This is a genomic window from Giesbergeria giesbergeri (assembly GCF_054779375.1).
This window is the reverse complement of sequence record NZ_BAAGYJ010000002.1, coordinates 54251-111465: the sequence shown is the minus strand read 5'-3', so window position 1 is coordinate 111465 and position 57215 is coordinate 54251. Positions and strand designations below refer to the sequence as shown.

53 protein-coding genes, 1 tRNA gene and 1 other RNA gene (2 of these 55 running past the window's edge) are annotated in these 57215 nt (G+C 56.0%); 26 read left to right on the top strand and 29 right to left on the bottom strand.

Translation table 11 applies throughout. The annotated features are described in order from the left end of the window. The 3 genes from ACYVB2_RS04645 to ACYVB2_RS04635 form a co-directional block, all read left to right on the top strand. Positions 1 to 1050, top strand: partial view of an NAD(P)/FAD-dependent oxidoreductase gene (locus ACYVB2_RS04645; protein WP_382431033.1) — the 3' portion only. 45 nt of this gene lie to the left of the window's left edge; only the last 1050 of its 1095 coding nucleotides appear in the window; its start codon lies beyond the left edge, outside the window; it ends in the stop codon at positions 1048 to 1050. A gap of 48 nt (positions 1051 to 1098) precedes the next feature. Next, on the top strand, positions 1099 to 3969 hold the full coding sequence (locus ACYVB2_RS04640; RefSeq protein ID WP_382431035.1) for a bifunctional diguanylate cyclase/phosphodiesterase: 2871 nt from the start codon (positions 1099 to 1101) through the stop codon (positions 3967 to 3969). A gap of 143 nt (positions 3970 to 4112) precedes the next feature. Next, complete coding sequence (locus ACYVB2_RS04635) at positions 4113 to 4532, top strand: SH3 domain-containing protein (protein ID WP_382431256.1); 420 nt, start codon at positions 4113 to 4115, stop codon at positions 4530 to 4532. Between the two features lie 6 nt (positions 4533 to 4538). Here the strand turns inward: ACYVB2_RS04635 and thiD are convergent, their stop codons facing one another. Then, complete coding sequence (thiD, locus tag ACYVB2_RS04630; RefSeq protein ID WP_382431037.1) at positions 4539 to 5393, bottom strand: bifunctional hydroxymethylpyrimidine kinase/phosphomethylpyrimidine kinase; 855 nt, start codon at positions 5391 to 5393, stop codon at positions 4539 to 4541. Between the two features lie 270 nt (positions 5394 to 5663). Here thiD and ACYVB2_RS04625 point away from each other — a divergent pair, with 270 nt between their 5' ends. From ACYVB2_RS04625 to thiE, 4 genes are read left to right on the top strand one after another with little or no spacing between them, the layout of a single operon-like run. Further along, positions 5664 to 6764 carry an FAD-dependent oxidoreductase gene (locus tag ACYVB2_RS04625; protein WP_382431039.1) on the top strand — a complete coding sequence of 367 codons (1101 nt, stop codon included), beginning with the start codon at positions 5664 to 5666 and terminating at the stop codon, positions 6762 to 6764. Positions 6765 to 6778: 14 nt separating this feature from the next. Next, on the top strand, positions 6779 to 6976 hold the full coding sequence (gene thiS, locus ACYVB2_RS04620; protein ID WP_382431041.1) for a sulfur carrier protein ThiS: 198 nt from the start codon (positions 6779 to 6781) through the stop codon (positions 6974 to 6976). Between the two features lie 4 nt (positions 6977 to 6980). Next, positions 6981 to 7793 (top strand): thiazole synthase, encoded by an 813-nt coding sequence (locus ACYVB2_RS04615; protein ID WP_382431043.1) that lies wholly within the window; start codon positions 6981 to 6983, stop codon positions 7791 to 7793. Next, the gene (gene thiE / locus ACYVB2_RS04610) at positions 7790 to 8692 is read left to right on the top strand and encodes a thiamine phosphate synthase (RefSeq protein WP_382431045.1); all 903 of its coding nucleotides are present in this window, start codon (positions 7790 to 7792) and stop codon (positions 8690 to 8692) included. Before ACYVB2_RS04615 ends, thiE begins: the two co-directional genes overlap by 4 nt. Before the next feature lie 20 nt (positions 8693 to 8712). Here thiE and ACYVB2_RS04605 read toward each other — a convergent pair whose 3' ends face one another. From ACYVB2_RS04605 to ACYVB2_RS04570, 8 genes are all read right to left on the bottom strand, one after another. After that, positions 8713 to 8988, bottom strand: coding sequence for a FixH family protein (locus ACYVB2_RS04605; protein WP_382431047.1), 276 nt, complete (start codon positions 8986 to 8988; stop codon positions 8713 to 8715). Positions 8989 to 9010: 22 nt separating this feature from the next. Then, positions 9011 to 10456 carry a cytochrome c oxidase accessory protein CcoG gene (gene ccoG / locus ACYVB2_RS04600; RefSeq protein ID WP_382431049.1) on the bottom strand — a complete coding sequence of 482 codons (1446 nt, stop codon included), beginning with the start codon at positions 10454 to 10456 and terminating at the stop codon, positions 9011 to 9013. Positions 10457 to 10528: 72 nt separating this feature from the next. Further along, complete coding sequence (gene ccoP / locus ACYVB2_RS04595) at positions 10529 to 11449, bottom strand: cytochrome-c oxidase, cbb3-type subunit III (protein ID WP_382431051.1); 921 nt, start codon at positions 11447 to 11449, stop codon at positions 10529 to 10531. Between the two features lie 23 nt (positions 11450 to 11472). Beyond that, a complete protein-coding gene (locus ACYVB2_RS04590) occupies positions 11473 to 11610 on the bottom strand; it encodes a cbb3-type cytochrome oxidase subunit 3 (protein WP_382431053.1) in 138 nt (45 codons plus the stop codon). 14 nt (positions 11611 to 11624) lie between these two features. Further along, positions 11625 to 12257 carry a cytochrome-c oxidase, cbb3-type subunit II gene (gene ccoO / locus ACYVB2_RS04585; RefSeq protein ID WP_382431055.1) on the bottom strand — a complete coding sequence of 211 codons (633 nt, stop codon included), beginning with the start codon at positions 12255 to 12257 and terminating at the stop codon, positions 11625 to 11627. 18 nt (positions 12258 to 12275) lie between these two features. Next, on the bottom strand, positions 12276 to 13718 hold the full coding sequence (gene ccoN / locus ACYVB2_RS04580; RefSeq protein ID WP_382431057.1) for a cytochrome-c oxidase, cbb3-type subunit I: 1443 nt from the start codon (positions 13716 to 13718) through the stop codon (positions 12276 to 12278). A gap of 62 nt (positions 13719 to 13780) precedes the next feature. After that, positions 13781 to 13918, bottom strand: a complete 138-nt coding sequence (gene ccoS, locus ACYVB2_RS04575) for a cbb3-type cytochrome oxidase assembly protein CcoS (protein ID WP_300076935.1) — start codon at positions 13916 to 13918, stop codon at positions 13781 to 13783. 22 nt (positions 13919 to 13940) lie between these two features. Beyond that, the gene (locus ACYVB2_RS04570; protein WP_382431059.1) at positions 13941 to 16343 is read right to left on the bottom strand and encodes a heavy metal translocating P-type ATPase; all 2403 of its coding nucleotides are present in this window, start codon (positions 16341 to 16343) and stop codon (positions 13941 to 13943) included. A 59-nt stretch (positions 16344 to 16402) separates the two neighbouring features. On the opposite strand from ACYVB2_RS04570, the gene ACYVB2_RS04565 reads away from it, so the two are divergent. Next, positions 16403 to 16846 carry a universal stress protein gene (locus ACYVB2_RS04565; RefSeq protein WP_382431061.1) on the top strand — a complete coding sequence of 148 codons (444 nt, stop codon included), beginning with the start codon at positions 16403 to 16405 and terminating at the stop codon, positions 16844 to 16846. A gap of 5 nt (positions 16847 to 16851) precedes the next feature. On the opposite strand, the gene ACYVB2_RS04560 is transcribed toward ACYVB2_RS04565, so the two are convergent. The 5 genes from ACYVB2_RS04560 to ACYVB2_RS04540 all read right to left on the bottom strand — a co-directional run bounded on the left by ACYVB2_RS04560 (position 16852) and on the right by ACYVB2_RS04540 (position 22369). After that, complete coding sequence (locus ACYVB2_RS04560) at positions 16852 to 18321, bottom strand: malonyl-CoA decarboxylase (RefSeq protein WP_382431063.1); 1470 nt, start codon at positions 18319 to 18321, stop codon at positions 16852 to 16854. A 97-nt stretch (positions 18322 to 18418) separates the two neighbouring features. Then, positions 18419 to 19237, bottom strand: coding sequence for a prolipoprotein diacylglyceryl transferase (gene lgt, locus ACYVB2_RS04555; RefSeq protein ID WP_382431065.1), 819 nt, complete (start codon positions 19235 to 19237; stop codon positions 18419 to 18421). 36 nt (positions 19238 to 19273) lie between these two features. Further along, a complete protein-coding gene (locus tag ACYVB2_RS04550) occupies positions 19274 to 20029 on the bottom strand; it encodes an alpha/beta hydrolase (RefSeq protein ID WP_382431067.1) in 756 nt (251 codons plus the stop codon). Between the two features lie 152 nt (positions 20030 to 20181). Then, positions 20182 to 22041: a dihydroxy-acid dehydratase gene (gene ilvD / locus ACYVB2_RS04545; protein ID WP_460535482.1), complete on the bottom strand. Its 1860-nt coding sequence runs from the start codon at positions 22039 to 22041 to the stop codon at positions 20182 to 20184. An 85-nt stretch (positions 22042 to 22126) separates the two neighbouring features. Then, positions 22127 to 22369 carry a TIGR04438 family Trp-rich protein gene (locus tag ACYVB2_RS04540; protein WP_382431258.1) on the bottom strand — a complete coding sequence of 81 codons (243 nt, stop codon included), beginning with the start codon at positions 22367 to 22369 and terminating at the stop codon, positions 22127 to 22129. A 109-nt stretch (positions 22370 to 22478) separates the two neighbouring features. Between ACYVB2_RS04540 and ACYVB2_RS04535 the strand changes: the two genes are divergently transcribed. Then, the gene (locus tag ACYVB2_RS04535; protein ID WP_382431071.1) at positions 22479 to 22784 is read left to right on the top strand and encodes a c-type cytochrome; all 306 of its coding nucleotides are present in this window, start codon (positions 22479 to 22481) and stop codon (positions 22782 to 22784) included. Between the two features lie 105 nt (positions 22785 to 22889). Here the strand turns inward: ACYVB2_RS04535 and ACYVB2_RS04530 are convergent, their stop codons facing one another. The 4 genes from ACYVB2_RS04530 to ACYVB2_RS04515 all read right to left on the bottom strand — a co-directional run bounded on the left by ACYVB2_RS04530 (position 22890) and on the right by ACYVB2_RS04515 (position 28471). After that, positions 22890 to 25976, bottom strand: a complete 3087-nt coding sequence (locus ACYVB2_RS04530; RefSeq protein WP_382431073.1) for an efflux RND transporter permease subunit — start codon at positions 25974 to 25976, stop codon at positions 22890 to 22892. Positions 25977 to 25984: 8 nt separating this feature from the next. Beyond that, entirely contained in the window at positions 25985 to 27112 is a 1128-nt protein-coding gene (locus tag ACYVB2_RS04525) for an efflux RND transporter periplasmic adaptor subunit (protein WP_382431075.1), read from the bottom strand. Positions 27113 to 27241: 129 nt separating this feature from the next. Further along, positions 27242 to 27694 (bottom strand): ribonuclease HI, encoded by a 453-nt coding sequence (rnhA, locus tag ACYVB2_RS04520; RefSeq protein WP_382431077.1) that lies wholly within the window; start codon positions 27692 to 27694, stop codon positions 27242 to 27244. 6 nt (positions 27695 to 27700) lie between these two features. Next, on the bottom strand, positions 27701 to 28471 hold the full coding sequence (locus ACYVB2_RS04515) for a class I SAM-dependent methyltransferase (protein WP_382431079.1): 771 nt from the start codon (positions 28469 to 28471) through the stop codon (positions 27701 to 27703). On the opposite strand from ACYVB2_RS04515, the gene gloB reads away from it, so the two are divergent. The 10 genes from gloB to ACYVB2_RS04465 all read left to right on the top strand — a co-directional run bounded on the left by gloB (position 28470) and on the right by ACYVB2_RS04465 (position 40432). Further along, a complete protein-coding gene (gloB, locus tag ACYVB2_RS04510; RefSeq protein WP_382431081.1) occupies positions 28470 to 29249 on the top strand; it encodes a hydroxyacylglutathione hydrolase in 780 nt (259 codons plus the stop codon). The genes ACYVB2_RS04515 and gloB overlap by 2 nt on opposite strands. After that, complete coding sequence (locus ACYVB2_RS04505; protein WP_382431083.1) at positions 29249 to 30850, top strand: transglycosylase SLT domain-containing protein; 1602 nt, start codon at positions 29249 to 29251, stop codon at positions 30848 to 30850. Before gloB ends, ACYVB2_RS04505 begins: the two co-directional genes overlap by 1 nt. Before the next feature lie 88 nt (positions 30851 to 30938). Next, positions 30939 to 32735 (top strand): methyl-accepting chemotaxis protein, encoded by a 1797-nt coding sequence (locus tag ACYVB2_RS04500; protein WP_382431084.1) that lies wholly within the window; start codon positions 30939 to 30941, stop codon positions 32733 to 32735. A gap of 4 nt (positions 32736 to 32739) precedes the next feature. After that, the gene (gene cheB, locus ACYVB2_RS04495; protein ID WP_382431086.1) at positions 32740 to 33804 is read left to right on the top strand and encodes a chemotaxis-specific protein-glutamate methyltransferase CheB; all 1065 of its coding nucleotides are present in this window, start codon (positions 32740 to 32742) and stop codon (positions 33802 to 33804) included. Further along, a complete protein-coding gene (locus ACYVB2_RS04490; RefSeq protein ID WP_382431088.1) occupies positions 33801 to 35264 on the top strand; it encodes a CheR family methyltransferase in 1464 nt (487 codons plus the stop codon). The genes cheB and ACYVB2_RS04490 overlap by 4 nt, the downstream gene beginning before the upstream one ends. A 2-nt stretch (positions 35265 to 35266) precedes the next feature. Beyond that, complete coding sequence (locus tag ACYVB2_RS04485) at positions 35267 to 37429, top strand: hybrid sensor histidine kinase/response regulator (protein ID WP_382431090.1); 2163 nt, start codon at positions 35267 to 35269, stop codon at positions 37427 to 37429. A gap of 34 nt (positions 37430 to 37463) precedes the next feature. Continuing rightward, positions 37464 to 37835 (top strand): response regulator, encoded by a 372-nt coding sequence (locus tag ACYVB2_RS04480; RefSeq protein WP_382431092.1) that lies wholly within the window; start codon positions 37464 to 37466, stop codon positions 37833 to 37835. Then, on the top strand, positions 37832 to 39520 hold the full coding sequence (locus ACYVB2_RS04475; protein WP_460535470.1) for a GGDEF domain-containing response regulator: 1689 nt from the start codon (positions 37832 to 37834) through the stop codon (positions 39518 to 39520). Before ACYVB2_RS04480 ends, ACYVB2_RS04475 begins: the two co-directional genes overlap by 4 nt. Further along, positions 39517 to 40029, top strand: coding sequence for a chemotaxis protein CheW (locus ACYVB2_RS04470; protein ID WP_382431096.1), 513 nt, complete (start codon positions 39517 to 39519; stop codon positions 40027 to 40029). Before ACYVB2_RS04475 ends, ACYVB2_RS04470 begins: the two co-directional genes overlap by 4 nt. 7 nt (positions 40030 to 40036) lie before the next feature. Continuing rightward, on the top strand, positions 40037 to 40432 hold the full coding sequence (locus tag ACYVB2_RS04465) for a hypothetical protein (RefSeq protein ID WP_382431098.1): 396 nt from the start codon (positions 40037 to 40039) through the stop codon (positions 40430 to 40432). Positions 40433 to 40448: 16 nt separating this feature from the next. On the opposite strand, the gene recR is transcribed toward ACYVB2_RS04465, so the two are convergent. From recR to dnaX, 3 genes are read right to left on the bottom strand one after another with little or no spacing between them, the layout of a single operon-like run. Beyond that, positions 40449 to 41039, bottom strand: coding sequence for a recombination mediator RecR (recR, locus tag ACYVB2_RS04460; protein ID WP_382431100.1), 591 nt, complete (start codon positions 41037 to 41039; stop codon positions 40449 to 40451). A 25-nt stretch (positions 41040 to 41064) separates the two neighbouring features. Beyond that, positions 41065 to 41397 (bottom strand): YbaB/EbfC family nucleoid-associated protein, encoded by a 333-nt coding sequence (locus tag ACYVB2_RS04455; protein ID WP_382431102.1) that lies wholly within the window; start codon positions 41395 to 41397, stop codon positions 41065 to 41067. Between the two features lie 53 nt (positions 41398 to 41450). Then, the gene (dnaX, locus tag ACYVB2_RS04450) at positions 41451 to 43184 is read right to left on the bottom strand and encodes a DNA polymerase III subunit gamma/tau (RefSeq protein WP_460535465.1); all 1734 of its coding nucleotides are present in this window, start codon (positions 43182 to 43184) and stop codon (positions 41451 to 41453) included. 109 nt (positions 43185 to 43293) lie between these two features. Between dnaX and ACYVB2_RS04445 the strand changes: the two genes are divergently transcribed. Both ACYVB2_RS04445 and ffs read left to right on the top strand, forming a co-directional pair. Continuing rightward, positions 43294 to 43842, top strand: a complete 549-nt coding sequence (locus ACYVB2_RS04445; RefSeq protein ID WP_382431105.1) for a cytochrome b — start codon at positions 43294 to 43296, stop codon at positions 43840 to 43842. A 55-nt stretch (positions 43843 to 43897) separates the two neighbouring features. Then, positions 43898 to 43994, top strand: an RNA gene (gene ffs / locus ACYVB2_RS04440) — signal recognition particle sRNA small type. A 287-nt stretch (positions 43995 to 44281) separates the two neighbouring features. Here ffs and plsY read toward each other — a convergent pair. The 3 genes from plsY to ACYVB2_RS04425 form a co-directional block, all read right to left on the bottom strand. After that, positions 44282 to 44986, bottom strand: a complete 705-nt coding sequence (plsY, locus tag ACYVB2_RS04435; RefSeq protein ID WP_382431107.1) for a glycerol-3-phosphate 1-O-acyltransferase PlsY — start codon at positions 44984 to 44986, stop codon at positions 44282 to 44284. A gap of 72 nt (positions 44987 to 45058) precedes the next feature. Then, on the bottom strand, positions 45059 to 45562 hold the full coding sequence (locus ACYVB2_RS04430; protein ID WP_382431109.1) for an aminoacyl-tRNA deacylase: 504 nt from the start codon (positions 45560 to 45562) through the stop codon (positions 45059 to 45061). 41 nt (positions 45563 to 45603) lie between these two features. Further along, a complete protein-coding gene (locus ACYVB2_RS04425; protein ID WP_382431111.1) occupies positions 45604 to 46665 on the bottom strand; it encodes an aldo/keto reductase in 1062 nt (353 codons plus the stop codon). A gap of 144 nt (positions 46666 to 46809) precedes the next feature. Between ACYVB2_RS04425 and ACYVB2_RS04420 the strand changes: the two genes are divergently transcribed. The 5 genes from ACYVB2_RS04420 (at position 46810) to ACYVB2_RS04400 (ending at position 52723) form a co-directional block, all read left to right on the top strand. Next, the gene (locus ACYVB2_RS04420; protein WP_382431113.1) at positions 46810 to 47733 is read left to right on the top strand and encodes an alpha/beta fold hydrolase; all 924 of its coding nucleotides are present in this window, start codon (positions 46810 to 46812) and stop codon (positions 47731 to 47733) included. A gap of 63 nt (positions 47734 to 47796) precedes the next feature. Continuing rightward, positions 47797 to 48901 (top strand): peptide chain release factor 2 gene (prfB, locus tag ACYVB2_RS04415; RefSeq protein WP_382431115.1). Its coding sequence is split into 2 segments (ribosomal slippage): positions 47797 to 47877 and positions 47879 to 48901, totalling 1104 coding nucleotides; the frame shifts between segments, so codons are not numbered across the junction. Between the two features lie 8 nt (positions 48902 to 48909). After that, positions 48910 to 51618 carry an aminopeptidase N gene (pepN, locus tag ACYVB2_RS04410; protein ID WP_382431117.1) on the top strand — a complete coding sequence of 903 codons (2709 nt, stop codon included), beginning with the start codon at positions 48910 to 48912 and terminating at the stop codon, positions 51616 to 51618. Between the two features lie 11 nt (positions 51619 to 51629). Further along, on the top strand, positions 51630 to 52637 hold the full coding sequence (locus ACYVB2_RS04405) for a class 1 fructose-bisphosphatase (protein ID WP_382431119.1): 1008 nt from the start codon (positions 51630 to 51632) through the stop codon (positions 52635 to 52637). 10 nt (positions 52638 to 52647) lie between these two features. Further along, positions 52648 to 52723 (top strand) — tRNA-Thr (locus ACYVB2_RS04400). 147 nt (positions 52724 to 52870) lie between these two features. Here ACYVB2_RS04400 and ACYVB2_RS04395 read toward each other — a convergent pair. The 5 genes from ACYVB2_RS04395 to rpsA form a co-directional block, all read right to left on the bottom strand. Continuing rightward, on the bottom strand, positions 52871 to 53908 hold the full coding sequence (locus ACYVB2_RS04395; RefSeq protein WP_382431121.1) for an NAD(P)H-dependent flavin oxidoreductase: 1038 nt from the start codon (positions 53906 to 53908) through the stop codon (positions 52871 to 52873). A gap of 163 nt (positions 53909 to 54071) precedes the next feature. Beyond that, a complete protein-coding gene (lapB, locus tag ACYVB2_RS04390; protein WP_382431123.1) occupies positions 54072 to 55229 on the bottom strand; it encodes a lipopolysaccharide assembly protein LapB in 1158 nt (385 codons plus the stop codon). Further along, positions 55219 to 55521, bottom strand: a complete 303-nt coding sequence (locus ACYVB2_RS04385; RefSeq protein ID WP_382431125.1) for a LapA family protein — start codon at positions 55519 to 55521, stop codon at positions 55219 to 55221. The genes lapB and ACYVB2_RS04385 overlap by 11 nt, the downstream gene beginning before the upstream one ends. Before the next feature lie 32 nt (positions 55522 to 55553). Next, positions 55554 to 55868 carry an integration host factor subunit beta gene (locus tag ACYVB2_RS04380; RefSeq protein WP_382431126.1) on the bottom strand — a complete coding sequence of 105 codons (315 nt, stop codon included), beginning with the start codon at positions 55866 to 55868 and terminating at the stop codon, positions 55554 to 55556. Between the two features lie 99 nt (positions 55869 to 55967). Further along, positions 55968 to 57215, bottom strand: partial view of a 30S ribosomal protein S1 gene (gene rpsA, locus ACYVB2_RS04375; protein WP_382431128.1) — the 3' portion only. The gene runs 438 nt beyond the window's last position; the window shows 1248 of its 1686 coding nt (coding positions 439–1686); its start codon lies off the right edge, out of view; it ends in the stop codon at positions 55968 to 55970.

Sequence of the window (57215 nt, the reverse complement as noted above, 5' to 3'; positions counted from 1 at the left end):
GGTGCTGGGCCTGTGGGTCTCTTCCAGGTTTTCCAGTTGGGTCTGCAAGGCTTGCAAACCCATGTGATCGATGCATTGCCCGCCTTGGGAGGGCAATGCGCACAACTCTATGGTGACAAGGCCATCTACGATATTCCGGCACTGTCTGCATGCAGCGGCCATGAGTTAGTGCAAAAACTGGCCCAGCAATGCGCCCCCTTTGCCCCCCAGTGGCACTTGGGCGAACTGGTCAACAGCATTTCCCGACAAGCAGATGGTCGCCTAGAAGTCACCACCGCACAAGGCACACGGTTGCTCACACGCACTGTGTTCATTGCAGCAGGGGTTGGTGCTTTCATGCCACGCCCTCTCAAGTTGGCCGGGCTGGACGACTTCTTGGGCCAACAGGTGTTCTACGAACTCCACGATGCAGACATGCTGGCCGGTCAGCATGTGGTCATTCACGGTGGTGGCGATTCAGCCATCGCCCAAGTGCTGGAATGTGCCAGCCTACCACCCGCACAACGGCCCACCAGCATCACGCTGCTCCATCGGCGCAATACCTTTGAAGCTCCAGCAGACATGTTGGCCCAATTCGAAGAACTGCGTGCCCAAGGATTGATTCAGGTGGCCGTAGGCCAAGCAACTGGCATCCAAACCCATGCAGGCAAGCTCGCCGCCCTAACCTTGCTGGCCCCCGATGGCAGCACACAGGCACTGGTGCTCGATATTCTGTTAGTGAAGCTAGGATTATTGCCACGTTTGGGGCCGGTGACCGAATGGGGGCTCACGCTAGAGCGCAAACAGCTGGAAGTGGACACCGCCACCTTTGCAACCAACAGCCCTGGCATTTACGCCGTTGGTGATATCGTTACCTACCCTGGTAAACGCAAACTGCTGGTCTGTGGTTTCCATGAGGCAACATTGGCCGCATTTGCAGCCATAGAATATCTGACAGGCCAAACCACACCGCTGGAATACACCAGCAGCAGCACGCGATTGCAACAACGCCTAGGCATTTACGCCACCCACAGCCAGAATCACAGCAACTTTCCAGCAGCATTGCCATAGAAGCCGCCTAGAATTCGCGCACCTTTTGTTTCTAAATGTTTAGTGCGCATGCACCTGTCCGTCAACGAAACCACCATGCCCCGATTGCACCTGATCGGGACGCTCAGCTTGCTCCTTGTGGTCACGCTGATGATGGCGGGTTTCTTTTCCTGGCAAAGCGTTCAAGACCATCGTGCCTCGCTGGATCGCATTGCCAAAGTCATTCACGAGCAGCAGCAAGCACGTTTGACCAGCGAAATGCGCTCCGCAGTGGACTATCTGGAGTTTGTGCGCCAGCGTACCGAAAGCGTCTTGCGCCAAAGCGCCGTAGAACAGGTCGACACTGCCATGCAGATGGTCGAGGCCATTCATGCCCAAGAATCCAAACACCGACCTGCGGCAGAAGTACAACAATTAATCCGCGAAACCCTGCGCCCAGCTCGCTTCTTTGAAGGCCGGGGTTATTTCTTTATTGATGACCTCGAAGGCCGCTTCATCCTATTGCCTACCGCCCCCCAATACGAGGGCAAAGGAGGCATAGACAACCGGGACGACACCGGACATTACATCATGCGCGGCCTGATCGAAGCGGCCCGCAAACCCAGGGGAGAAGGGTTTTCACGCTACCGTTGGTACCGCCCTGATGCGCCCCAAACCATGGCTGAGAAAATCGCCTACGTGCGCCTGTTCGAGCCCTATCAGTGGCTGATTGGTACCGGGGATTATCTCTATGAATGGGAAGATCGCCAGAAAAAAGAAGCTATGCAGCGTCTACGGGCCTTTCGCTTCGGTGCCAGTGGCTCCATTGGCTTATTAGACCGCGATGGCCGCTCCCTGATCAGCCCCAACAATCCTGCACTGGAGGGGCTACACCCCCATCAGATGGCTACGAACGAGAGAAAGGCACTCGAAAAACTCTGGGCCACAGCCCAAGCAGGCGGCGGCATTGTGGAATACGACTGGCCACGCAAACGGGCCAATGGTCAAGAGCTAGGACGCAAAACAGCCCTTGTCAGTACCTATGCCCCTTGGGGCTGGGTGCTGGTCACCTCCATGTTCAATGACGAACTGGAATCGGCCTTACATGCCGAAATCTACGCCCACGAAGCAGGCAACGGCGAACACTACCTGCGTCTGGCCATAGTGCTGCTGGGGGTAACAGCACTGGGCATCATGGGCTCTTTCGTCTTCTCACACTGGTCTAAAAAACTGTTTTCTCGTTACCACCACGAGTTAGAACAAGCCCATGCCGACCTGCGCATTGCGGCCATTGCCTTCGAGTCCCAAGAAGGTATTTTTGTGACCAATGCGCAGGGCGTCATTTTGCGGGTCAACCATTCGTTTACAGATATCACTGGCTACAGCGCAGAAGAGGCGATTGGTCAAACGCCCTCCTTGCTCAAATCAGGCCGCCACGAAGCGGCGTTCTACCAACAGATGCAGCAAACCGTAACCACCACGGGTTGCTGGTATGGTGAAATCTGGAATCGGCGCAAAGATGGCACCGTGTTCCCAGAATGGCTCACCATCACTGCCGTCAAGACCGACCAAGGCGAAGTGACCCACTATGTCAGCACACTCACTGACATTACCCAGCGCAAGGCCGCCGAAGAAGAAATTCGCTACTTGGCCTATTACGATGCTCTGACCAAATTGCCCAATCGCCGACTACTGTTGGATCGGTTGCAACAGGCTTTGCTCACCAGCCGCCGTACCAGCCGCCAAGGCGCCTTGATGTTCATCGACCTGGATCACTTCAAGCTCATCAACGACACCCAGGGGCATGATAAAGGCGACATCCTTCTCCAAGAAGTAGCCCAACGCTTACTCAAGACAGTGCGTGCAGGCGACACCGTAGCCCGTCTTGGTGGCGATGAGTTCGTGGTGCTGCTGGAAGAGCTCAGTCCACAAATTGATGAAGCAGCCTCTCAGGCGGACGCCATTGCCCAGAAAATATTAGCCACCGTCAACCAAACCTACACCCTGGACGGCAACGAAATCAAAAGCTCATGCAGCATTGGGGTGGTGCTGTTTACCGACACCAAAGCCAGCGCTGAAGACCTGATGAAACATGCAGATCTGGCCATGTACCAAGCCAAAGAATCTGGGCGCCATGCTGCACGGTTCTTTGATCCAGAGATGCATGCAGCCGTCATCAAACGGGTTGCATTAGAAAAAGACCTGCGCACAGGTCTGCAACAAAGCCAACTCTTCCTGCTCTACCAAGCCCAAGTCAACAACCACGGACACATCGTGGGAGCAGAGGCTTTAGTGCGGTGGCAGCATCCACAGCATGGCATGGTGTCCCCTGCTGAATTCATTCCCCTTGCCGAAGACAGCGGCTTGATCCTGCCACTGGGTCAGTGGGTATTACAAGCTGCCTGCAAACAGCTGGCTTGTTGGGCGCAAGAACCGATGTATGCACACCTGACATTGGCCGTCAACGTGAGTGGACGACAGTTGCGCCAACCCGATTTTGTGCAGCAGGTGCTGAAAACTCTGGAAAATACCGGAGCGCCAGCAAAACAGCTCAAACTAGAGCTGACCGAAAGCCTATTGCTCGATAACCCACAAGATGCCATCACCAAAATGGTGGCCTTGAAGGCCCACGGCGTGGGCTTCTCACTGGATGATTTTGGTACCGGCTATTCCTCTCTGGCCTATCTGCGTCGCCTGCCATTGAGCCAACTAAAGATCGACAGCAGTTTCGTCCGCGATCTGGTCTCCGAACCACGCGCCGTGGCTATTGTGCGTACTATCGTTACCCTGGCAGACAGCTTGGGCTTGCAAGTGATTGCTGAAGGAGTAGAAACCCAAGAGCAACGAGACAGTTTGGCACGCAATGGCTGCCATGCCTACCAAGGTTACCTTTTTAGCCGCCCCGGCACAGTAGAAGAACTCTATCTTTGTGCCCCTGATACCAGCGCACACATAATGTAGCAAAGCCACGCGGTAAGGAAGTCTGGCGCAACCCCTTGCCGTCCCTCCAGCCATGTTGCCTGTTTGTCGCTTTTTTCTCGAAAGGAATTCGCCCTGTGTTTTCTTTGTCCCGCCGTCTTTCGCTGTCGCTGCTCGCTTGTGGCATGACTGCCTTTTCCATTGCCATGCCAGTGCAAGCACAGGCGCAGGAATTTGTCAGCGTCAAAGGTCACAATGCCAATGTGCGTGAACAACCCTCCACCAAGGCGGCTACTCTCTGGGAATTGAGCGATGGTTATCCCCTGCAAGTCATCCAACGCAAAGACGGCTGGGTGCAGGTCAAGGATTTCGAGGCCACGTTGGGGTGGATTTATGTGCCTCGTACCAGCAAAATACCCCATATGGTCATCACAGCCCGCGTGGCCAATTTGCGCGCTGGCCCCAGCCAACAGCACAAAGTAGTAGCCAAACTGGAAACACAGGAAATCGTCAAAACCCTGAAAAAATCCAGCGATTGGGTACAAGTAGAACGCAGCAACGGCCAAAAGGGCTGGATTGCGGGCAACTTGGCCTGGGGTTGGTAAAAAAGCTCAGGAACTCTGTACGCGTTGCGCCACTGGAGCATAGGCATGGTTCAGCGGCCCGTGCCCTTGTCCAGTGCATACTTGAGCACCTGCAGCAATGGCCCCCAGAATATAGCGGCGGGCCTGCCCCACTGCTTCAGGCAATGGGTGGCCCAAGGCCAAATATGCAGCCAACGCCGATGACAAAGTGCAGCCAGTGCCGTGGCTATTGCCAGTGGCAATGCGTGGCGACTGCCAACGTAGCACAGGGCCATCGGTCTGCGCCAGCAAGTCCACGACCGTATCCCCCACCAAATGCCCGCCCTTGAGCAAAACGGCCGATGCGCCCAAGCTCAGTAAGGAAGATGCGGCCATATCCAAGGTGTGCACGCCCTCAATGGCATACCCCAACAACAAGCTTGCCTCATCCAAATTGGGTGTGACCACCTGTGCCAACGGAAACAGCTCTTCCACCAATACCTGCACAGTCTCACCGGCCATCAAACGATCTCCGCTACTGGCCACCATCACTGGGTCTAAAACGACGTGGGGCAACTGATATGAGCGGATCGCCTCAGCCACCACCCGAACCACTTCGGGTGAATGCAACATACCAATCTTTACTGCATCTACACCGATGTCTTCCACCACAGCAGCAATCTGAGCCTGTAGTATCTCTGGAGGCACCCCATGAATCGCGCGCACTCCTTGGGTATTTTGCGCGGTGATGGCGGTGATAGCCGTCATACCATAACACCCCAAGGCGCTAAAAGTCTTGAGATCAGCCTGAATGCCCGCACCACCACCACTGTCCGAGCCAGCAATGGACAATACCCGCACATAACGATGGCATGTGTCAGAAGTCACAGCAGAAATTGACATGGAAAAGTTCCAGAAAAACCAGCCATCCGCACCTACTTGCGATGGCCCAAGCTCAATTGTGGCGTATGCGCCAAGTCAAGTCTGACACCATCGGCGTGTGATGTAATCTTGCCAGGACGAAACAGGGGTGTCTGCCCAATCGGCGCGGACTGAGAAACACCCTGGGGCTCAACCGCCCCGTAACCCGATCCAGGTCATGCTGGCGTGGGGAGTTTTCGGTACCGGCACATGCCCGTTTTGTCCCTGGATTCTCCACCAACGGACAAACCGATGATCTCTCCATCCTCTTCTTTTGCCATTCTGGGCGCTGGCCTGATGGGCCGCCTATTGGCAGTTACGCTGGCCCAGCGCGGTCATAGTGTCACCCTGTACGATGCACAAGATGCCAGTGGTCAAGGCAGTGCCGCTCGCGTGGCAGCTGCCATGCTGGCGCCACTGGCAGAATCCGCCATCACAGAGCCGGGTGTAGTGCGCATGGGTGAACATGCACTGGTACGCTGGCCGCAATTGTTGGCTGGATTGCAGCAACCCGTATTCTTTCAACAAAACGGAACGTTGATTGTCTGGCACCGCCAAGATGCTCCCGAAGCTGCCCGCCTGCGCCGCCTCTTCGAAACCACCAGCCGAACAGTACCGAGTTTGCCCGCTATGGAAGCACTCGACAGTTCCCGCATGACAGACATCGAACCAGCCTTAGCCCAGCGTTTCCACCAAGGTCTGTATCTTCCTGGAGAAGGGCAACTTGACAACCGCCAGCTGCTGGCAGCACTGGAGCAAGAAATGGCCTTGCTGCATATCACCTGCCATTGGAATACGCCCAAAACTATCGCCGACTTCCACCCCGGCCGCCCTGGAGAGCCAGACTGGTTGCTAGATTGTCGCGGCTTGGGCGCACAAGCACAATGGCCCGCCCTGCGCGGTGTGCGTGGCGAAGTGGTGCGGATTCATGCGCCCGATGTCACCTTACAGCGCCCCACACGATTGGTGCATCCCCGCTACCCCATTTATATTGCCCCCAAACAGGATCATCTTTTTGTCATCGGCGCCACCGAGATCGAATCCGACGACATGTCCCCTGCCAGTGTACGCTCAGCCTTAGAACTAATGAGTGCGGCTTATGCCGTACACCCCGGCTTTGCCGAAGCACGGATTCTCGAAATTGCCACACAATGCCGACCGACACTGCCTGACAACCTGCCCGCTGTACGACAAACCGCACCACACACACTAGAAATCAATGGCCTATATCGACATGGCTTCATGATCTCTCCAGCGTTGCTGGATGTGGTGCTAGAGCTACTCACCACAGGCCAATCGGCTTTGGCTTCTCGTTTTGATCTGCGTGTTGAGTTGCTGCCAAACAGCCTCTAATTACACGGTGCCCCATGAATCTGACCATCAACCAGCAAGCTCACCAATTACCTGACGATGCCACTGTCGTCGATGCCATCGCTGCTATTGGTGCCCGGCCACCTTTTGCCGTAGCAGTCAATACAGTGTTCATTCCCAAAACCCACTATGCCCAACAGCAGCTGCACACTGGCGACCGGGTGGAAATTATCTCCCCCATCACAGGAGGCTAACACCATGCACAACCATCCCTCCTCTAACGATCCTTTGGTGCTGTATGGCGAGGTGTTTCACAGTCGCCTCTTACTGGGCACATCGCGCTATCCCTCTCCCAGCGTACTAGAAGCCTCCGTACAACGCGCACGCCCGGCAATGGTGACAGCCTCCCTGCGGCGTCAAGGCAGTAACCCCGCAGAAAACGGCCAGCGTTTTTGGGAATTGCTACGTCAGTTACAAGTGCCCGTATTGCCCAACACGGCCGGATGCCATAGCGTGCAAGAGGCCATCACCACAGCACAGATGGCGCGTGAAGTATTTGAAACGCCGTGGATTAAGCTAGAACTGATTGGTGATGACTACACGCTTCAACCCGACACCCTCAACTTGGTCAGTACGGCAGAACACCTGATCCGTGATGGATTTCGGGTGCTGCCCTACTGCACCGAGGATTTGGTGCTCTGTCAGCGTTTGGTGGATGTAGGCTGCCAAGCTGTCATGCCTTGGGCCGCCCCCATTGGTACGGGACGTGGCCCTGTCAATCCTTACGCCCTACAGGTACTGCGAGAACGTCTGCATGTACCACTCTTGGTCGATGCCGGTCTGGGCTTACCATCTCACGCATGCCAAGTGATGGAGTGGGGCTACGATGGCGTGTTGCTCAACACGGCTGTAGCCTTAGCACAAGACCCGGTATCTATGGCCGGTGCTTTTGCTGATGCCGTAGAGGCAGGACGGGCTGCCCACCGCGCTGGAGCCATGCAAGCCCAAAATACCGCCCAACCCAGTACCCCAGTGCTGGGTACTCCGTTTTGGCACCACGATACGCCATGAACCAGAACCAAATCGACACCTTGGCGCAAGACATCGTGCGCCTACACAGCCACACTTTTGCACCTTGCACACCGCAAGCTGTACCCGTCAGCACAGACCCCGCCCCCATCTACCAAGCTGCCCTACGGGCTTGTAGTGCATTAGGATTCATCGCTACAGATGCCCAATGTCTGGCACGGGCTTGGCAGGCACAAACCGAACGCACTGGCAGCCTTGATCTCACACACTGGCCTGATACCGTAGAAGATTTTGGCCTACAAACCTCACCCACTGTGCCTGATTTTGCCCCTTGCCCACCCGCCTTGGGACTCTATGCAGTGCTGCCAGATGCCGCATGGGTAGGCCGGATGGCCCGGGCAGGTGTACCTACCGTACAGTTACGCTACAAGTCCACCGATACAGCCGCCATTTCTGCTGAAGTGCATGCAGCCGTAGAAGCAGTCAGGGGCACCAATGCACGTTTGTTTATCAATGACCATTGGCAAGCAGCATTGGCTGCGGGTGCCTATGGCCTTCATCTAGGCCAAGAAGACTTGGATGCCATGCAACCAGAGAATCTGGCGCAAATCCGTCGTTCTGGACTGCGTCTGGGGGTCAGCACCCATGGTTACGCAGAGATGGTGCGCGCCCATGCCATAGGGCCAAGCTATATTGCTTTGGGTGCGGTATTTCCCACCACACTCAAACGCATGACAACAGCACCACAAGGACTAGCCCGACTCGCCGCCTATGCACGCCTGATGCGACATTACCCATTGGTGGCGATTGGCGGCATTGGGTTAGAACAGTTCCCAGCAATCCGTGCCACAGGGGTAGGGTCTATTGCTGTGGTCAGGGCATTGGTCAACGCACCTGACCCAGAAGCCGCCGCAGCAGCACTGTTACAGGCGATGACCTAAGCCACCGCCCTCCCTACACCTTAACGGGGGGCAGGTTGGTCTGCAGGCGGCGTCACCGCATGGTTGCGACCGTTGACAGCAGGCAACAGGCTTTTTTCAACCAATGTTTTGTTGATTTCAATACCCTGACGATAGTAGTCTTCACTGACCACAGGATCAGGTGTCTTGATAGCCAACCACAGCGTATAAAACCCTGCCAAGATCACAATGGCAGGCCCAGCAAGAATCAACCAAACATAGCCAAACTTCCACCAAGGAGGTGCCACCAAGTCTGGTTTATTGGAAAGGGTTGTCATAAATTTATCCTCAAAACTGGTATTAACGAGGCACCAAGAACACAGATTTCTCTGTCAGTTGAGCATCAGCACCTATTGCCTGAATATCAAAATAAAACGGATGTGAGCCTGAAGGCATAGAACCATATGGAATTTGCAGTCGCACTGGAACCCAGCGCGACTGGGCAGCCTCAATCTCTACCTCAGCGTCAGAAGCGACCTCTAAGCCATCCAAACCACGGGCAGAAATACGATACCGTTGGGTTGCTTCTGTTGCATTCATAATCTGCAACCGATAGATATTTTCTAGCTTGCCACCAGCCACAATCCGAGACAAAGCTGCACGATCACGCACCACATCGACCTTCAGTGGTGTACGCATTACCAAGCTGATCAGCATAGCCATACACAACGAAAGCAAAATAGCGGTATACACCAAAACCCGTGGCCGGAATATGCGCCGTATGATTTCTGACTGCCCCCAGCCTTGGGCCACACCGTTTTGCGTGGAGAACCGTACCAAACCACGGGCATAACCCATTTTGTCCATTACAGTATTGCAAGCATCTACACACAGACCACAACCGATGCACTCGTACTGCAAACCATTACGAATATCAATTCCTACAGGGCAAACCTGCACACACAGCGTGCAATCAATACAGTCCCCCAACCCTTTGGCTTTGTAATCAACGGTTTTATTGCGTGGCCCCCGCTGTTCACCACGAGCTGCGTCATAAGTAACGATCAGTGTGTCCTTATCAAACATAGCACTCTGGAAGCGTGCATAAGGACACATATATTTGCAGACTTGCTCACGCAAGAAACCGGCATTGCCATAAGTAGCAAAACCATAAAATCCTACCCAGAATATCTGCCAAGACCCCTGCAAGGCCATCAGCTCTGCACCCAGCTCACGGATAGGAACAAAATAACCTACAAAAGTAAATCCTGTCCAAGCAGCAATAGCTACCCACAAGAATTGTTTGAGCGATTTTTTCCAGATTTTTTCGAATGTCCAACCACTGTTGTCCAAACGAACCCGCGCACTGCGATCACCCTCTACTTTATGTTCTATCCACATAAAGATTTCGGTATACACCGTTTGTGGACAAGAAAAACCACACCACAAACGCCCTGCCACTGCGGTAAACAAAAATAGAGACAAGGCTGAGATAATCAATAATCCAGTAAGATAAATAAAATCTTGTGGATAGAGAACTAAGCCAAAAATATAGAACCGTCGTGCCCCCAAGTCGAACAGCACCATCTGGCGCTGCCCCCACTCGACCCACGGCAACCCATAAAAAACAAGCTGGGTCAGGAAAACCATGACCCAGCGCCAATTTGCAAACAAACCACTGATAGAACGTGGATATATCTTTTTATGTGCCGCGTACAAAGAAACAGTTTCTTGATCGGAATTTGATTCTGCTGCTACAGGCTTGATCGGAATGATCTTTGGCTGCTTTCCGTCAGAAGGTTGCATGGTGCAATATCTCAAAAATCACTGGCACTCACAGCGGGTGGTGCCCTTTGGGCACCACCAAGGCTAACGAAATTAGCGGGCAGCACCCGGCTTATTCGATAGACCCCAGACATAAGCGGTCAGTACGCTCAGCTGCGCTTCCGTCAATTTACCAGTGCCAGCTTGCGCAGGCATTTGGTTGACCTTGCCATTATTGATCATTGCAGTAATGGCTGCCTCACCCCAACCATGAAGCCAGATGTCATCAGTCAAGTTGGGAGCACCCACAGCCTGCATACCTTTGCCATCAGAACCATGGCAAGCAGCACAAGCCACAAACTTGGACTTACCCAGCGATGCACGCAAAGAATCGTGCGGGCTGCCAGACAAGCTCAGAACATAGTGGGCCAAGTTGCGTACATCTTCTGGGGTACCCACTGCAGCAGCCATTGGAGGCATGTTGCCAATGCGGCCCTTATGCAGAGTTTCGCTGATCTTCTCAGGGGTGCCGCCATGCAGCCAATCACCGTCTGTCAGGTTGGGAAAGCTCTTGCTACCGCGTGCATCCGAACCGTGGCACTGGGCGCAATTGTTCAGGAACAAACGCTCACCAATAGCCATAGCCTGAGGATCGGCAGCCATCTGCTCTGGAGGCATGGAGGCAAAACGGGCATAGAGAGGCTCCAGCTCCGTATTGGCAGTAGCCACCTCCTTGTCGTAAGCACCATACTGGCTCCAGCCCGCCTTGCCTTGGTAACTGCCCAGACCAGGGTAAATGGCCAAATAACCAAGGGAGAAAATGACGGTCAAAACAAACATCCACACCCACCACCGTGGCATGGGGTTGTTCATTTCGCGCAGATCGCCATCCCAAACGTGGCCAGTGGTGTTGTCACTGCTGGAGGCAACCTTTTTGCGTGCGGTCATCCACAGCAGCAACAAGCAGCCAAAAATGCCGATGAGGGTAATTCCGGCGATAAAAACCGACCAGAAATTGCTAGTGAAGTCACTCATAGTGTGTTCTCGTTCTGGTGGTGTCAGTCTTGTAGAAAGGGCAGGTGCGCTGCTTCGTCAAACCGTGTCTGGTTCTTGCGGGCGTAAGCCCAAACCCAGATGCCGATGAACATAGCAAACGAAATCAGCGTAACCACAACGCGCATGGTGGTGATATCCATAGCCGATTCCTTTCTTACTTGAGCGTCAGGCCCAGAACTTGCAGGTAGGCAATCACCGCTTCCATCTCAGTTTTACCCTTGATTTCTTCTGGTGCAGCAGCAATCTGCTCATCGGTATAGGGAACGCCCACCTTACGCAGGGCCGTCATGTGCGACGCAATCGTTGTGGAATCGACCACATTTTTTTCCAACCAAGGATAAGCAGGCATGTTGGACTCAGGCACCACGTCACGTGGATTGTTCAAGTGAATACGATGCCATTCGTCGCTGTATTTGCCACCCACCCGGTGCAAATCTGGGCCAGTGCGCTTGCTACCCCATTGGAAAGGATGGTCATACACAAACTCACCGGCCACAGAATAGTGACCATAACGCAGCGTTTCTGCCCGGAAAGGACGAATCATCTGCGAGTGGCAGTTGTAGCAGCCTTCGCGCAGGTACACATCTCGTCCAGCCAATTGGAGGGAGGTGTAAGGTTGCAAGCCCTTCACAGGCTCGGTTGTCGACTTCTGGAAGAACAAAGGCACGATCTCTACCAAACCACCAAAGGCAATCACAATCACGATCAAAACGATCATGAGGAAGTTGTTGGTTTCGATAGTTTCGTGCGAGAAGCCAGTCGAGGGGCTATGGTTGTTATCAGACATGAAATAGCTCCTCGGGACTTAGGCGTGGGCCGGTTGGGCAGAAGGAATGGCCACAGTCACGGCGCGACCAGAAGTCACAGTCATGATCACATTCCAGAGCATCATGACCATACCTGTCAGGTACAGCACACCACCGGTGAAACGAATCACATAGAAGGGATAGGTAGCCTTAACACCTTCAACAAAGGTGTAAGTCAGGGTGCCGTCGGCATTGACTGCACGCCACATCAGACCTTGCATCACCCCGGCAATCCACATTGCAGCGATGTAGAGCACGATACCAATCGTAGCCAACCAGAAGTGAACTTCAATGGCCTTGACCGAGTGCATTTTGTCTTTACCAAACAGACGGGGCACCAAGTAGTACAAGGAACCCATTGTGATCATGCCAACCCAGCCCAAGGCACCTGCATGCACGTGACCTACAGTCCAGTCGGTATAGTGGCTCAGGGCATTGACGGTTTTGATGGCCATCATGGGGCCTTCAAACGTGGACATACCATAGAACGACAGCGAAACGATCAGGAAGCGCAAGATAGGATCATCACGCAGTTTGTGCCATGCACCCGACAGGGTCATGATGCCGTTGATCATGCCACCCCAGCTAGGAGCCAACAGAATCAGGGAGAACAACATCCCCACGGACTGTGTCCAGTCGGGCAATGCGGTGTAGTGCAAATGGTGAGGGCCAGCCCACATGTAGGTGAAGATCAGCGCCCAGAAGTGAACAATAGACAAGCGGTAGCTATAGACGGGACGACCTGCCTGCTTGGGAATGAAGTAGTACATCATGCCCAAGAAGCCAGCGGTCAGGAAAAAGCCCACAGCATTGTGGCCATACCACCATTGCACCATGGCATCTTGCACACCTGCGTAGGCAGAGTAGCTTTTCATCATGCCTGCGGGAATGGCAGCACTGTTGACAATGTGCAACACCGCCACGGCCAGAATAAAGGCACCGTAGAACCAGTTGGCGACATAGATGTGGCGCACTTTACGGATGCCCACGGTACCGAAGAAAACAATGGCGTAAGCCACCCAGACCAAGGCGATCAGGATGTCAATGGGCCATTCAAGTTCGGCATACTCTTTGCCTTGGGTATAACCCAGAGGCAAGCTGATGGCAGCAGCCAGAATGACCAATTGCCAGCCCCAGAAAGTAAACGAGGCCAGTGGGCCTGCAAACAGACGGACTTGGCAAGTACGCTGCACCACATAGTAGCTGGTAGCAAACAATGCACTGCCCCCAAAGGCGAAGATCACCGCGTTGGTGTGCAAAGGTCGCAAGCGTCCATACGTAAGCCACGGAATGCCAAAGTTGAGTTCGGGCCAAGCAAGCTGAGCGGCGATGATCACGCCAACCAGCATGCCAACCACCCCCCAGACTACAGCCATGATAGAAAACTGCCGCACTATTGTGTCGTTGTAGTGCGCAGCATCTGCGTTTTTCGGTATATCCATCGGGCACCTCTTGATTTCAGAGAAAGTATTAACCGGAGAAGGAGTAGTGTTTTTGACAGTCGTCAATTATCGCGAAGAATACGTTCACCCTCCTGTTCGATGTTCTCGAATTGTCCACGGTAAACAGCCCACCACAGCCCCAGCAGGATCATCAACACCAACACCACAGACAAAGGAATCAACAAATACAGGATGTCCATGGGACGCTCTCTTCTCCATTGGTTATGCAACAACTGCGTGACTACTGGGTTGCTGAGGGGGCACCGAAGACTCCAACGCTGGCAAAGGCAAGGACAGGCGGGCGGCATTGAGCACCACCAACAGCGAACTCAAAGCCATGCCCAACCCGGCTAACCAGGCGGGCATATACCCTGCCACTGCCAATGGCACGCTCAAAGCGTTATAGCCTGCCGCCCACCACAGATTCTGGCGCACCACACGCAAGGTGCGGCGCGCCAACAACACCGCCTGAGGAATCAACCAAAGGCTATCACCCAGAACCACGAAATCGGCCCTGGATTGTGCCAGTGCTACCGACTTGCCAAAGGCAAATGAGACATGGGCACCCGCCAATACCGGCCCATCGTTCAAACCATCACCCACCATCGCTACCTGTTTGGCCTGCGCCTGCAGTGCTTGCATGGCTTGTAGTTTGTCTTGCGGTGTACAGGCACCACGCCAGTGCTCAATACCAGACTGGGCAGCCACACGGGCCACTGCCATCTGCTGATCCCCCGACAGCAGGTGAACCTGTACACCAGCTTCGAGCAAAGCACGTACGGCACTTGGAGCCTGTGTGCGCAAATCTTCGACCAGATCAAAACGGGCCAACTCTTCCAACTCGCCACTGTCTTGCTGACGTACCAGATAAACCTGCTGGGCGGTTTCTTGGGCAGAAACACTGGCATTGGTGTGTCGTGCTGAACCAAGTAACACTTTACTGACAGGCCATAACGCCTGCTCATCTTGCACCCAGGCTATCAGGCCCTGTCCAGCCACCTCCTGGACTTGCGATACTTGCCAACGCGATGCCCCAGCCGCATTGGTTTCCTCTGCCTTGGCGATCACAGCCCGTGACACTGGATGGAGTGAATGACGGGCCAGTGCCGCAGCCAATGCCAGCACCTCTTTGGCGGACAGCCCTGCCGATGGCTGCACCGCAGAGACCGACATGCCATCCCGTGTCAAGGTGCCAGTCTTGTCAAAGACCAAAGTATCCACACTGGCCAGTGCTTCTAAACCCTGCAAATTGCGCACCAGCACCCCTTGGCGAGCCAAGGTGCCCGCAGCAGAAAGCATAGCTACGGGTGTAGCTAAAGACAAAGCACAAGGGCAGGTGACAATCAACACCGAAACAGCCACCATGAGCGCATGGGCTGGGTCGGTAGGCCACCACCACATCGCCGCCAAGCCAGCAGCAACCAGCACTGCCACCAGAAAAGGGCGAGCTACTTTATCGGCCAGTTGAGCGAGCCGTGGTTTTTGCAGCGATGCGCTCTCCATCAGCGCAACAATTTGACCAAACCGGGTAGCAGCCCCTGTACCTTGCACCAACACTTCCACAACAGATTGAAGGTTGTAGCTGCCTGCGGTCACCATACTGCCTTCGGTGCGTAACACGGGTGTGGATTCACCAGTCAACAGTGCCTCATCGGCCAAGGTCTGACCCAAGACAATCTGTCCATCTGCAGGAAAGGCCTCTCCGGGCAATACGCGAATGGTGTCACCCACCACAAGACGCCGCACAGCCACCCGCTCAAAATGCCCGTCTGCATTACGCCGCTCTACACTGTCGGGCAAGCGGTTCATGACGGCTTCCAGAGCGCCTGCTGTGCGGTCACGCAGACGCAATTCCAACCAGCGACCAGTCAGCAAAAAGAAGACAAACATGGTGAGAGAGTCAAAAAACACCTCTCGACCAAAAGGCCCAGATGGATCAAATGTGCCTGCGGTGCTGACCACGAAAGTAATCACCATGCCCAGCGCCACTGGCAAATCCATACTTACCCGGCGCTGACGAATATCTCGCAATGCACTGGTAAAAAAAGGCCCACAAGCAAACAGAACCACTGGCAGCGAAATAACCCAAGAAGCCCAGCGTAATAGGGTTTCCATCTCTTGGGTCAAATCACCAGGTGCTGCCACATAGGCAGGCCACGCATACATCATGACCTGCATCATGCAAAATCCAGCGACCAACCAACGCCATAGGGCACGACGATTTTCACGTCGGCGCTGTTCACGGGCCAAGGCGTCCATTGCTGGCAAGGCTCCATAGCCTGCCTTGCGCACAGCGGCAACCCACTGAGAAGGCAGCACCTGAGTAGGCTGCCACACGACCCTAGCCCGCTGAGTGGCGGCACTCACTTCTGCCTGCACAACGCCAGGCACGGCCAGCAGAGCATCTTCAATGGTCAGTGCACAAGCAGCACAGTGCATCCCCTCCAGCACCACGTGCGACTCCCACGGCACGTTGTCGGGGGCGGCATGAGCGGTTTGATGGGCGCAGGGACGGCCAAAGGCTGCCCACTCCTGGGGGTCGTCCAGCAATTCGGTGGCGGCACCAGCGGCGGCACTATGCACCACCTGCCCCGACGTAAGGACACTCTCGGAATTCGTTGACATGTGGCAAGCTTACCCCTTTTGCATGCCATACTGGCCTGTCCGCATTATTTGATTGAACCATGTACCAACATATTCTGATTGCGACCGACGGCTCAGAGCTGTCTGACAAAGCAGTGCAAAGCGGCCTGTCCTTGGCTGCTCTGGCGGGGGCCAGTGTCATTGCCCTGAAGGTAGTGCCACGTTACCCGCGCAGCTACTTCGAGGGGGGCTTGCCTGTGGATGCACAGGATATCGAGCGTATTGAAAAACAGTGGGACGAGGCAGCACATGCCTTGGTCAATAAAATCAAGGCCGATGGTGAGGCACAGGGCGTCACTGTCCAGTCGGTGATTGCCAAATCAGACTTGGTGGCAGAAGCCATCATTGCTGCTGCAAAAAAACACGAATGCGACCTGATTGTGATGGCCTCACACGGTCGCAAGGGTATACAGCGCATGCTGTTGGGCAGCGAAACACAGCATGTACTGACCCATTCGCATATTCCTGTGCTGGTGTTGCGCTAAGCCCATCAGCCTCGGCACAGACCCTCAATTTCCCGCGAGACTGCCACCCGCCCCTGCGCTAGCTGGGCGCGGTGTTTGTCAATGCGCTTGAGATCGTAGAGGTAGTTGACCATCAAACCATACGATTGCTTGATGCCTTTGGCAGAAGGGTCTCCGGCCCAATTCAGGCGCTCAACACGGGCACCATTGCCCAAATGGAAACGCGCAACCGGATCCAGTGGTTTGCCCGCTTGCAGCTCGCACGCCAAATAGTGGGCTGCGCAGTGCAATAACCATTGCCCTAGTGCTGATTTGGCGTCAAGTTCTAAGGGTTTGTCCAGCGCAGCGAGCAGATGCGTGACCTCTAGCGTTTGCGGTGCAACCACACCCACAGCCTTGGACAATTCTGCACGGCGCTTTTCTGTCAAGGACTCCCATCTGGCACTGGCCTGCTTGTTCAACCAAGATCGAAACCCTGGAATGGGCGACAGTGTGGCAAAAGTGCGCAGCCGAGGAAATTCGGCAGACAAAGTCTCTACCACATGCTTGATCAAAGAGTCCCCAAAACTGACCCCCCGCAGCCCTGTTTGGGTGTTGCTGATGGAGTAGAAAATAGCTGTGCTGGCCCGACTGATATCTGCTGGAGCTGCGGCCTCATCCAGCAAGGGGGTGATGGAGTTGGAAAGGCTCTCTACCAAGGCTACTTCGACAAAAATCAATGGCTCATTGGGCAAATTGGGGTGAAAGAAGCCATAGCAGCGACGATCGCTATCTAGCCTGTTTTTCAAATCTCCCCAGCTACGGATGTCGTGGACAGCCTCATACTGGATTAGTTTTTCCAGTAGCGATGCGGGCGAATCCCAAGACAAACGGCGCAACTCCAAGAAGGCCACATCAAACCAAGTGGAAAAAAGTTGCTCCAGATCAGCATCTAATGCCAACAACCGCTTGTCAGCCTTGAGTCTTGGCAACAACTCTGCCCGTAGATCGACAAGAAAACGCATCCCCCCCGGAAACACCGCAAAACGTTGCAACAAGCGAATTCGGGGCGATACCAGCGCACGGCGCAGCGCAATTTCAGCCTGTGCTTCGTCTTCAGTGCCCACTGCAACTTCGTAGCCCTGGCGCGCAGCTTGCACACGCACAGGGTCGGAAGCAAACTGTTCACACAACAACCACCAAACGTCTTGGCGTTCTTCGGGTTGGGCTTGGGCATACCATACAGCCACCGCCTGTGCATGGCGGGCACCCTCCACTTCACTGACCTGCACTGCTGCCGCAGCCTGCAAGTCTGCGAGCAGCTTGCGCAACGCTCTGGGAGAGAGAGCCTCATGACCGCGCCGCAACGTAGCTTGCAACCGCTCGTGGGTGGTGCGCTGGACACCAGACTTACGGGGAGCAGGGGCCACAGTGCCACTATCGCCTGAAGCATCGGCCGTTGCTGCAGAACGCAAGCGTGAGACACTGCGCGCAATCCAGTTAGTGGCGTTGGTCATGGATGCATCTCCTCTGAAAAAAGCGGCTCATTGACAGCCAACGGGCTGCTGATCCCGACAGAATACAAGACGGTGCGCAGCTCTAAGCCGTTTTTGCTTATCGATTGCGATCTGCACGCCCCTGCGCCCACCACCACAGGCCAGCACCGCCCAGTACCATCGGCAAGCACAACCATTGCCCCATGCTCAGACCCAAAGGCAATAATCCCAGAAAGCTGTCAGGCTCCCGGAAGAATTCGGCGACAAAACGTAACAAACCATAACCCAGCAAAAAGGCTGCTGCCACCTGTCCCTGCTGGCGCTTGTGCCGTGCATACAACCACAACAACACAAACAGCAGCAAGCCCTCCAACAAGAATTGATAAATCTGGGAAGGATGGCGAGGCTGTAGCGAACCACTGTGGGCAAAAACCATACCCCAAGGCAGATCGGGATGAGAAAAACGGCCCCACAACTCTCCATTGATGAAATTACCAACCCGCCCAGCAGCCAGCCCTGTAGGCACACAAGGCGCCACAAAATCTGCCACTTGGAGCCAAGGACGCTGGCGTGAACGGGCAAACCAGATCATGGATGCAATCACGCCCAACATGCCCCCGTGGAAACTCATGCCACCTTGCCAAATGGCAAAAATTTCTAGGGGATGGGCAGCGTAATAGCCAGGCTTGTAGAACAAGCAATAGCCCAACCGCCCGCCCAAAATAACGCCCACCACCCCCAAAAACAGGATGTCCTCTACATCTTTGCGTGACCAAGCCCCAGCCCCAGAGAGATGGACAAACGGTGCATGGCGCAAACGCAAACTGCCCAGGAACAGAAACAGGCCAAAGGCGGCCAGATAGGTCAGGCCATACCAATGAATGGCTACTGGGCCCAATTGCAGGGCTACCGGGTTGATATGTGGGTAAATCAGCATGGGGGCCATTGTGCCCAAACGCTGCACCCGGCTTCATCAGGAGGACATACCCCAATGCAGGAGTTGCTGCCACTCTGTCGCCGTGAGGCGAGGCATCCAGCTATTGTGATTGGCTTCAGTTTTCATCATCAGATCTGCCGGGCCACGGCTTTTGGCTTGTGCCAACAACTTCAACCCTGTGGCTGAACCAATCACTTCATCTTGACCAGCGACCAAAATACTGACTGGCCCGGTGTAGCGATGCAGGTGTTGATCTGACGCAAAATGGTCTTTGAGCAGCCATGCCACTGGCAACATCCAGTATTTTTGGGAAGCCACTTCTGTGATACTGGTAAACGGTGTGAGCAACACCACCTTGCTGGGCGGCATACTGGCCCGAGCCGCGACCTGTGTGGCAACACCAGTGCCTAAGGATTTTCCCACCAACATCACTGGCTGATCTTGGGGGGTGGAGCGGCGCCAATGCTCATAAAGCGCCACACCTTCGTTCACTATCTGTTGCTCATTGGGTTGCCCACTGCGCCAACCAAACCCCGGATATTCTGCCAACACCATGCGATACCCCATCGCATTGAATTGCTGGTGGTATGCAAGATACTTCCACGCATTGCCAGAATTACCGTGGAAAAAAATGACGGTACCCTTGCTGGGTTGCAGGTTTGGCTCTACCACAATGGCATGGCGCTGCACATCAACCCCAGAACCCGCAGGAAGGCCAGACACAACTTGTTGCAGTGGTGCTACGGCATGTTGTTCGGGGTGGTACATCAGCCGGCCTTGCTGTGCATACATGTATGCACACACCAAAAGATAGCCTGTAACCAGCAGGGCAATGCCGTATTTTGTGGTTTGTTTTTTCTGCATTTTCTCTGGAGCTGGAGACCAGACCCCCAAGGGCATGAGGGGCAGAGTCCCCCATGCCCATGCAGCCTGGTTAGTCCGTTTTAATCATCCAGCAACGAAACGTCGCGTACTGCACCCTTGTCGGCGGAAGTCACGAGCTTGGCATAAGCTTTGAGCGCAGCAGACACTTTGCGCGGGCGCGGTTGTGCGGGCTTCCAGCCCTTGGCTTCTTGCTCAGCGCGGCGTTGGGCCAACTCTTCGTCACTCAGCAGCACATCAATGCGGCGATTGGGAATGTCGATGCGGATGCGATCGCCAGTGCGCACCAAGCCAATCGCGCCACCCGCTGCTGCCTCGGGCGAGCAATGACCAATCGACAAACCCGACGTACCGCCAGAGAAGCGCCCATCGGTGAGCAAAGCACAGGCTTTGCCCAAGCCTTTGGATTTGATATAGCTGGTGGGGTAGAGCATCTCTTGCATACCAGGGCCGCCTTTCGGGCCTTCGTAACGCACCACCACCACATCACCGGCCTTGACCTTATCGCCCAATATATTCGCCACTGCTTCGTCTTGGCTTTCGGTGACATGGACGGGGCCTTCAAATACCAACAGCTCGTCGTCTACGCCCGCGGTCTTGACGACACAGCCATCCAAGGCAATGTTGCCATGCAGCACCGCCAACCCACCTTCTTTGCTGAAGGCATGGTCGTAAGAGCGGATGCAGCCTTCGGCTCGGTCGGTATCTAAACTAGGCCAGCGCACCGACTGGCTGAAGGCCACTTGCGTGGGCACGCCACCGGGGCCAGCCATGTAAAAGGTTTTCACGGCCTCGTCAGTGGTTTGCAAAATGTCCCACTGCTTGAGGGCATCGCCCAAAGTGGGGCTGTGGACGGTGGGCACATCGGTGTGCAGCTTACCGGCGCGGGCCAGTTCACCCAAAATAGCCATGATGCCACCGGCACGGTGCACGTCTTCAATGTGGTATTTGTTAGTGTTGGGAGCTACTTTGCACAGTTGTGGCACTTGCAAAGACAGGCGATCAATGTCCTTCATGGTGAAGGCAATCTCGGCTTCTTGGGCAATCGCCAAGAGGTGCAAGATGGTGTTGGTAGAGCCTCCCATCGCAATGTCCAGCGTGATGGCATTTTCAAAAGCCTTAAAGCCGATGGCGCGTGGCAACAGGTTTGCTTCGTTGCCTTCGTAATGACGCTTGGCTAACTCGACAATCAGATGCCCTGCACGTTTGAACAGCTGCTCTCGGTCGGCATGGGTAGCCACCACCGTTCCGTTGCCGGGCAAGGACAAACCCAGCGCCTCGGTCAGGCAGTTCATGGAGTTGGCAGTAAACATGCCCGAGCAAGAACCGCAGGTGGGGCAAGCCGAACGCTCTACTTCAGCCACATCGGCATCCGACACCTTGTCATCGGCGGCCATGACCATGGCATCAATCAAATCGAGCTTTTTGATTTCGATGGTTTTGCTGCCGGGCTTGCTCAATTGCACCTTGCCCGCTTCCATGGGGCCACCCGAAACAAAAACCACTGGGATGTTCAGGCGCATGGCGGCCATCAACATACCGGGGGTAATTTTGTCGCAATTAGAGATACACACCATCGCATCAGCGCAATGGGCGTTGACCATGTACTCAACCGAATCGGCAATGATGTCGCGGCTGGGCAAGGAGTACAACATGCCGTCATGGCCCATCGCAATGCCATCGTCCACTGCAATGGTGTTGAACTCTTTGGCTACACCACCAGCAGCCTCAATCTCACGCGCTACCAACTGGCCCAAGTCTTTGAGATGCACATGGCCTGGCACAAACTGGGTGAATGAGTTGACCACCGCAATGATGGGTTTCTGGAAGTCGGCATCTTTCATGCCAGTGGCCCGCCACAGCGAGCGGGCACCAGCCATGTTGCGGCCAGCAGTGGAAGTTTTGGAGCGGTAAACAGGCATGGGAATTTTTCTATGGAGTTGACGCATCCATCCTGAGATGCTGTCTGATTATGTCCCAGCCCCATCAACCTGTTCTGGAACACTGTCAACGCGGCTTGTTGGGACGCATCCCCAAATTTTCTTTCTGTTTGTCCAAACGATCTTTTTTGCGTTGATCCATTTTTTCCATAGCCTTGCGCTTGGTGTAGCCGGTGGAATCGGCCCAGCCCCACCACAACAGGGTGAGGCCAAAAGGCGACAACACCCACCACCAAGACCACTGCGCGACAGGCCCGATCTCAAGATACTTCAACAAAGCCAACACGATTCCCAACATCAATAGGTACATGGCGAAATCCTTTACTGAGCCAAAAAGGGCCACTTTACCGGTACAACCCCCAAACCAAATCACTACAATCAGCGCAAAACAATGTAACTCAACCCGAAGAAAGCCCACCATGAAACGCTCTCTGACTCTTCTTGCCCTGACATTGTGTGCAGCTGTGCCCGCCATGGCCGATCAGGCATTGGCTACTGCCAAGAACTGCATGGCTTGCCATGCCGTCGACAAAAAGCTGGTTGGCCCCTCCTACAAGGACGTTGCCGCCAAATACAAGGGCGACAAAACAGCCGTAGACAAACTGGCTGCCAAGGTCATCAAGGGTGGTTCTGGCACTTGGGGCCCTGTGGCCATGCCGCCCAATCCACAAGTCAATGATGCCGAAGCCAAGAAGCTGGTGGCTTGGGTGCTGACCCAAAAATAAATGCTCAGGCGTCTTGCAACGCCCACTTCTACCGTCCGATCACGGTGCCATCATGGGTGGTGTTGTGGTCGGATTTTTATTGCATTGCCAAAGGGACACACCGCCCTAGTGCCGCGCTCCAGGCACTGTAGAGCGGGCTAACAAAGCATACATGGTGGGAACGACAAAGACCGTCAACACTGTTCCCAAGCCCATACCGCCCACAATCACCCAACCAATCTGCGTGCGGGTTTCGGCCCCCGCCCCGCTGGCAAGTGCCAAGGGCACTGCGCCTAAGACCATAGCCCCAGTGGTCATCAAAATCGGGCGCAAGCGTTGCGCCGAGGCCTGCACCAACGCATCTACCATCTCAAGCCCCTGTTGGCGCAATTGGTTGGTAAATTCAACGATCAAGATGCCATGTTTGGTGATCAAGCCCACCAAGGTGATCAACCCAATTTGCGAATACACGTTGAGTGAGCCACCACTCCAACGCAAAGCCAGCAGGGCACCGACCACCGACAACGGCACCGACACCATGATGACAAGAGGGTCGATAAAGCTCTCAAATTGCGCTGCCAACACCAGAAAAATGAACACCAGCGCCAGCACAAACACCAAGCCCAGTGCCCCTTGTGAGTTTTTGAACTCGCGTGAGGTGCCATTCAAATCAGTGGTGTAGCCGGGTTTAAGCACCCGCGCTGCGGTGGCGTCCATGAAGGCCAGCGCCTCGCCCAATGCATAGTCGGGTGCCAAATTGGCCGTGATAGTGGCTGAACGGCGTTGACCAAAGTGGTTGAGTTCGCGTGGGCTCACACTCTCGCGCACCGTCACCAAGGCCGACAGCGGAACCATGGCTTCTTTTTGGCCGCGCACATAAATGCCATCGATGTCTTCGGGGGTAGTGCGGCCACTGGGTTGGGTTTGCACAATCACATCGTATTGCTCCGCATCGCGCTTGTACCGTGTCACGGTACGCCCACCCAACATGGTTTCAATGGCCTTGGCCACCACATCCACATTCACGCCCAGATCAGCAGCCCGCTCCCGATTGACGTCAATGCGCAGTTCTGGCTTGTTCAGGCGCAAATCTACGTCGGGCGATAGGATGCCGGGGTTTTTGGCCATTTCAGCTAGCACCTGTTCAGCCACAGCACTGAGATTTTCGTAGCTGTCTGAAGTCTGGATAACATAGTGCAATGGCCTAGAGCGAAAGCCCTGCCCCAAAGAAGGCGGTGTGATGGGAAAAGCACTCACCCCTGGCAAGCTTGCAAGGCGCGGCTGTAACTGTCGGGCAATATCGAGCGTGCTGCGGCTGCGCTGCTCCCAATCTACTGTGCGATAAACCACACTCCCCTGCGAGACCGTGGGATTGCCAATGTTGGCAAAGATACGGTCAAACTCTGGATAGTTACGGCCTATTTGCTCCAGCTCCAAGGCGTAGCGGTTGGTGTAGTCTAGTGTGGCACCATCGGGTGCAGTGATGTTGGCAACAATCGTGCCCCGATCCTCTAGGGGCGACAGCTCTTGCTTCATCTGTGGATACACCCACCACAAAGTCAGGGCGCTGGCAGCCATCAGCGCCAACACCAACCACCGGGCTTGGACACAGGCAGCGCCAATGGCGCCTGCCCCCCGATAACGGGCCGTCAACAGCCAACGCAGCAGCCGTGCATACGCTTGCGACAGCGCAGTCAGGCAGCGTTCCATCGTCCGATCAAACCAGTGCGGCTGTGGGTTGTGCTTGAGCAAGAGTGAGCACATCATGGGCGAGAGTGTTAAGGCCACAAAACCTGACACGAGCACCGCACCTGCCAACGCCAGCGCAAACTCGACAAACAAACGCCCAGTGCGCCCCGGCGTAAATGCCAGCGGGGCATACACCGCAACCAGAGTCAGGGTCATGGCCACAATCGCAAAGCCAATTTCGTGCGCCCCCCGAATCGCTGCCGCAAAGGGTTCCATGCCCTCTTCAATATGGCGGTAGATGTTTTCTAGCATGACGATGGCATCGTCCACCACCAAACCAATCGCAAGTACCAGTGCCAACAGCGTCAAGGTATTGATCGAAAACCCGGCCCATTGCATCAGCGCAAACGTGCCTACCAAGCTCACCGGAATCGTAATGATGGGAATGATGGACGCGCGCAACGTGCGCAGAAAAACAAAAATCACGAGCGCCACCAACACCACAGCTTCCGCAATGGTCTGGTAAACGCTTTTCACTGAGCGATCGATAAAGATGGAATTGTCATTGGCCACTTCCACTTTGACATCGGCCGGCAAGTCGTCTTGCAAGGTTGGCAACATCGCTCGCACCCCTGCCGACAGTTCCAAAGGGTTGGCTGTGGCTTGGCGGATGATGCCCACTGAGATGGCCTCTCGGCCATTGAGCCGTACTTTGCTGCGATCACTGGCCGGGCCTTCTTCAACCTTGGCCACATCGCGCAAACGCACTGGAAATCCATTCACAGTACGCACCACGATCTCGGCAAACTGTGCAGGCTGTACCAAATTGGTCTGTGATGTCACGCTGAACTCACGTTGCTGCGACTCAATGCGCCCAGCAGGCAGCTCTAGGTTGTTGCGGCGGATAGCGTCTTCTACATCCTGTGGCGTGAGGCTATAACCGGCCAGACGCTGCGGGTCTAACCAAACACGCATGGCATAGCGCCGCTCGCCATAAATAGGCACATCGGCCACGCCCGTCACAGTTTGCAACCGCGGTTTGACGATGCGGTTGAGCAAGTCATTGATCTCTAGTGGCGTACGTGTGTCACTGCTAAACGCCAACCACATCACCGGAAAGGCATCTGCCTCGACCTTGGCAATGACAGGTTCATCCACGTCCGCAGGCAGGCGACTGCGCACCCGTGCCGTGCGATCACGCACTTCGGCGGCAGCATTGTCGGCATCTTTTTCGAGCCGGAAACGCACCGAGATTTGGCTGCGTTCGGCCCGGCTGATGGATGTGATGACATCTACAGCGTCAATGCCCGCAATCGAGTCTTCCAGTGGTTTGGTCACCTGCGACTCGACCACTTCGGCGGATGCCCCTGCATAGGAGACGCTGACCGTGACCACGGGCTCGTCAATTTTGGGATATTCACGCACCGATAAGCGCGTAAAGCTCACGGCACCGATCAGCAATACCAACAGCGACAGCACCGTGGCCAGCACTGGGCGGCGGATAGAAATTTCGGCAAGTTGCATGGCTGGTTTTAGCCCGGTTGGCCCACAGCTGCAGGCACAAACAGCTGCACCTTGGCACCATCTTTCTGCAAACGTTGTTGACCTGCCGTGACCACGCTGTCGCCAGACTCTAAGCCTTGGATGACTTCCACCCAACCATCACGGCGCAACCCTAACTGCACCGTCGTACGGCGCACTTGCCCCGACCGAGCATCGGTAGCAGGTTCAAACTTCCAAACGATTGCGGCATTGCCCTGCGGCACAATCGCTTCCTCGGGCACCATGCGGGCATCAGAGCGCAATCCCAGCTCTACGCTGATGCGTGCAAACATACCAGGGCGCAAAGGGCCATTGCGATTGTCCAAGCTGGCTCGCACCAGCAGCGAGCGACCGTTGGCATCAATTTGTGGGTCGAGTGCTTGCACCATCGCCGTGTATTGAGCACCCGGTAAGGCATCCAATGTGATGCGGACGGTCTGCCCACGTTGAATCTGACGCTGATAGCGTTCAGGCAAACGGAAATCCACCAACAAACCGTCAATGTCCTCGATATTGACAATATCCGTACCGTCTTTCAGGTAGTCGCCCACATGGACATTGCCAATACCAGCCACACCATCGAAAGGTGCGACCATGCGCAGCCGAGCAGCCGTGGCTTGGGCCAAAGCCAATTTGGCTTGGGCCACTTCCAGATTGGCCGCACTCTCCTCCAATGACCGTTGGCTGATGAAGCCTTGGGCCACCAGTTCCTGATTGCGCTGATGGTTGGCTTGGGCGATAGAGCGTTCTGCTTGTGCCTGCTGCACTTGGGCCTTGGGCAATTGATCGTCTAACTGGGCCAACAGCTGCCCTTGGCGCACCAGTGCCCCATCACGAAAATGCAATGCCATGATGCGTCCGCTCACTTCTGGACGCAACACGACACTGCGCCGAGAACGCAAACTCCCCACAGCCTGCACCTCATCGCGCAGTGTGACCGTGCGCACCACAGCCACCTCAACACTTACCGGTTTGGCCGCACCTGTCTGCGCTCGGCCAGCCTCCACCACAGGCACCACGGCAGGAGACGATACAGGTTTTTGCCACCACCAGGCAGCAAAACCGGAGCCAGCAATGCCAATTGCGGCAACAACAAGATAGAGTGCTCTGGTGGCCATGAAAAGGGCAAGAACTGGTCGGGCAAGGGAGGGCAGCACTGTAGCAGCGCATTCTCGCCAAGCAACCACTTCACATAAACAAGCACCCCCAAAACGGGGCTTTTTACGCCAGCTTTACCTGTAAACAGCCTATGGCTTACATCCCAGCGCCTGCTCAACGCCCCGGTTAGCCAACCCATCGGCACGTTCATTGCCCGGATCACCCGAATGGCCTTTCACCCAGTGCCAAGCGATGCGGTGTCCCCCTCCTTGCACCAAAGCATCCAGACGTTGCCAAAGCTCGAGATTTTTGACGGGTTGCTTGTTGGCGGTTCTCCAGCCCTTGGCTTTCCAGCCATGAATCCACTCAGTAATACCTTTGCGCACGTATTGGCTGTCTAGGTACAACGCTACTGAACAAGGCCGCTTGAGTGCCGACAGTGCCTCAATGACGGCCAACAACTCCATACGGTTATTGGTAGTGTCCAACTCGCCACCAAACAACTCTTTCTCCACACTGCCAGAACGCAGGAGCACGCCCCACCCCCCAGGGCCGGGGTTGCCCTTGCAGGCTCCATCGGTATAAATCTGAACCTCGTTCATTGTTTCCTATCCATGTTGTTCATCGCTGGTACGGCTCAGCGCCGACACAGCCTGCGCTGCCCGTGGCGGGCGCTGGCGCCATGCTGGCTCCAACAGCCGCATACCATGCACACGCTTGATAGCCACGACAAAATAGCCAGCACCCAGTATGGGCCAGGCATGGGGGCCCAATCGATCTAACCAAGCAAAGCGGCGCAGCCAACCCGCTGTGCGCAATGCAGGGCGATAGCAACCAAACTGGGCTTGGCCCACCTCAAAACTCAACAGACGCAACCAATCGCGCAAACGCCAAGGCGTGATGAACTCACAGTCCTCCGGCAAATACCACGGCCCACCCCAACGCTGAAGAAATCGCCGCTGGTGCAGCCCCCACAAACTGATTGGGTTAATGCCACTGATCACCACCCGCCCCTCGGGCAACAAGACCCGCGCCACTTCTCGCAAGGTAGCATGGGGGTCAGCACTCAACTCCAATGTATGTGGCAACAACACCAAATCGAGGCTGTTATCGGCAAATGGCAGCGCCCCCGTGTGTAGCAGCAGATCTGGGGCAGGGCCAGCCCCAGGGCCAGCCACGAACGTTGCGCCCGCCGCTCGCCAGCAGTGGGGAATGCGACTAGAGCGCAGCCCTTGCAACAAGGGCATGCCCATTTGTAAAGCATGGTAACCAAAAATATCAGCCACTGCCGCATCAAAACAGCCCTGCTCCCATTGCAACAGGTAGTGTCCCGGCGGAGAATCGAACCAATGGTGCAAATCTATAATTTCGGTACTCATGAATCTGCTACCACTGCCCGCCTTCTCCGATAACTATATCTGGATGCTGCACGATGCAGGCCAGGCGCTTGTAATTGACCCCGGCGATGCTGCGCCAGTGCTGCAAGCACTGGAGAAGTTCGGGTTACAACTACAGGCGATTCTAGTCACGCACCACCATTCCGATCATGTGGGGGGTGTTTCGGCTCTTCACGCGGCCACTGGGGCCATTGTCCGTGGCCCTGCCCGAGAGAGCATGCCAACAGGCACTGTGCCAGTGCATGGTGGGGAGCAGGTACACGCGCTGGGCCTGTCCTTTGATGTGCTGGATGTGCCCGGTCACACGGCGGGCCACGTTGCTTACTATGCTGCGGTGCCTACACAGGCACCATTGCTTTTTTGTGGTGACACTCTATTTTCTGGCGGTTGTGGGCGCCTTTTTGAGGGTACCCCCGCACAAATGTTGACCTCGCTGGACACCCTGGCGGCGCTGCCCCCAGACACCCGCGTCTGCTGTGCGCACGAATACACACTGTCCAATCTTCGGTTTGCCCGTGCTGTAGAGCCCGACAACACAGCCTTGGCACAATACGAACAGCATTGTGAGGCTCTGCGAGCACAGCAACTGCCTACCCTGCCATCGCACATTGGTCTGGAGCGGCAGATCAATCCTTTTCTGCGAGCGCGCATACCCGCTGTAGCCGCAGCGGCGCAAACCCAAGCACCCTCTTCTTGTCTTAACCCCGATGATGCAGTGGCCGTGTTAGCCACCTTGCGGGAATGGAAGAACAATTTCTGATGCAACTCCTGTCTCTGACCTGTCTGGCAGGTGCCCTGCTGCTCTCGGGCTGTGCCACCACCACCCTCAGCACTGGCCCTACTGCTGCCGTAAACACTACCGATAATGCCTGGGAATCCCCACGCTATAGTGCATTAGGCGCCGACAAGACCTTGCAACCCATCACTCCGGCCAAAGCGGGTAATGGTAAGGTGGCGCCGCTGTTCACCCCTGCTGATTTGTGGGATCGCATCCGACGGGGTTTTGCCATGCCCGATCTGGAACATGAGTTGGTGCAAGACCGCGAGCAGTGGTATGCCCATCGTCCAGAATACATGCAGCGCATGACCGAACGCTCCAGCAAATACCTGTTCCATATCGTTGAGGAACTGGAGCGCCGAGGCATGCCCACTGAGTTGGCCCTGTTGCCTTATATCGAAAGTGCCTTCAACCCACAGGCTGTCTCCAGTGCCAAGGCTGCAGGCATGTGGCAATTCATGCCCGCCACTGGCACTTATTTTGACTTGAAGCAAAACGTTTTTCGCGACGACCGACGCGATGTATTGGCCTCCACCCGCGCAGCGTTGGACTATCTGCAAAAGCTGCATGGTATGTTTGGCGACTGGCACTTGGCACTGGCGGCCTACAACTGGGGAGAGGGCAGCGTAGGGCGTGCCATTGCCAAAAACCAAAAGGCAGGGCTGGGCACACGCTACACCGACCTGAACATGCCCGCTGAGACGCGGATGTATGTGCCCAAACTGCAAGCAGTGAAAAACATCGTTGCCAACCCCGATGCCTTCAAAACCGAACTGCCACTGATTGAAAACCACCCATACTTCCAAACTGTAGACATCACCCGCGACATTGATGTGGCACTGGTGGCTCGCTTGGCTGGTGTGCGTGAGGCAGACTTTCGGGCACTCAACCCCTCTTTTAACAAGCCGGTCATTCTGGCGGCAGGCACGCCGCAAATTTTGCTGCCTTGGGACAACGCCAAAGTGTTTGAGCGCAACCTAGAAGCGCACAACCAAGGCCAATACGCCAGTTGGACGGTCTGGACAGTGCCTAGCACCATGAGCGTCACCGAAGCTGCACAACGCGCCGGTATGCCTGAAAGCGAGTTGCGCGCACTCAACAATATCCCGCCGCGGATGCTCATCAAAGCGGGTTCTGCGCTGATGGTGCCACGCTCTACCACCACGCGCGAAGATGTTACCGAACATGTAGCAGACAACGGTCAGATTGCGTTAACTCCAGAAATCGTCACACGGCGCACGGTTGTACGGGCCAAAAAACGTGACACGGTGCTCACACTGGCACAACGCTACCGTGTGAGTCCAGCCAACGTGGCTGACTGGAACGACGTCAAGCTCAAGGCAGCCTTCAAACCAGGACAAGAAGTGGTGCTGTTTGTACCTGTGTCACTCAAGGCACAGGTTGCAGCCCGAGACTCTGGTAAGAAAACGACCTCCACTACAGCAGTTGCCTCCAAGGCAGGCAACAAAAAAGCCGTGGGCGGCAAGGAGCGCACGGTCACAGCGGCCTCCAGCGCCAAAAAGAAAGAGCCTGCGCGCAAAGTGGCACAGGCTGACCCCCCTGCCAAAGTACGCCGCCACTGAGCCTTGGGGCCAAGCCCCGCCCCACAGGTAACCGGCAGCCCTGCAAATATGTGGGGTGGGTCGGTTTTGTGCCTTTCAAGGAATATCCATGCGACAGTTCAAGTTCAGTCTGCACTCCGTTTTTCTTTGGCTGACAGCCTTGTCGCTGCTTTTGGTGTTGCTCACCTTTGCTGCCTTGGCCCGTCTGTCTGCAGCCGCAGACCGTGTGATTGAAGTGGATGGCAATCTGCACCACTCATACCTGCTGGCCGATATGCTGCGCCAAAGTTCAGATGACTTGACCCGATTGGCCAGAACCTATGCGGTCACAGGAGATCCGCAATTTGAGAAGCAATACTGGGATGTGCTGGCTATTCGCAATGGCAACAAACCGATGCCAGAAGCCTATCACCGCATTTATTGGGATTTGGTGGCAGCAGGACAAACCCAGCCACGCCCAGCAGGCCAAAAGGCTTCTTTGCGCCAATTGATGAAAGAGGCTGGATTTACAGAGGTCGAATTTGCCAAGCTGGATGAAGCCGTAGAAAAATCTGACACCTTGGTACGCCTAGAAACCATTGCCATCAACGCCGTTAAGGGCCAATTTGATGATGGCAAAGGAGGCTTTACCCGGCATGGTCGCCCCGACCTGGAGTTGGCACAACGGCTGATGCACGATGCCAACTACCATGCCGAAAAAGCCAAGATCATGCAGCCCATTGACGAGTTTTTTGCCATGATGGAGCTGCGCACGCAAAATACCGTGCAAACAGCAGCACAAGACCGTGAAACCGCCCGCAATCAAGTTTGGGCCACCATTTTGTTCAATTTTTTTGGGGTGGCATTGGGCTTGCGCTTAGCCTACCAGCACCTGCTCAAAGTGTTGGGTGGTGAGCCTGCCACGGCCACAGAGGCCGTGCAGCGGGTGGCCAATGGCGATATGCGCGAGCTGACACTGAACAAACGTGTCCGTAGCAACAGCTTGCTGGGACATCTCAAAACCATGCAGCACAAGCTGGGCTTGGCGTTGGCCGATGTCAAATCGGCCTCTGGCGCTGTCCACCGTGGCACCCAAGACATCAAGGCTTCCATCATGCAACAGGCGGCCTCCTCTTCACAGATGTCGGCTTCCGTGAGCGAAATCACCGCCACCATGGAAGAGATGTCGGTAACTTCATCACAAATTGCCGAACATGCCAAATCGGTCGTCGATTTGGCAGAACAGGGTTGGCACAACAGCCGCGACTGCCTGCAAGCCATTGAAGAGGTGCAATCACGCATGGCAGGCATACGCGCCCAAAGCGAACATGGCACCGAAGAAATCATTGCGCTGGGGGTTAAATCCAAGCAAATTGGCAAAGTGATGGAAATCATTAACGACATTGCCGGCCAAACCCGCCTGATTGCCTTCAATGCGGCCTTAGAAGCCTCCAGTGCTGGTGATGCCGGACGGCGGTTTTCTGTGGTAGCCAGTGAGATTCGCCGTTTGGCCGATAGCGTAACCTCTTCAACACAAGAAATTGCCGAAGAAATCAATGCCATCCAAGACTCGATTGAACGCCTGGTGTTGACTTCCGAAAAGGGGGTGGCCAGCATTGCAGAGGGCATACAGGCCACGGGCACCGCCACCCAACGCCTCGAAGCCATGGTCACCGCCACCAGCCGCACCAACGAGGCGGCCTTGCAGATTTCTCTGTCCACCCAGCAGCAAAAAACCGCCAACAGTCAAATTTTGACGGCCTTGCGTGAAATCATGCAAGCCAGTGGCAATACCTCCGATTCCATCCAAAGTATTTCCAAGGTCAGCCAGCACTTGTCGGGATTGGCCGCTTCGCTCAATGAAGCTGTGGCCAATTTTGAGCACGATCCACACCCAGAATCAGCCCTGGCAAACCAGCGCGCATAAGCACATGCCACAGGCAGTAAAGGCCATGCCAGCCAAAATACGGGTAGTGATTGCCGATGACAGCACCTTGACGCGCGAGTTGCTCAGGGCTTTGCTACAGGAAGAAGACGATATTGATGTGGTGGGTGAGGCGGCCAATGGCCGCGAAGCACTTGATCAGGTTCGGCGCCTGCGACCCGATGTTCTGACGCTGGACATCATCATGCCGATCATGCCTGGCCCACAGGCCATCCGCGAAATCATGGCTGTGTGCCCTCTGCCCATTTTGGTGCTGAGCAGCGTAGCTGATGCCAAAAATGCATTTGACTGCATCCAAGGTGGGGCGCTGGATGTGGTCATGAAACCCCTGTTCAACGCCAGTTCAGGGGCCGAACTGGCCCGGCGCATTCGTGTGCTGGCTAAAACCCGTGTCATGCGCCACTGGTCTATGCTCCGACCTTCCAGCACCACCCAACCCCCCTTGGAGGCCCGCGGAACCACCGATCTGCACAAACAGCCGTTTCACCGTGTTTTTGCGATTGCCGCCTCCACAGGTGGCCCCCAAGCATTGGCCGCTATTTTGCCTTCCCTGCCAGCCCATTTTCCTTGTCCGGTGGTTGTGGCACAGCATGTGGCCCTGGGTTTTGCCCAAGGTATGGTGGATTGGTTGAGCAGCCTGTGTCCTATGCCTGTGCATCTGGTCAACCAAACAGTGCCCCTACAGGCTGGACACATCTACATTGCACCACCAGAGCGCAATCTGTGCATCAACCGACAGCAACACCTGATTCTGGAAGAGCAGATGCCGGGGGATATCTTCCACCCCAACTGCGACTGCCTGCTCCACTCGGTTGCAGAAGTCTGTGGGGCACAGGCTGTGGGCATTATCCTATCGGGGATGAGCTCTGATGGCGCCAAAGGCATAGCCCGGATTCGCCAGCGAGGGGGGGTTACCTTGGCCCAAGATGAAGCCAGTTCTGTGATTTTTGGTATGAACCGTGTGGCCATTGAGTCAGGCGCTGTGCAGCAGGTCTTGCCCGTCACCGCGATTGCCGACTCCATGCAAAAGCTCGCTGGTAAATCCACATGAGTCCACTGGTTGATCTGGCACCGTTCAAGGTGCTCATTCATGAGCGTTGTGGGCTGGGCTTTGCAAGCGAGGGGGACGACTATAAGTTGCGCCAAGCCATCTTGGCACGCACCCAATCCCTGCGGCTGCGGGCAGATGCTTATTTTTTGCACTTAGGCTTCAACCACGGTGAGTTTCAAGAACTGGTCAACCTACTGACCATCAACGAAACCTACTTCTTTCGTGAACCCGAACAGTTGCGTTTTGTGGTTGACCGAGTGGTGCCGCGCCTAGTGGCCCGGCACGCTGCCTACCCCATCCGTATTCTCAGTGCTGGCTGCTCGTCTGGTGAAGAACCCTACTCCTTGGCCATCGCCCTACAAGAAAAATACGGCCCTATCGCCGCGGAAATGTTTTCTATCCACGCGGCTGATATTGACAGCGCCATGGTCGAAAAAGCCCGGCAAGGTGTTTTTTCCGACTTCTCTTTCCGTGGTGTGGCCCCCGAAATCCGGCAACGCTATTTCCAAAAATCAGCCGCTGGTTATACCTTGGCAGCAGAGATACGCCAACGCGTGACGTTTCGATTGCTGAATTTGGTGCAGCCAGAACGGCCCCTGACCCTCACAGACTTTCACGTCATTCTGTTTCGCAACGTCTCCATCTATTTTGATACCGCCACCCGCCGACGCATCCAGCAGCATTTGGCTGAAATGCTCAAGCCCGATGGCCTGCTGTTCACTGGCATTGCCGAGACCCTTGCCAACGACCTACAGGTTTTTCAGCTGGTAGAAGAAGAAGGCACCTTTTATTTCTCTAAGGACAAAACACCACCACTGCCGAGTGCGCCCGCGCCCCGTACGCCCTCCCCCTTGGCAGCAACATCCTCCCTTCTGACGCCCAAACCGCCAGCACGAGCCCCAACCGCCAGCACCCCAACCACGCCAGCACAGAAACCCTACACCCCCCCCGCCCCCGATAGCCAAGCCCTGCGCCGCTTGGTGGCCGGACAGCATTACGATCAGGCCTTGCCACAGCTCGACACTGCCATAGCCACAGCCCCCCAGAATCCGGCTTTGTTGCTGCTCAAGGCATTGGTGCTGCTGGAGCGACGTCAGTTCTCAGATGCCACCGCCCTGGCCCAACAAGTGCTGGCACAAGACCACTGGTCGATTGATGCCAGCTTTTTGCTAGGCCAAATCGCCCGCAATCAGCAACAAATGGATGAGGCCATCCGCTGGTTCAAACAAGCTGCTTACGCACACCATGCCTGTTGGCCGGCCCACTATTATCTGGCTGACCTGTACCGCCAGCGGGGTGATGTGCAACTGGCGCGCCGCGCCTACCGTGCCGTGCTGCAATTGCTGGACGACCCCAGCACCAACCACGGTATCGGCCACATACCACTGGCCCTGCCCAGTAGCGAAATCCGCAAACTCTGTGAACGCCATCTGGCGACGCTGGTTGGGGAACGGAGATAAACATGGCTCTGGACATCCGTAAGTTCATTGGTCGTTTTATCGAAGAAGCCCGCGACCATGTGCGCCAACTGGGGGAGGGCATCGTCCAACTTGGGCATGGCGGAGGCAACGACACCATCAACGCGCTGTTTCGCTCGGCCCACACCATCAAGGGCTCGGCACGGATGCTCAAGCTGGTGCCTATCACCGACACTGCTTTTGAGGTGGAGGAAGTACTGGGCAAGCTGCGCGATACCAGCTTGGTTTATACCCCCGCACTGGGCCAGTTACTACAACAAGCGGTCGACCAATTGGCCACACTGGTTGATCAGCTGGCCAGCAGCGGTGATCCCCAAAGCCTGCCAGCAGTGGATGCCAAGATAGTGGCAGCACTGCGCCAAGCCAGCAATGCCAACCCTGCCACAGCGCCAGCGCCCCCCCATGCCGAACAAGCCACGCCTGCCCCTGCCCCGCTGACCACCACACCAACAGCAGCCACCACTACGGCCGAACCCCGGCTCATCGCCAGTGACACCGTGCGTGTGCGGCTTGCCAAACTCGATGAACTGATCAAACTGATGGGCGAGGTGGTCTCTAGCCACGTCCAACTGCAACAGCACCAGATGGATCTGGTGCACTTGCAACGTGCAGCCAGCCAAACCGATGTCAGACTGGCCCAACAACTCCGCAGCGTGGCCCAAACGCTCAAAGACGACGTTCAGGCGCAGGCCATGCTCATGAACGAATTGCACGACAAAGCACTGGCCATGCGCATGCTGCCATTGGCCATCGTCTTTGAGCCAGCCGCCCATTTGGTACGCGACCTGGGCCGCTCTGTAGGCAAGCAGATCGATTGCATCGTACGTGGGTCGGAAATTGAGCTAGACCGGCAAATGACAGACCGGCTGGCCGACCCTATCCTCCACCTGATCCGCAACGCTATTGACCACGGCATTGAACGGCCCGAAGTTCGCACAACCGCAGGCAAACCCGCTGTGGGCCGACTGACGCTCAGTGCCCACCAAGATGGCAACTGGGTGGTCATTGCCATCACCGATGATGGCGGCGGCATTCCACTAGAACAGGTGCGAGACAAAGCCATCAAGAAAGGGTTGATCACCGCAGAAAAAGCAACGGCCTTGGGCGAACGTGGCCTGATTGATCTTATTTTTCTGCCCGGTCTGTCCACCAACGACATCATTACCGATCTGTCTGGGCGTGGCGTAGGCATGGATGTGGTCAAGCAATGTGTTCTCGATGAGCTGCATGGCAGCATCAGCGTAGAAACCCAAGCCGGTGTGGGCACCACCTTCTCGCTGCGCCTGCCCCTATCGCTGGCAATGATGCGTATCTTGTTGGTACAAGTCCAGGGCTTGCCACTGGCCATCAATGCCCAATATGTCGCAGAACTGTTGCGGCTACCTAGCGATGCCTTGATGACGGTGACCGGGCGCCAGGCCGTGATTTTGCGCAACGAGTTTGTGCCTGTGGTGCACTTGGCAGAACTACTGGCGATTCCAACACAACAACGCCCCGCCTCACCACCACGCAGCACCACTGACGAGCGCATGCTGTTGCTGGTGCTGCGCGTAGACCACGAGGCACTGGCCCTGTGTGTGGACGAACTGCTGGACGAGCATGATATGGTCATCAAGCCTCTGCCCAGCCATTTGCAACACCTCCCCATGCTCTCGGGCATGGTGCTCACCGGACGCAACGAACTAGCCAGTGTGCTACATGCACCCGCCCTGCTAGATGCAGCACGCCAAGCCCGAGGCGAGTCCGTGCGTGTACAAGCCCACCACCACGACAGCGACAATACCTACCATGTGCTGGTGGTTGATGATTCGCTCAATACCCGTGAGATCGAGCGCGATGTGTTGCAAGCTTACGGTTACCAAGTCACCCTGGCCGAAGACGGCCTGGATGGCCTGAACAAAGCTTTAGCCTACGACTTTGATGCTGTGCTCACCGATGTAGAAATGCCAAACATGGACGGCTTTACCCTGACAGCACGCCTGCGCCAAGAAGCAAAATACCAAACGCGGCCCATCATCATCATCACCTCACGCGAAAAGGACGAAGACAAGCGACGGGGTGTCCAGGTTGGGGCCGACGCTTATATCGTTAAAGGCGATTTTGATCGCAGCAATCTGGTGGATACACTGAAAGCCCTGCTCGGCTGAAGGCCCCACAGACATCACCGCAAGGATAAGAACAATGCAGATTTTGGTAGTCGATGATGATCCCTTGGCCGCAGAAATGGTCGGCGCTGTGCTGCAAGAACTGGGGCACCATGTGCTGCTGGCCGAGAATGCGATGGAAGCTATCAGTCAACTCAACGAGCACCCCAGCATAGAGATGGTCATCAGCGACATGAACATGCCGCTCATCAGCGGCATTGACCTGTTTCGTGAGCTGCGCGAGCAAGGCAATGCCCTTCCCTTCATCTTGCTCACTGGCGATGATCCCGATAAATTGCGGACGATCGAACCGCGCCTAGGCGCCTGTGTGCTGAAAGACTTCCATCTGGACAGCACACTACCAGCCGCCATGACGCAGGCCCGCACAGCGACCACCACTTCGGAATGACTATGGCTAGACTGGCCTCCGCCAGGGCAAAAATTGCAGCTCTGCGCCAAAGATTCCTCGAGCAACTGCCAGAACGACTGGAACAAATCCAAGCCCTATCCCATCAGTTGGATATGGCTGCCCCCGACGCCGCTCTGCTGCGAGAATTGCACCGACTGGTACACAACATCAAGGGGACGGGCCGCTCATTTGGCTTCAGTGCCCTGGGCGACTTGGCAGGAGAGTTTGAAGACCTGCTGACTACCGTTTTAGATCCAGAGATCAACCCTCCACCACCGGATTGGCCTGTCTTGCTAGAGCGGTTTGTTCAATCGCTGGTACTGAGCATTTCCAAGCTTTGCACACCCACGCTTGACGGCATCGTGCCAAGGCCACAAATACCGGAGCTGTACCAATCTCCCCAAATGTTCTCAGCCGAAAAAGAGACTTGCTTGGTCTATTTGTGCGAGGACGACGCGTTGCTGCTGCAACAATTGTCAGCACAACTGGCCTGTTTTGGCTATCAAATTCAAACCTTCCTGAGCACCGAGGCGTTGCGGCAAGCCGTCCGTGAACGCTGGCCCGATGTGGTGCTGATGGACATTGAGTTTCCAGAAAGCCGCTGCGCTGGCACCGAAACCCTGCAAGCCATTCGCCAAGAGACGGGTAAAACCCCACCTGCGGTGTTCATGTCCAGCCATGACGACATTCAGTCCCGACTCAATGCCGTGCTGGCAGGTGGCGAAGCCTATTTTCATAAGCCGGTCAATGTCATGGACTTGGTACGGGTGATGGACGAGCTGAGCAACCGTTCGCAGCCCGAACCCTATCGGGTTCTGATTATTGATGATGAGCCAGATGTAGCCACTTACCATGCCATTTTGCTGCAAGAGGCCGGCATGCTCACGGCACAACTGAGCAACCCAGCAAAGCTGCGCTATATGTTGGAGGCTTTTCGGCCCGACATTGTGCTGATGGACATCTACATGCCCGGCTGCAACGGTCGTGATTTGGCCAAGCTAATCCGACAACTGCCCGATTATGTGGGCTTGCCCATCGTGTATCTGTCCAGCGAAACCGACCGCAAGAAACTATTCTCAGCCATGCAAGTGGGCGTGGAAGGATTTTTGTGCAAACCAGTGGTGCCTGAGGAACTGATTGCGGCGGTTAGCATCCGCGCCGATCGGATGCGCATTTTGCGCTCACGGATGGTACGCGATAGCCTGACGGGCCTGCTCAATCACACAGCGATCACCCAGTTTTTAGAAAACGTCTTGGCCAATGCCGAGCGGCAGCACACTGAATTGTGCTTTGTGATGATCGACATTGACCACTTCAAACAAGTCAATGACACCTATGGACACCCGATGGGTGATCAAGTGCTGTTGGCCTTGTCACGGCTAATGCAGCAGCGCCTACGCGGTTCGGATATCGTAGGCCGCTATGGCGGGGAAGAATTTGCTGTGATTCTGTCGGGAGTCTCTATGGTTGAGGCTTGGAAGGTGGTTGACGAATTGCGCCGCAATTTTGGCCTGTTCAAATTCAAAACCCCCCAAGGCACCTTTTCCAGCACTTTCAGTGCTGGGATTGCCAGTTGCACCCGCCATGCCACCTTGACCGATTTGCGGGAAGCCGCTGACAGGGTACTTTACCGGGCCAAACGCAATGGACGCAACCAGGTACTGGTGGAGGACGTAGAAACATGAGCAGCCAAACGCTCGACCAAATTTTGTCTGAAGACCGACAAACCAAGCAGGGCATCATCAATGTCGACGAACCCATCGTCAAGCTGGTGGTGGTTGAATGGGGTCAGCAATGGTTTGCTTGTCACGGCGAACGGATCAAAGGAATTTTGGCCAAACAGCCGGTGTTTTTCATTCCGGGTGCCCCCCCAACGATTGAGGGCGTGATCAACGTACGCGGAGATATCGAATCCGTACTATTGCCCCACACCCTGCTGGGCCTGCCAGCCACATCCAGCACAGCGGACTCGCTCATTCTGATCGCCCAAGGAGACAAGGTGCGCAGCGGTATCCGGGTAGACCGGGTCATTGACGTCTGTGATGTGCTGCAAAGCAATATTCTGCCCCCACCCTCTACGGTCTCTCTCCTGCTTCGGCCACTGATTTTGGGTGTACTGCAGCTGCATGGGCGGCCAGTGTCACTGCTCGATATCAATCGTCTGTTGTCCGACTATGCCAACATGGGGGCTTGAACATATCGTGTCAAGCCCTAGCAACACCGCTGCGCTGGAAGTGGTGCTGTTTGATATTGGGGCTTATTGCATTGCCTGCCCCAGTGATCAGGTGGCCGCGATGCTGGCTACGCCCCCACGCGATACCTGGATATGCCTAGAAACGCTGCTCGGGGTCGAGCCAAAACAGTGCAAACACCAACAACGCCACTACTTAGAGATTTACTGCCCACAAGGCACCACGACCATCGCACTGCCATCCGCCCCGCGCATGGCCACATTGGATGCCGCTTGCGTTCATGCCTTGCCATTGCTGTTGCGCCAACACAACCACCTGCCTGCACTGGTGGCTTTGGGGTTTCTCCCAGACGTTGACTCCAGCGGCCATCACTGTGTGCTGATTTTTGATTTCAGACGCCTATAAGGCAGGCAGCCCTTGCTCAACGACGCTCGGCAAGGGCATGGGCAATAGTGCCCAAATCCACATACTCCAACTCACTGCCCACTGGCACACCACGGGCTAGGCGGGTGGTGCGCAAGCCCCGCGCCTTGAGCGCCTGGGCAATGACATAGGCCGTAGTTTCACCTTCGGCTGTGAAATTGGTGGCAAGAATGACTTCTTGCACCAAGCCATCATTGACCCGATCCAACAGCTTTTTGAGTCCAATATCGTTTGGCCCCACCCCATCCAATGGACTGATACGCCCCATCAAGACAAAATACATTCCCCCAAAGGCGCCCGTACGTTCCATAGCAGCCTGATCTGCGGGTGTTTCAACCACACACAGTCGGGAGGGATCGCGGGCAGGATCCAGACAAGTGCTACAAATTTGTGCCTCGGTGAAGGTATGGCAGCGTTCACAGTGGCGCATCGTCTGAACAGCCCGCGCCAAAGCCTCAGATAATTGCAAAGCGCCTTCACGATCACGCTGCAACAGATGAAATGCCATGCGTGCCGCAGACTTGGCACCGACACCAGGCAAGCATCGTAATGCCTGAACCAATGTATCCAGACTGTGTGGGGCGGGCATAAGGAATCAGAACAGAGCCACAGCCTCAGAAAGGAAACTTCATGCCGCCCGGTAGTCCAGGCATGCCTGCGGTGATCTTGGCCATTTTCTCTTGTGAGGTTTCTTCGGCTTTGCGCACAGCAGCGTTGAAAGCAGCAGCCACTAAATCTTCTAACATGTCTTTATCTTCGGCCAGCAAACTGGGGTCAATGGTCACCCGTTTGACATCGTGTTTGCAGGTCATGGTGACTTTTACCAACCCGGCACCCGACTCGCCCTGCACTTCTACCTGCCCCAGTTCATCTTGGGCTTTTTTCAGGTTGTCTTGCATGGCTTGGGCTTGTTTCATCAAGCCTGCCAGTTGTCCCTTATTAAACATGTAAGTTCCTTTCGTTATAAACTATCAAGAGAAAAAGAAAGAGCAATCGCCAATCAAAGTGGCCGAATACTACCCGGCACGATGCGGGCCTCGTGATCGCGCATCCAAGACTGCACCCTGGGATCGGCCTCTACTGCGTCACGGGCCTGCTGCTGGCGCAGCTGTTCTGCGGTAGCGTTGCGTTGGGCCGGGCAATCAGCCACAGCTCCAAACTCAATGCTGACCTGTTGGGCATGCCCTGCCGCTTGCAAGGCGGCGGTGAGCCGTTCACGCGCTATAGATTGGTTCAGAGATTCTCGCTCAATGCGCAAATGCCAATGTCCACTGTCACAGGCCACCAATTGTGATTGCAAGGCCAATTCACGCGCCAAAGCTGTGATCGCCTCATCCGCTATCAGGCCTTGCACTACCGTGTACCACAAATCCCCCATTGGTGCATCGTGATCAGCAGCTGTGATGGGGGCCACCGCTTGCGTTAGCACCGCAGCAGTGGTCGTTTGGGCAGGTGCAAGCTCCATCGTACTTGGTGGTGCAGGCGGCACAGGCACGGTGGCAGGCGGTGCAGGTACCAAGGCTGCATCTGGTGGTGCCCAGTTCTGGCTTGACTCAATGGTCAATGGTGGGACTGGTGTTGGAGTTAAGGCTGGAGCAAGTGTTTTTTTTTCTGCCAAATCGGGGGGTGAAGGCTTGAATGCCAGCAAGCGCAACAACACCATCGTCAGCGCCGCATATTCATCTGGGGCCAAGCCCAACTCAGCACGTCCATGGAGACCAATGCTATAGAGCAACTGGGTTTCATCGGCAGGCAACAGTTCAGCCAAACGGGCCGTTGCAACCGCGTCCGGATCGTGGGCATCCACCGTGGCGACCATAGATGGCACCGCCTGCAAAACAGCCATGCGTTGCAAAACAGCGCACATGTCCTCTAGGGTAGAGGCCGCAGAGACACCATGCAGACGCAACGCCTCAGTAGTTTCGACCACCGTCTTGCCATCGTTCAACGCCAGTGCTTCAATCAGACGAAAAACATAGCTACGGTCTACACTGCCCAGCATCAAACGAACGGCAGCTTCCTGCAGTTGCCCACTGCCAAAGGCAATGGCTTGATCGGTGAGTGACAAAGCGTCACGCATAGAGCCACGGGCAGCACGCGAGAGCAAGCGCAAGGCCTGAAGATCGGCAGGGACGTTTTCAGCGTGCAACACACGCACAAGGTGCTCTAACACGGTCTCAGGTGCCATAGGGCGCAGATTGAACTGCAAGCACCGCGATAGCACCGTGACGGGCACCTTTTGCGGATCGGTAGTAGCCAACACAAACTTCAGGTACTCCGGCGGCTCCTCCAGCCTCTTGAGCATGGCATTAAAGGCCGTGTTGGTCAGCATGTGGACTTCATCGATCATAAAGACCTTGAAGCGCCCTTGCACCGGCTTGTATACGGCTTGCTCCAACAATTGCTGCACTTCATCCACCCCACGATTGGAGGCAGCGTCCAACTCGGTGTAATCCACAAAACGACCACTGTCGATATCTTGGCAGGCTTGGCAGACTCCACAGGGAGTGGCCGTGATACCTCCCTGCCCATCTGGCCCCTGACAGTTGAGCGATTTGGCCAGTATGCGCGATACCGTGGTTTTTCCCACCCCTCGGGTGCCAGTAAACAGGTAGGCATGGTGCAGGCGCTGCTGCGTCAAGGCATTGGTCAGGGCCTGCACCACATGCTCTTGCCCCACCATCTCGGTGAAGTTGCGCGGACGGTATTTGCGGGCGAGCACGATGTAAGACATAGGGCGATTCTATGTGCGCCTCTGTCCATCGCAACTGAGCCGCTTCCTGTCTTCAGCTAACCTTCAGTTGGCAACACCATCATCAAGGTTTTGTCCAGGAACCCCAACGATGCCTGCCACCTCTTCTAACCGCTACAGTAGCCTTTCTATCACCATGCACTGGCTGATGGTCATATTGCTGGTAGCTACCGCTGCCACCATGGAACTGCGGGGCATGTACCCCAAAGGCAGTGATGCACGCGAATTGATCAAATCAGCCCACTACGCATTGGGTCTGGCTGTATGGATGTTAGTCTGGGTGCGCTTGATAGCCCGTTTGTCGAGTACCACACCGGCCATTGTGCCCGCGCCTTCTGTCTGGCAAACCCGTCTAGGCCATACCGCACATGCCGGACTTTATGTTTTGATGATTGGGCTTCCCCTGGTGGGTTGGCTGGCACTCAGTTTCAAGGGAACGCCCGTCTACCTGCCTGGGGGAATTCCAGTGCCTTTGTTGACCTCTACCAATAGCAACACGGCGCACTGGCTCAAAGATCTACATGAAACTGGGGCTGTGGCAGGTTATGTGTTGGTAGGGTTGCATGCAGGGGCCGCCTTGGCACACCACTATTTGCTGCGCGACAACACATTGGTGCGCATGTTGCCAGGAAAACGTTAAAACACCCGCCCACCACCGCGCGGGGCATAAGCCACATTGGATTACAATATGCGCTGACGGGCCTCCCCGCATGGGGAAGCGGCCAACCGGGTCAGGTGGGGAACCAAGCAGCCCTAACCGTGGAGCCAGTGCCGGGGGTAAGGCTCGTCAATTTCCTTTTTATCTCACCACCCCAGCAATCAGGGTGGTTAAGAAGGACTGGGCCGGTCTTTGCGCCAGTTCGCTTACGGCCTCTGCCTATTCAGGGCCATACTCCCACGTTTGCTTGAGATACTTCCCTTGGGCACCTTCCCCAAAAGCACGCCATACGCACAACACCTGCGATAGACTGCCTGCGGGTTGCATTACCAGCTTGTGCAATGCAGCCCCGCCACTGTGGCCAGGGGTATAGGGCTTTGCTTTGGCACACAGCCCCATCCCCATCCAATAGCCCCGTGCTTCAGTGAGGGCGTTGGCGTTTTTTGGTGCCCACTGGGTGTGGATGGGCAGCCACTGAAGGCTCTGCCAAGTGTGCTTTGTTTTTACCTTGGCCCAGTTTGGATTCAGTGCCACGCAGCAAGCGTCCCATATTTTCTTGGTGGCGCCAAACCAACAGGCCAGCCATACAGCCAATAGCTGCCGCTACGCGGTGATCGGCATACCACAATGGGCCACTGGCCAGCAAAAAGAAGGTGGGGGCAAACAAGGCGGCTGCGATGGAAGACAGCGACACATAACGCGAAATAGACACCACGACCAACCAAGCACCCAAGGTTGCTAACCCCAGCCATGCGCTCACACCCAACAACACGCCCAGTGCCGTTGCCACGCCTTTGCCACCCTTAAAACCAAAAAACACAGGCCACAAATGCCCAGCAAAGGCGGCCAAGGCTACCAGTGCCTGCGTGCCTTCTTCCAAGCCATAAGGTGTGCCAAACCAGCGCACCAGCGCCACTGGCAACCAGCCTTTGGCAGCATCCAACACCAGCGTCAACACAGCGGCAACCTTGCTGCCAGAACGCAATACGTTGGTAGCACCCGGATTTTTACTGCCAAAAGTGCGCGGGTCATTCAAGCCCATCACCCGGCTAACAATGACCGCAAACGACAACGAACCCAGCAAATAGGCCGCCAGCACCGCCATTGCGGAATAAACGAGGGGCAAGATCAATCTCCTGAAGGGGGAAACAACGCTGCAAATTCAGCGGGGCGCCATTGTGCCAGTGGCCCGTGGTATTTACTCAACCAAAGCGCATTGCACTGGCGTTGCGCCCAACAAATGCACGCACACTTGTGGCTTTATCTGCACCAAAAATCCCCGGCGGCCACCGTTAATGGCAATGAGGGGCAACTCCAAAATGGACGATTCGATATAGACCGGCATGGCCTTGCGTGTGCCAAACGGCGAAGTGCCACCCACCAAATAACCACTGTGGCGGTTGGCGACCTCGGGAGCGCAAGGCACGACCGATTTGGCACCAATCTGGCGCGCCAGCGTCTTGGTCGATACCTTGCAGTCGCCATGCATCAACACCATCAGGGGCTTGGCATCTTGGTCTTGCATGACCAGCGTTTTCACCACGGTGTGCTCGTCCAAACCCAAGCTGGCGGCGCTGTGGGCTGTGCCACCATGCTCGAGATAGTCATAGGGCAAGCCGATAAATTCCACACCCTGTGCCTTGAGCCACTGGGTGGCGGGGGTCTCACTGACGTGGGTCGTTTTACTGTCTTTCTTGGCCATAATGCCAAATTGAACCACAAACGCCCCTCTGGCCTACCGGCTCAAAGGGCCGGGTCGCCCAACTCCCAGCGAATGGCATCGACCCCAGCCAGCAATTCGGGCGACAAGACAGTGCCCCAAGCGTCCAGATCTTCCTCGAGTTGTGCCAGCGAAGTCACACCAATGATAGTGCTGGCCACCTGCCATTTGGTGTAGCAAAACGCCAGCGCCAGCCGGGTGGGCGTCAACCCATGCTGACGGGCCAAGGCGTTGTAGCGGCGGGCGGCTGCCAAGGCTTCTGGGCGCCCCCAACGCTGCTTGCGCACCGACTCGTAGGTGGACAAACGTGCGCCCTGTGGTGCCTGTGGCCCCGTAATACCACTGTCGTCGTACTTGCCCGTGAGCAGGCCAAACCCCACTGGAGAATAAGCCAACAGCGACACGTTCAGGCGGTGGCAGGTTTCATCGAGGGCGTTTTCGTAGCTGCGGTTGATAAGGCAATAGGGATTTTGCACGGTGGCAATGCGTGGCAGGCCATGCTGTTCGGCCAGACGCACAAACTCATGAACGCCATAGGGCGTTTCGTTAGACAGTCCAATGTGACGCAGCTTGCCTGCTCTCACCAATCCGGCCAGTGCTTCTAATTGTTCATGCAACGAGGTTTGTGTGCGCTCTTGTGCAGGGTCGTAGTATTTGATGCCAAAAGCAGGCACATGGCGCTCCGGCCAGTGGATTTGGTAGAGGTCAATGACATCGGTTTGCAAGCGACGCAAACTGCCCTCGCAAGAGGCGACGATATCAGCGGCCGTTAAACCATCACTACCACGCAGCCACGGCATACCACGGGAGGGGCCGGCAACTTTGGTGGCTAGCACGATGTTTTGGCGCACACCAGGGTTTTGCGCCAACCAACGACCAATGATGGTTTCGGTGGCCCCAGCCGTTTCAGGTCGGGCAGGGACTGCGTACATCTCGGCCGTGTCGATAAAGTTGATGCCTCGTGCCACAGCACGGCTCAAAATGGCGTGGGCATCAGCCTCTGGCACCTGCTCACCAAAGGTCATGGTGCCTAAGCAAATGGGGGTGACATGCAGGTCGCTCTGGCCTAACTGGATGGTATCCATGCGTGTGCTCCGCTCAAAACTCCCAGTGTACGCAAGGCCAAATGGCTTTGCCGGTATCAGTTCATGACACAAACATCGCTGGCCCATACTGGGTTACTAGCAGCCGGATGGGAGTGACAAGCCACGCTGCGGAATAATCCAAGGATGTACCAGAGCATTCGTCCCTTTCAAACCGCCTTGATCCCGCTGCGCACGCTGCACTACCATGTGCGCCACTGGGGCACGCCCTCCCACACTGAAGCACCGCTTGTGCTGCTGCATGGCTGGATGGACGTGGGCGCCTCATACCAGTTTGTGGTGGATGCGTTCAGTGAGGCTTTTGTCCAAGGGCGGCACATCCTGGCTCCAGACTGGCGCGGGTTTGGCCTAACCCAGCCGCCCGCAGGTAATGACCACTACCAGTTTGCCGATTATCTGGCCGACTTGGACCGCCTCCTAGACCACTACGCGCCCGACCAAGCCGTCGATTTGGTAGGACACAGCATGGGCGGCAATATCGCCATGATGTATGCCGGTGTGCGCCCCCAACGCATCCGCCGCCTGATCAACCTAGAAGGCTTTGGAATGCCCGCCAACACTCCCGAGCAAGCGCCCACGCGCTATGCCCAATGGCTGGATGAGTTGCAACGCTGCGAACAAGGCACTTTGGGCCTCAAAACCTATGACAGCGCCAGCGCCGTGGCCCGTCGTTTGATCAAAACCAACCCACGCCTGCCCCAAGACAAGGCCGATTGGCTGGCCCAGCACTGGGCGCAACCTGATAGCCAAGGGCAATGGCACATTCTGGCCGATGCCGCGCACAAAATTGTCAATGCACAACTCTACCGGGTAGAAGAAACGCTGGCCCTATGGCGAGCCATTACCGCACCCACCTTGGCCGTAGAAGCAAGCGACGACAGCCTGAGCCAATGGTGGCAAGGCCGCTACACGTTGGCGCAATACCATGAACGTCTGCAAGCAGTGCATGATTGCCAAATCGCCATCGTGCAAGACGCAGGGCACATGCTGCACCATGACCAACCCCACGCCGTGGCGGCGCTGATCGAATCGTTTTTAGCCCGCACCTAGGCTGCACAGTAGGCGTGAGAAAATCGCCCACCATTTACCAAACATACACACAGAAAGAACACCATGGAAGCAGAACGCATCAACCAAATCGGCAACACGCTACAAGACCTGTCCACCCGGACAGAAGAGTTACGGAGGTATCTTTGACTACGATGCCAAGTTTGAACGCCTGCGCACCGTCAATGCCTCGCTAGAAGATCCGGCTGTCTGGAACGACCCCAAAAAAGCCCAAGAACTGGGCAAAGAAAAAAAACTGCTCGATGGCGTGGTACTGACGTTAGAAAAGCTCACACATGAGCTGGCCGACAACGCCGAGCTGTTTGAGATGAGCAAAGAAGAAGGCGACGAAACAGGCCTGCTCACCATCGAAGAAGAATCGGCCAAGCTGCGCCCGTTGATTGAAGATCTCGAGTTCCGCCGCATGTTCAGCAACGAAGCCGACCCGCTGAACTGTTTTGTCGATATCCAAGCCGGTGCCGGTGGCACCGAAGCCTGCGACTGGGCCAGTATGTTGCTGCGCCAGTACCTCAAATACGCCGAGCGCAAAGGCTTTAAAGCCACGGTGGAAGAAGAAACCCCCGGCGATGTGGCAGGCCTCAAGAGCGCCACCATTCACATCGAAGGTGAATATGCCTATGGCCTGCTGCGCACCGAAACCGGCGTGCATCGCTTGGTGCGCAAATCGCCGTTTGACAGCTCTGGTGGCCGCCATACCAGTTTTGCCAGCTTGTTTGTCTATCCCGAGATTGATGACTCGATTGAAATCAACATCAACCCCTCGGATGTGCGTACCGACACTTACCGCGCCAGCGGTGCGGGTGGTCAGCACATCAACAAGACCGACTCGGCGGTGCGCCTGACGCACATCCCCACCGGCATCGTGGTGCAGTGCCAAGATGGCCGCAGCCAACACGGCAACCGCGACATCGCTTGGCAACGTCTGCGCTCTAAGCTGTACGATTTTGAAATGCGTAAACGCATGGAAGAGCAGCAAAAGCTCGAAGACACCAAAACCGATGTCGGCTGGGGCCACCAAATCCGCTCTTATGTGCTGGACAACAGCCGCATCAAGGACTTGCGTACCAATGTCGAAATCTCTGCCACACAAAAAGTGCTGGACGGCGACCTCGACGCATTCATCGAAGCATCGCTCAAACAGGGCGTTTAAGGAAAACCATGTTGCTTATGCCTGACGGACAGGGCCAACCCACGGCCATCCACCGCAGCGACTACCAGCCCCCAGCGTGGTGGATTGACACGGTAGAACTGACCTTCGACCTCGACCCGGCCAAAACCCGGGTACTGAACAAGATGCGCCTGCGCCGCAACCCCGAGGTGGCGGCCCAAGCCCTGCGTCTGGACGGCGAAGAACTGAACCTGTCGCGGGTGCTGGTGAATGGGGCTGGCACCTCGTTCAAAATGGACGGCAGCCAGTTGGTGCTAGAAAACCTCCCTGAAGGGCCAGAGCCGTTCGATTTGGAGATTTTTACCACCTGCGCCCCCGACAAAAACACCCAGCTCATGGGCCTGTACGTCAGTCAAGGCACTTTCTTTACCCAGTGCGAAGCCGAAGGCTTTCGGCGCATCACCTATTTCCTAGATCGCCCCGATGTCATGGCCAGCTACACCGTGACACTGCGTGCCGACAAGGCAAGCTACCCAGTGTTGCTGTCCAACGGCAATCTAGTAGAGCAGGGTGATTTGGACGCTGGCCGCCACTTTGCCAAGTGGCACGACCCGCACAAAAAGCCCTGCTATCTGTTTGCCTTGGTGGCCGGTAAGCTGGTGGCACGCCAGCAGCGTATTCTGTCGCGCTCGGGCACCGAGCATTTGCTGGAAGTGTATGTGCGCCCCGGCGACTTGGGCAAGACCGAACACGCCATGAACTCGCTCATGGCCAGTGTGGCTTGGGATGAGGCCCGCTTTGGCCTGCCCTTGGATTTGGAACGCTTCATGATTGTTGCTACCAGCGACTTCAACATGGGCGCGATGGAAAACAAGGGCCTCAACATCTTCAACACCAAGTATGTGCTGGCCAGCGAAGCCACTGCCACCGACACCGACTTTGCCAATATCGAAGCCGTGGTCGGGCACGAATACTTTCACAATTGGACAGGCAACCGCATCACCTGCCGCGACTGGTTCCAACTGTCGCTCAAAGAGGGGCTGACGGTGTTCCGTGATCAAGAATTTAGCATGGACATGGCGGGCAACCCTTCAGCCCGTGCCGTCAAGCGGATTGAGGACGTGCGTGTGCTGCGCAGCGCACAGTTTCCCGAAGACGCTGGCCCGATGGCACACCCGGTGCGCCCCGACAGCTATATCGAAATCAACAACTTCTACACCGTCACCATCTATGAAAAAGGTGCAGAAGTGGTGCGCATGATGCACCACTTGGTGGGCCGCGATGGCTTTGCCCAAGGCATGAAGCTGTATTTTGCCCGCCACGACGGCCAAGCCGTGACCTGCGATGATTTTGCCCAAGCCATTGCCGATGCCAACCCCGGCAGCGCACTGGCTTTGCAACTGGAACCATTCAAACGCTGGTACAACCAAGCAGGCACACCGCGTGTGCAAGCCAGTGGCCTGTACGATGCCGAAACGCACCGCTACACCCTGACACTGCGTCAAAGCTGCCCAGCCACCCCCGGCCAACCACACAAAGAGCCATTTGTCATTCCGGTGGAGTTAGGGCTGCTCAATCACGAAGGTCAGGCACTGGCCTTGCAACTGGAAGGTGAACAAACCGCCAACGGCAACAGTCGCACTTTGGTATTGGACGGGGCGGAACAGCAATGGACGTTTATCAACGTGGCGCAAGCGCCCGTGCCCTCGCTGCTGCGTGGCTTTAGTGCCCCCGTGGTGCTAGAGGTGGACTACAGCGATGCCGAGCTGCTCACACTGCTGGCGCACGACAGCGATGCCTTTAACCGCTGGGAAGCGGGCCAACGCTTGCTCTTGCGCCGGGCGCTACAAGCCATCACGGCCCCAGACGACAGCCAAGATGCCAGCATCCTGGACGAGTCCCTGTTACAGGCGCTGGGCCAAGTGCTACGCGACCCGCAACTGGACGCGGCTTTCAAAGAGTTGGTACTAACGCTGCCTTCGGAGACCTACATCGCCGAGCAACTGGAGGTGGTCAATCCGCAACGCATCCACGCTGTGCGCGAAGCCATGCGCCTGCAACTGGCCTTGGCGCTACACACTGATTGGCAAGCGACCTACGAAGCCCACCAAGCCAGTGGCGCTTACCGCCCCGATGCAGCCTCGGCGGGGCGACGCGCCTTGGCTGGTTTGGCCCTGACCATGCTTTGCTTGGGTGCACAACACGGCGGCGATAGCATTTGGCCGGGTAAAACCTTGCAGCGTTTCAAAGACGCAGGCAACATGACCGACCGATTCAATGCCTTAGCGGCCTTGGTAGGCTGCGGCCATGCACTGGCAGCACCCGCGTTAGAGCGCTTCCACAGCTGGTTCAAAGACGACCCACTGGTGCTGGACAAATGGTTTGCCCTGCAAGCTGGGGCCAGCGACCGTGCAGGCCATGTGCTACCACTGGTCAAACAACTGATGGCACACCCCGATTTCACCATCAAAAACCCGAACCGTGCCCGCAGTTTGATTTTTAGCTACTGCAATGCCAACCCCGGAGCCTTCCACCGCGCTGATGCCGCCGGTTATGTGTTCTGGAGCGAACGGGTGTTGGAGTTGGACGCCATCAACCCCCAAGTGGCCGCCCGTTTGGCACGCGCTTTAGACCGCTGGAAAAAGCTGGCCGAACCCTGGCGCAGCAGCGCCCGCGAAGCTATCGCCCGCGTCGCTGCCCGCCCCGATTTGAGCAACGATGTGCGCGAGGTCATTACCCGCGCCTTGGCCGACGAATAAGGAGAGAACCTATGGCAAAACGAATCAGCCTGACCCGCTATCTGGTCGAACAACAGCGTGTAGATGGCCTGATCCCCTCGCAACTGCGCCTGCTGCTCGAAGTGGTGGCACGCGCTTGCAAGAGCATCAGCCAAGCGGTGAACAAAGGCGCACTCGGTGGTGTGCTGGGCAGCGCCGACAGCGAAAACGTACAGGGCGAGGTGCAGAAAAAACTCGACATCATCGCCAACGAAGTACTGATTGAGGCCAACGAATGGGGCGGCCACTTGGCAGCGATGGCTTCGGAGGAAATGGACGGCATCTACGTGGTGCCCAATCGCTACCCGCAAGGTGAATACCTGCTGCTGTTTGATCCCTTAGATGGCTCCAGCAACATCGACGTGAACGTGAGCATCGGCACGATTTTCAGTGTGCTCAAAAAACCCGAAGGCGACCGAGGCGTAGAAGAGAAAGACTTTTTGCAAGCAGGCTGCCAGCAAGTGGCAGCGGGCTATTGCGTCTATGGCCCACAAACCACCTTGGTGCTCACCGTGGGTGACGGCGTGGCTATGTTCACCCTAGACCGTGAGCAAGGCTCGTTTGTCCTGACGCAAGAAAAAGTGCGTATCCCCGAAGACACGAAAGAATTTGCCATCAACATGAGCAATATGCGCCACTGGGATGCCCCTGTGCGCCGCTATATTGACGAATGCTTGCAAGGCAAAGAAGGCCCACGCGGCAAAGACTTCAACATGCGCTGGATTGCCAGCATGGTGGCCGACGTACACCGCATCATGACCCGCGGTGGCGTGTTCATGTACCCTTGGGACAAGCGTGAACCCCACAAGCCCGGCAAACTACGCTTGATGTATGAGGCCAACCCAATGGGCTGGCTGGTCGAGCAAGCCGGTGGTGCAGCCACCAATGGCCGCCAACGTATTTTGGACATCCAGCCCACGCACCTGCACGAGCGTGTCAGTGTGATTCTGGGCTCTAAGAACGAAGTCGAGCGCGTGACCAGTTACCACCAGCCGGTATAATCGCCGCTTCGCCGGTGTAGCTCAGTCGGTAGAGCAGCTCATTCGTAATGAGAAGGTCGGGTGTTCGATTCATCTCTCCGGCACCATAAAATCAACAACTTAGCCACTTCTTCGGGAGTGGCTTTTTTGTCTGTAGTGGTGTAACCCAGCCAATGCGCAGCAACTGCAACCTGTCAAAAACCAGTATTCACCGTTCAAAACTGCGTGTTCCCTCCAACACGAGCCACCACAGCCTATAGAACACCAACCAACTGCCGGGTCAACACGGCCGCTGGAATTTCCTTGCAGCCTGACACGTTTTGCCCAGCCCAGAGTGGAGAAAAATCCCCCAAGCCTGCACCCTCAACCTTTGCCCGCAAAGGTGCCGATGCGGCAGTTGCCAACGGAAACTCTGGTGCCAAACTGTTCATTGGCCCCAACTCCCGCATCAAACGATTCACAATGCCCCGTGCCGGTCGGCCTGAAAACAGATTGGTCAGTGCAGTGACCTGTGCCATCTCACCCTGAAGCGCCGCCCGATGCACCATGCTGGTGGTGGCCTCTGGGCACAGCAAATAGGCCGTACCCACCTGTACACCCGCAGCGCCTAAACCCAAAGCGGCACGGACACCCACTGCATCGGCAATGCCACCAGCCGCAATCACTGGCACCTGCACAGCCTGGACGATTTGTGGCAGCAGAGCAAACGTACCTGTTTGGGTATTGATGTCCTGCGTCAGAAACATTCCCCGATGCCCCCCAGCTTCCAATCCCTGGGCAATAATGGCATCCACACCCTGAGCCTGTAGCCACAGAGCTTCCGACACTGTGGTGGCAGAAGAGAGTATCTTTACACCGGCACTGCGCACCATCCCTAACAATTCCGGTGCTGGTAGGCCAAAATGAAAACTCACCACCGCCGGCCGGTACTCGCAGACCAGCGCCGCCATTTCCCGATTGAATGGCATTCTGGCAGGGCCAGGTGCCACCTTGGTCGAGTCAATTCCCCACTGCGCGTAATATGGTGCAAACAATGCTTGCCAAGTGGCAGCCCGCCCCAAATCGGGTTCTGGCTGCTGATGACAAAAGAAATTGAGGTTGAAAGGCCGATGTGACTGCGCAAGGACACTGTCTAATTCGGCCCGTAGCGCCTCGGGGCTAAGCATTGCACAGGGCAAGGAACCCAACCCTCCAGCATTGGAAACGGCAATCGCCAAGGCGCTGTTCTGTACGCCAGCCATCGGCGCCTGAATGATTGGAAGCTCAATTCCGAAAAGATCTTCTATTCGCATAACTATGCTCCTCCTTTTGCATCATTACTTCCCAAGCGACAGGCTGCCTGCATTCCAAACCCACTACGACAAAGACAACATGGGCCCATGCCTGCCTCCGCCACTGGTATTTAGGCAACCCAAAGCACTGGCACGACTGCCTGTCCTTTTGTAAATCCTGCCCTCAAAGCTCCTCAATACGTCGAGCGGGATAACTGTCCCAGCTCTGACAACCTGGACATTGCCAAAAATGCTGACGTGCTTCAAAACCACAAGCAGCACAGCGGTAACGTCTCAGGGGCTGTGCCGCATGTTCCAGCGCCCGTTGTACCCAAGGTTGCCACTGCGGATGCCCCAATGTCTCATGACTAAGCCATTTGGCAGCTGCGACCAGAGAGGGCTCTTTTTCTAGATGGTGGGCATAACGCATGGCCCCCTGCGCCAGCGACTGCCCAGTAGCCACCTCCAAATCCACCATACTGTCCAAAAGATCCAGTGAAGGCAGTTCTTGGTAATACGTCTGCAACAACTCCAGTGTTTGCTGCTCCCGCCCTGAGGCCTTGGCAGCCTGCGCCAACAGTGGTGCAGCCAAAGGCAACGCTTGGGGAACATCTCGCCCCAAATCCATGAGTGTGGACAGTGCCAGCTGTGGCTGCTCTAGACGCAATTGCAACTGTGCCAACATCATCCACGGACGGGGAGCATCCGGCGCAATCTGCATCGCTTGCTGCAAAACGGCAGTCGCTTCCGTCCATTGCTCTTGGTCAATCAACGCCTGGGCTTGCTCACACAAAAAATGGGCCTGCCGAGTGCTGAAATCTCCTTGTCCAGCCGCTTGCATTTTCTGAGCGATACCCATCGCTTGGCACCAATCTCGCGAACGCTCATGAATCGCCAACAGCGCCAACCGGGCCTGGGCTTCAAAAGCAGTCCCCTCAAGCCGCAACAAGGCCGCCTCGGCACGATCGAGCAAACCAGCCTTCAGAAAATCCAAAGCCAAGGCATATTGGGCCCGATCCCTGTCCTTGCCATCCAAATCACCACGGGAGAGCAAATGCTCATGCACACGCACGGCACGGTCATACTCACCCCGACGACGAAACAAATTACCCAGCGCAAAGTGCAGTTCAGACGTATCCGGGTCGTTCTGCACGGCCTCAATGAAAGCATCAATAGCCTGGTCCTGTTGCTCATTGAGCAAATAGTTCAGTCCCTTGAAATAGGCTTTAGGAACCGCACGGTTCTCAGCGCGCAACTGGCGCAAGTCAAAACGCGAGGCCAGCCAACCCAACATAAAAGCCAGGGGCAATCCCAGCAAAATCCAGCCAAAATCAAATTCCATGGGGAGTACTGTCGGGCGCAGAGGCAGTAGAAGGAGGGACAGCAGCAACATCAGGCATGGGTACAGACTGCTGACGCCGAGCCGCACAGCGGTGCATCCACCAGCGTGGCACCATGCCCAACACACCCACTACCATGCCAATGGCAAATGCACTCAGCACCAACAGCACCATCGGTGCACGCCACTGCGTACCAAAAAAGAAATGCACTGTGGCATCCTGTTGGTTGTTCAGTGCAAAAGCAAACAGGGTAAAAAAAATGGCTGCTTTGAGCAGCCACAGGAGGTATTTCATTGCAGTCCATATCCCCGTAGTGACGGGTCATTCTAAAGCGGAGGCAAGATCATCCGTGCTTCAGCACTGGTACCATCCACCGCCTCACGCAAAGCTTTACCTGCCTTGAAATGAGGTACCTGCTTGGCTGGAACAGCCACGGCCTCTCCACTGCGTGGATTACGCCCCATGCGCGGGGGCCGAACATGGACTGAGAAACTACCAAAGCCCCGAATTTCAATACGCCCGCTATTTTCTAACGTAGCGCCCATTGCATCCAGAATAGTTTTCACTACAGCTTCTGCATCTCGGTGGCCCAATGGCTCAAACCGCGCCTCCAAGGCATCCACCAAGTCCGATCGGGTCATGGATTTTTGCAAGCTCATCACCAATGCTCATGAAAAAAGGGCCGGGCATGTGCTTACACACAAACCCGGCCTCTGGTCAGCCTTCAGGCCAACAAGATTTTACTTGTCGGAATTGTCCAACTTGGCACGCAGCAAGGCACCCAGGCTGGTGGTACCAGCACTTTCACGGGCCGATTGCTGGCTCAAAGATTGCATGGCTTCTTGTTGGTCAGCCACATCCTTGGCCTTGATGGACAACTGAATGTTGCGTGTCTTACGATCCACATTGACCACCACGGCGGTGACTTCATCACCTTCCTTCAGCACATTCCGGGCATCTTCCACGCGGTCACGCGAGATTTCGGAGGCACGCAGATAGCCGATGATGTCTTCACCCAGATCGATTTCAGCGCCACGGGCATCAACGGTCTTGACCTTACCAGTGACGGTTTGGCCCTTGTCATTCACGGTGACAAAAGTGGTGAACGGATCACCATCGAGCTGCTTGATGCCCAAGGAGATGCGTTCGCGATCGACGTCCACGGCCAACACGATGGCGTCAACTTCTTGACCCTTCTTGTAGTTGCGCACAGCGGCTTCGCCAGCTTCGTTCCAAGACAGATCAGACAGGTGCACCAAGCCGTCGATACCAGCAGCCAAGCCCACGAACACGCCAAAGTCGGTGATGGACTTGATCGGGCCCTTGACGCGGTCGCCACGCTTAGTGTTTTGTGCAAATTCTTGCCAAGGATTGGCCTTGCATTGCTTCATGCCCAAGCTGATACGACGCTTGTCTTCGTCAATCTCCAGGACCATGACTTCGACTTCATCGCCCAGCGTGACCAACTTGGAAGGAGCGATGTTCTTGTTGGTCCAGTCCATTTCGGAGACGTGTACCAGACCTTCGATGCCAGGTTCGAGTTCCACAAACGCGCCGTAATCGGCGATGTTGGTGATCTTGCCGAACAAGCGGGTGCCTTGGGGGTAACGGCGCGACACGCCCATCCAAGGATCGTCGCCCATTTGCTTGAGACCCAGAGACACGCGGTTTTTCTCGGTGTCGAACTTGAGGATCTTGGCAGTGATTTCTTGACCAGCAGTCACCACTTCGGAGGGGTGACGGACACGGCGCCATGCCATATCGGTGATGTGCAGCAGGCCGTCGATACCGCCCAAGTCCACAAACGCACCGTATTCAGTGATGTTCTTGACCACGCCCTGAACGATGGAGCCTTCTTTCAGGGTTTCCATCAGCTTGGCGCGCTCTTCGCCCATCGAGGCCTCGACCACGGCACGGCGGCTCAACACCACGTTGTTGCGCTTGCGGTCGAGCTTGATGACCTTGAACTCCATCGTCTTGTTTTCGTA

What these genes read in the sequence shown, in the direction of transcription:
- ACYVB2_RS04640 (WP_382431035.1), top strand. Translation starts at nt 1,099, where the DNA reads ATGCACCTGTCCGTCAACGAAACCACCATGCCCCGATTGCACCTGATC.
- ACYVB2_RS04635 (WP_382431256.1), top strand. Translation starts at nt 4,113, where the DNA reads ATGACTGCCTTTTCCATTGCCATGCCAGTGCAAGCACAGGCGCAGGAA.
- thiD (WP_382431037.1), bottom strand. Translation starts at nt 5,393, where the DNA reads ATGTCAATTTCTGCTGTGACTTCTGACACATGCCATCGTTATGTGCGG.
- ACYVB2_RS04625 (WP_382431039.1), top strand. Translation starts at nt 5,664, where the DNA reads ATGATCTCTCCATCCTCTTCTTTTGCCATTCTGGGCGCTGGCCTGATG.
- thiS (WP_382431041.1), top strand. Translation starts at nt 6,779, where the DNA reads ATGAATCTGACCATCAACCAGCAAGCTCACCAATTACCTGACGATGCC.
- ACYVB2_RS04615 (WP_382431043.1), top strand. Translation starts at nt 6,981, where the DNA reads ATGCACAACCATCCCTCCTCTAACGATCCTTTGGTGCTGTATGGCGAG.
- thiE (WP_382431045.1), top strand. Translation starts at nt 7,790, where the DNA reads ATGAACCAGAACCAAATCGACACCTTGGCGCAAGACATCGTGCGCCTA.
- ACYVB2_RS04605 (WP_382431047.1), bottom strand. Translation starts at nt 8,988, where the DNA reads ATGACAACCCTTTCCAATAAACCAGACTTGGTGGCACCTCCTTGGTGG.
- ccoG (WP_382431049.1), bottom strand. Translation starts at nt 10,456, where the DNA reads ATGCAACCTTCTGACGGAAAGCAGCCAAAGATCATTCCGATCAAGCCT.
- ccoP (WP_382431051.1), bottom strand. Translation starts at nt 11,449, where the DNA reads ATGAGTGACTTCACTAGCAATTTCTGGTCGGTTTTTATCGCCGGAATT.
- ACYVB2_RS04590 (WP_382431053.1), bottom strand. Translation starts at nt 11,610, where the DNA reads ATGGATATCACCACCATGCGCGTTGTGGTTACGCTGATTTCGTTTGCT.
- ccoO (WP_382431055.1), bottom strand. Translation starts at nt 12,257, where the DNA reads ATGTCTGATAACAACCATAGCCCCTCGACTGGCTTCTCGCACGAAACT.
- ccoN (WP_382431057.1), bottom strand. Translation starts at nt 13,718, where the DNA reads ATGGATATACCGAAAAACGCAGATGCTGCGCACTACAACGACACAATA.
- ccoS (WP_300076935.1), bottom strand. Translation starts at nt 13,918, where the DNA reads ATGGACATCCTGTATTTGTTGATTCCTTTGTCTGTGGTGTTGGTGTTG.
- ACYVB2_RS04570 (WP_382431059.1), bottom strand. Translation starts at nt 16,343, where the DNA reads ATGTCAACGAATTCCGAGAGTGTCCTTACGTCGGGGCAGGTGGTGCAT.
- ACYVB2_RS04565 (WP_382431061.1), top strand. Translation starts at nt 16,403, where the DNA reads ATGTACCAACATATTCTGATTGCGACCGACGGCTCAGAGCTGTCTGAC.
- ACYVB2_RS04560 (WP_382431063.1), bottom strand. Translation starts at nt 18,321, where the DNA reads ATGACCAACGCCACTAACTGGATTGCGCGCAGTGTCTCACGCTTGCGT.
- lgt (WP_382431065.1), bottom strand. Translation starts at nt 19,237, where the DNA reads ATGCTGATTTACCCACATATCAACCCGGTAGCCCTGCAATTGGGCCCA.
- ACYVB2_RS04550 (WP_382431067.1), bottom strand. Translation starts at nt 20,029, where the DNA reads ATGTATGCACAGCAAGGCCGGCTGATGTACCACCCCGAACAACATGCC.
- ilvD (WP_460535482.1), bottom strand. Translation starts at nt 22,041, where the DNA reads ATGCCTGTTTACCGCTCCAAAACTTCCACTGCTGGCCGCAACATGGCT.
- ACYVB2_RS04540 (WP_382431258.1), bottom strand. Translation starts at nt 22,369, where the DNA reads ATGTACCTATTGATGTTGGGAATCGTGTTGGCTTTGTTGAAGTATCTT.
- ACYVB2_RS04535 (WP_382431071.1), top strand. Translation starts at nt 22,479, where the DNA reads ATGAAACGCTCTCTGACTCTTCTTGCCCTGACATTGTGTGCAGCTGTG.
- ACYVB2_RS04530 (WP_382431073.1), bottom strand. Translation starts at nt 25,976, where the DNA reads ATGCAACTTGCCGAAATTTCTATCCGCCGCCCAGTGCTGGCCACGGTG.
- ACYVB2_RS04525 (WP_382431075.1), bottom strand. Translation starts at nt 27,112, where the DNA reads ATGGCCACCAGAGCACTCTATCTTGTTGTTGCCGCAATTGGCATTGCT.
- rnhA (WP_382431077.1), bottom strand. Translation starts at nt 27,694, where the DNA reads ATGAACGAGGTTCAGATTTATACCGATGGAGCCTGCAAGGGCAACCCC.
- gloB (WP_382431081.1), top strand. Translation starts at nt 28,470, where the DNA reads ATGAATCTGCTACCACTGCCCGCCTTCTCCGATAACTATATCTGGATG.
- ACYVB2_RS04515 (WP_382431079.1), bottom strand. Translation starts at nt 28,471, where the DNA reads ATGAGTACCGAAATTATAGATTTGCACCATTGGTTCGATTCTCCGCCG.
- ACYVB2_RS04505 (WP_382431083.1), top strand. Translation starts at nt 29,249, where the DNA reads ATGCAACTCCTGTCTCTGACCTGTCTGGCAGGTGCCCTGCTGCTCTCG.
- ACYVB2_RS04500 (WP_382431084.1), top strand. Translation starts at nt 30,939, where the DNA reads ATGCGACAGTTCAAGTTCAGTCTGCACTCCGTTTTTCTTTGGCTGACA.
- cheB (WP_382431086.1), top strand. Translation starts at nt 32,740, where the DNA reads ATGCCACAGGCAGTAAAGGCCATGCCAGCCAAAATACGGGTAGTGATT.
- ACYVB2_RS04490 (WP_382431088.1), top strand. Translation starts at nt 33,801, where the DNA reads ATGAGTCCACTGGTTGATCTGGCACCGTTCAAGGTGCTCATTCATGAG.
- ACYVB2_RS04485 (WP_382431090.1), top strand. Translation starts at nt 35,267, where the DNA reads ATGGCTCTGGACATCCGTAAGTTCATTGGTCGTTTTATCGAAGAAGCC.
- ACYVB2_RS04480 (WP_382431092.1), top strand. Translation starts at nt 37,464, where the DNA reads ATGCAGATTTTGGTAGTCGATGATGATCCCTTGGCCGCAGAAATGGTC.
- ACYVB2_RS04475 (WP_460535470.1), top strand. Translation starts at nt 37,832, where the DNA reads ATGACTATGGCTAGACTGGCCTCCGCCAGGGCAAAAATTGCAGCTCTG.
- ACYVB2_RS04470 (WP_382431096.1), top strand. Translation starts at nt 39,517, where the DNA reads ATGAGCAGCCAAACGCTCGACCAAATTTTGTCTGAAGACCGACAAACC.
- recR (WP_382431100.1), bottom strand. Translation starts at nt 41,039, where the DNA reads ATGCCCGCCCCACACAGTCTGGATACATTGGTTCAGGCATTACGATGC.
- ACYVB2_RS04455 (WP_382431102.1), bottom strand. Translation starts at nt 41,397, where the DNA reads ATGTTTAATAAGGGACAACTGGCAGGCTTGATGAAACAAGCCCAAGCC.
- dnaX (WP_460535465.1), bottom strand. Translation starts at nt 43,184, where the DNA reads ATGTCTTACATCGTGCTCGCCCGCAAATACCGTCCGCGCAACTTCACC.
- ACYVB2_RS04445 (WP_382431105.1), top strand. Translation starts at nt 43,294, where the DNA reads ATGCCTGCCACCTCTTCTAACCGCTACAGTAGCCTTTCTATCACCATG.
- ACYVB2_RS04430 (WP_382431109.1), bottom strand. Translation starts at nt 45,562, where the DNA reads ATGGCCAAGAAAGACAGTAAAACGACCCACGTCAGTGAGACCCCCGCC.
- ACYVB2_RS04425 (WP_382431111.1), bottom strand. Translation starts at nt 46,665, where the DNA reads ATGGATACCATCCAGTTAGGCCAGAGCGACCTGCATGTCACCCCCATT.
- ACYVB2_RS04420 (WP_382431113.1), top strand. Translation starts at nt 46,810, where the DNA reads ATGTACCAGAGCATTCGTCCCTTTCAAACCGCCTTGATCCCGCTGCGC.
- pepN (WP_382431117.1), top strand. Translation starts at nt 48,910, where the DNA reads ATGTTGCTTATGCCTGACGGACAGGGCCAACCCACGGCCATCCACCGC.
- ACYVB2_RS04405 (WP_382431119.1), top strand. Translation starts at nt 51,630, where the DNA reads ATGGCAAAACGAATCAGCCTGACCCGCTATCTGGTCGAACAACAGCGT.
- ACYVB2_RS04395 (WP_382431121.1), bottom strand. Translation starts at nt 53,908, where the DNA reads ATGCGAATAGAAGATCTTTTCGGAATTGAGCTTCCAATCATTCAGGCG.
- lapB (WP_382431123.1), bottom strand. Translation starts at nt 55,229, where the DNA reads ATGGAATTTGATTTTGGCTGGATTTTGCTGGGATTGCCCCTGGCTTTT.
- ACYVB2_RS04385 (WP_382431125.1), bottom strand. Translation starts at nt 55,521, where the DNA reads ATGAAATACCTCCTGTGGCTGCTCAAAGCAGCCATTTTTTTTACCCTG.
- ACYVB2_RS04380 (WP_382431126.1), bottom strand. Translation starts at nt 55,868, where the DNA reads ATGACCCGATCGGACTTGGTGGATGCCTTGGAGGCGCGGTTTGAGCCA.